At 59.3% G+C, this 57,320-nt stretch carries 53 protein-coding genes and 2 tRNA genes (1 of these 55 running past the window's edge); 15 read left to right on the top strand and 40 right to left on the bottom strand.

The annotated features are described in order from the left end of the window. Positions 1–137: 137 nt before the first annotated feature. From recR to pdxB, 4 genes are all read right to left on the bottom strand, one after another. Positions 138–737, bottom strand: coding sequence for a recombination mediator RecR (gene recR, locus NA645_RS07575; RefSeq protein WP_256048258.1), 600 nt, complete (start codon positions 735–737; stop codon positions 138–140). A gap of 144 nt (positions 738–881) precedes the next feature. Continuing rightward, positions 882–1,208 (bottom strand): YbaB/EbfC family nucleoid-associated protein, encoded by a 327-nt coding sequence (locus NA645_RS07570; RefSeq protein WP_131648549.1) that lies wholly within the window; start codon positions 1,206–1,208, stop codon positions 882–884. A gap of 15 nt (positions 1,209–1,223) precedes the next feature. Next, complete coding sequence (gene dnaX / locus NA645_RS07565) at positions 1,224–3,236, bottom strand: DNA polymerase III subunit gamma/tau (RefSeq protein ID WP_256048257.1); 2,013 nt, start codon at positions 3,234–3,236, stop codon at positions 1,224–1,226. A gap of 113 nt (positions 3,237–3,349) precedes the next feature. Next, positions 3,350–4,495 carry a 4-phosphoerythronate dehydrogenase PdxB gene (pdxB, locus tag NA645_RS07560; protein WP_256048256.1) on the bottom strand — a complete coding sequence of 382 codons (1,146 nt, stop codon included), beginning with the start codon at positions 4,493–4,495 and terminating at the stop codon, positions 3,350–3,352. A gap of 118 nt (positions 4,496–4,613) precedes the next feature. Here pdxB and NA645_RS07555 point away from each other — a divergent pair, with 118 nt between their 5' ends. Further along, complete coding sequence (locus NA645_RS07555) at positions 4,614–6,002, top strand: MATE family efflux transporter (RefSeq protein WP_256048255.1); 1,389 nt, start codon at positions 4,614–4,616, stop codon at positions 6,000–6,002. Positions 6,003–6,017: 15 nt separating this feature from the next. On the opposite strand, the gene NA645_RS07550 is transcribed toward NA645_RS07555, so the two are convergent. After that, complete coding sequence (locus tag NA645_RS07550; protein WP_256048254.1) at positions 6,018–6,773, bottom strand: sulfite exporter TauE/SafE family protein; 756 nt, start codon at positions 6,771–6,773, stop codon at positions 6,018–6,020. A gap of 106 nt (positions 6,774–6,879) precedes the next feature. On the opposite strand from NA645_RS07550, the gene NA645_RS07545 reads away from it, so the two are divergent. After that, positions 6,880–7,836, top strand: coding sequence for a LysR family transcriptional regulator (locus tag NA645_RS07545; RefSeq protein WP_256048253.1), 957 nt, complete (start codon positions 6,880–6,882; stop codon positions 7,834–7,836). Between the two features lie 10 nt (positions 7,837–7,846). Here the strand turns inward: NA645_RS07545 and NA645_RS07540 are convergent, their stop codons facing one another. Further along, complete coding sequence (locus NA645_RS07540) at positions 7,847–8,188, bottom strand: ribonuclease E inhibitor RraB (RefSeq protein WP_256048252.1); 342 nt, start codon at positions 8,186–8,188, stop codon at positions 7,847–7,849. A 301-nt stretch (positions 8,189–8,489) separates the two neighbouring features. After that, a complete protein-coding gene (gene speE / locus NA645_RS07535; RefSeq protein WP_256048251.1) occupies positions 8,490–9,350 on the bottom strand; it encodes a polyamine aminopropyltransferase in 861 nt (286 codons plus the stop codon). 168 nt (positions 9,351–9,518) lie between these two features. On the opposite strand from speE, the gene NA645_RS07530 reads away from it, so the two are divergent. Then, positions 9,519–10,451 carry a DNA-3-methyladenine glycosylase family protein gene (locus NA645_RS07530; protein WP_256048250.1) on the top strand — a complete coding sequence of 311 codons (933 nt, stop codon included), beginning with the start codon at positions 9,519–9,521 and terminating at the stop codon, positions 10,449–10,451. A 37-nt stretch (positions 10,452–10,488) separates the two neighbouring features. Here NA645_RS07530 and NA645_RS07525 read toward each other — a convergent pair whose 3' ends face one another. The 7 genes from NA645_RS07525 to aroC form a co-directional block, all read right to left on the bottom strand. After that, positions 10,489–10,680, bottom strand: a complete 192-nt coding sequence (locus NA645_RS07525) for a PLDc N-terminal domain-containing protein (RefSeq protein ID WP_256048249.1) — start codon at positions 10,678–10,680, stop codon at positions 10,489–10,491. 4 nt (positions 10,681–10,684) lie between these two features. Continuing rightward, a complete protein-coding gene (locus tag NA645_RS07520; RefSeq protein ID WP_131648539.1) occupies positions 10,685–10,894 on the bottom strand; it encodes a PLD nuclease N-terminal domain-containing protein in 210 nt (69 codons plus the stop codon). 73 nt (positions 10,895–10,967) lie between these two features. Then, the gene (gene mtnC, locus NA645_RS07515) at positions 10,968–11,651 is read right to left on the bottom strand and encodes an acireductone synthase (protein WP_256048248.1); all 684 of its coding nucleotides are present in this window, start codon (positions 11,649–11,651) and stop codon (positions 10,968–10,970) included. A gap of 2 nt (positions 11,652–11,653) precedes the next feature. Next, positions 11,654–12,199, bottom strand: a complete 546-nt coding sequence (locus tag NA645_RS07510) for a 1,2-dihydroxy-3-keto-5-methylthiopentene dioxygenase (protein ID WP_256048247.1) — start codon at positions 12,197–12,199, stop codon at positions 11,654–11,656. Positions 12,200–12,281: 82 nt separating this feature from the next. After that, on the bottom strand, positions 12,282–12,902 hold the full coding sequence (locus tag NA645_RS07505; protein WP_256048246.1) for a methylthioribulose 1-phosphate dehydratase: 621 nt from the start codon (positions 12,900–12,902) through the stop codon (positions 12,282–12,284). Next, positions 12,899–14,050 carry an MFS transporter gene (locus tag NA645_RS07500; protein ID WP_256048245.1) on the bottom strand — a complete coding sequence of 384 codons (1,152 nt, stop codon included), beginning with the start codon at positions 14,048–14,050 and terminating at the stop codon, positions 12,899–12,901. The genes NA645_RS07505 and NA645_RS07500 overlap by 4 nt, the downstream gene beginning before the upstream one ends. Before the next feature lie 83 nt (positions 14,051–14,133). Then, complete coding sequence (gene aroC, locus NA645_RS07495) at positions 14,134–15,225, bottom strand: chorismate synthase (RefSeq protein WP_256048244.1); 1,092 nt, start codon at positions 15,223–15,225, stop codon at positions 14,134–14,136. Between the two features lie 154 nt (positions 15,226–15,379). On the opposite strand from aroC, the gene NA645_RS07490 reads away from it, so the two are divergent. Then, positions 15,380–16,345 (top strand): alpha/beta hydrolase, encoded by a 966-nt coding sequence (locus NA645_RS07490; protein WP_256048243.1) that lies wholly within the window; start codon positions 15,380–15,382, stop codon positions 16,343–16,345. A gap of 68 nt (positions 16,346–16,413) precedes the next feature. Then, on the top strand, positions 16,414–17,205 hold the full coding sequence (locus NA645_RS07485; protein ID WP_256048242.1) for a hypothetical protein: 792 nt from the start codon (positions 16,414–16,416) through the stop codon (positions 17,203–17,205). A gap of 33 nt (positions 17,206–17,238) precedes the next feature. Here the strand turns inward: NA645_RS07485 and prmB are convergent, their stop codons facing one another. Continuing rightward, positions 17,239–18,159 carry a 50S ribosomal protein L3 N(5)-glutamine methyltransferase gene (gene prmB / locus NA645_RS07480; RefSeq protein WP_256048241.1) on the bottom strand — a complete coding sequence of 307 codons (921 nt, stop codon included), beginning with the start codon at positions 18,157–18,159 and terminating at the stop codon, positions 17,239–17,241. 188 nt (positions 18,160–18,347) lie between these two features. Here prmB and NA645_RS07475 point away from each other — a divergent pair, with 188 nt between their 5' ends. The 4 genes from NA645_RS07475 (at position 18,348) to folE (ending at position 20,667) form a co-directional block, all read left to right on the top strand. Then, entirely contained in the window at positions 18,348–18,941 is a 594-nt protein-coding gene (locus NA645_RS07475) for a cysteine hydrolase family protein (protein ID WP_131648530.1), read from the top strand. An 85-nt stretch (positions 18,942–19,026) separates the two neighbouring features. Next, positions 19,027–19,344 (top strand): hypothetical protein, encoded by a 318-nt coding sequence (locus tag NA645_RS07470; RefSeq protein WP_256048240.1) that lies wholly within the window; start codon positions 19,027–19,029, stop codon positions 19,342–19,344. 67 nt (positions 19,345–19,411) lie between these two features. Continuing rightward, positions 19,412–19,969 carry a Smr/MutS family protein gene (locus NA645_RS07465; protein WP_131648528.1) on the top strand — a complete coding sequence of 186 codons (558 nt, stop codon included), beginning with the start codon at positions 19,412–19,414 and terminating at the stop codon, positions 19,967–19,969. A gap of 152 nt (positions 19,970–20,121) precedes the next feature. Next, entirely contained in the window at positions 20,122–20,667 is a 546-nt protein-coding gene (gene folE, locus NA645_RS07460; protein WP_256048239.1) for a GTP cyclohydrolase I FolE, read from the top strand. A 107-nt stretch (positions 20,668–20,774) separates the two neighbouring features. On the opposite strand, the gene NA645_RS07455 is transcribed toward folE, so the two are convergent. Together NA645_RS07455 and NA645_RS07450 are read right to left on the bottom strand one after the other, a co-directional pair. Further along, positions 20,775–21,380 carry a glutathione S-transferase family protein gene (locus NA645_RS07455; RefSeq protein WP_256048238.1) on the bottom strand — a complete coding sequence of 202 codons (606 nt, stop codon included), beginning with the start codon at positions 21,378–21,380 and terminating at the stop codon, positions 20,775–20,777. Positions 21,381–21,421: 41 nt separating this feature from the next. Then, the gene (locus NA645_RS07450) at positions 21,422–22,588 is read right to left on the bottom strand and encodes a PLP-dependent aminotransferase family protein (protein ID WP_256048237.1); all 1,167 of its coding nucleotides are present in this window, start codon (positions 22,586–22,588) and stop codon (positions 21,422–21,424) included. A gap of 79 nt (positions 22,589–22,667) precedes the next feature. On the opposite strand from NA645_RS07450, the gene NA645_RS07445 reads away from it, so the two are divergent. Continuing rightward, on the top strand, positions 22,668–23,111 hold the full coding sequence (locus NA645_RS07445) for a MarR family winged helix-turn-helix transcriptional regulator (RefSeq protein WP_256048236.1): 444 nt from the start codon (positions 22,668–22,670) through the stop codon (positions 23,109–23,111). 107 nt (positions 23,112–23,218) lie between these two features. Here the strand turns inward: NA645_RS07445 and rpsA are convergent, their stop codons facing one another. From rpsA to mtnA, 8 genes are all read right to left on the bottom strand, one after another. Beyond that, positions 23,219–24,904 carry a 30S ribosomal protein S1 gene (gene rpsA / locus NA645_RS07440; protein ID WP_131648523.1) on the bottom strand — a complete coding sequence of 562 codons (1,686 nt, stop codon included), beginning with the start codon at positions 24,902–24,904 and terminating at the stop codon, positions 23,219–23,221. Positions 24,905–25,074: 170 nt separating this feature from the next. Next, on the bottom strand, positions 25,075–25,758 hold the full coding sequence (cmk, locus tag NA645_RS07435; protein WP_256048235.1) for a (d)CMP kinase: 684 nt from the start codon (positions 25,756–25,758) through the stop codon (positions 25,075–25,077). Next, complete coding sequence (locus NA645_RS07430) at positions 25,755–28,004, bottom strand: bifunctional prephenate dehydrogenase/3-phosphoshikimate 1-carboxyvinyltransferase (protein WP_256048234.1); 2,250 nt, start codon at positions 28,002–28,004, stop codon at positions 25,755–25,757. Before NA645_RS07430 ends, cmk begins: the two co-directional genes overlap by 4 nt. Beyond that, positions 28,001–29,110 carry a histidinol-phosphate transaminase gene (gene hisC, locus NA645_RS07425; RefSeq protein WP_256048233.1) on the bottom strand — a complete coding sequence of 370 codons (1,110 nt, stop codon included), beginning with the start codon at positions 29,108–29,110 and terminating at the stop codon, positions 28,001–28,003. The genes NA645_RS07430 and hisC overlap by 4 nt, the downstream gene beginning before the upstream one ends. A 105-nt stretch (positions 29,111–29,215) precedes the next feature. Further along, on the bottom strand, positions 29,216–30,313 hold the full coding sequence (pheA, locus tag NA645_RS07420; RefSeq protein WP_256048232.1) for a prephenate dehydratase: 1,098 nt from the start codon (positions 30,311–30,313) through the stop codon (positions 29,216–29,218). Next, positions 30,313–31,398, bottom strand: coding sequence for a 3-phosphoserine/phosphohydroxythreonine transaminase (gene serC, locus NA645_RS07415; protein ID WP_256048231.1), 1,086 nt, complete (start codon positions 31,396–31,398; stop codon positions 30,313–30,315). The genes pheA and serC overlap by 1 nt, the downstream gene beginning before the upstream one ends. A 139-nt stretch (positions 31,399–31,537) precedes the next feature. Further along, positions 31,538–34,345, bottom strand: coding sequence for a DNA gyrase subunit A (gene gyrA / locus NA645_RS07410; protein ID WP_256048230.1), 2,808 nt, complete (start codon positions 34,343–34,345; stop codon positions 31,538–31,540). Between the two features lie 195 nt (positions 34,346–34,540). Next, positions 34,541–35,617: an S-methyl-5-thioribose-1-phosphate isomerase gene (gene mtnA, locus NA645_RS07405; RefSeq protein ID WP_256048229.1), complete on the bottom strand. Its 1,077-nt coding sequence runs from the start codon at positions 35,615–35,617 to the stop codon at positions 34,541–34,543. 378 nt (positions 35,618–35,995) lie between these two features. Between mtnA and imuA the strand changes: the two genes are divergently transcribed. Genes imuA through NA645_RS07390 form a run of 3 tightly spaced genes read left to right on the top strand, consistent with a single transcriptional unit; the run spans position 35,996 to position 41,110 of the window. Then, positions 35,996–36,613, top strand: a complete 618-nt coding sequence (gene imuA, locus NA645_RS07400) for a translesion DNA synthesis-associated protein ImuA (RefSeq protein WP_256048228.1) — start codon at positions 35,996–35,998, stop codon at positions 36,611–36,613. Between the two features lie 7 nt (positions 36,614–36,620). Continuing rightward, on the top strand, positions 36,621–38,036 hold the full coding sequence (locus tag NA645_RS07395; RefSeq protein ID WP_256048227.1) for a Y-family DNA polymerase: 1,416 nt from the start codon (positions 36,621–36,623) through the stop codon (positions 38,034–38,036). Then, positions 38,033–41,110, top strand: a complete 3,078-nt coding sequence (locus NA645_RS07390) for an error-prone DNA polymerase (protein ID WP_256048226.1) — start codon at positions 38,033–38,035, stop codon at positions 41,108–41,110. The genes NA645_RS07395 and NA645_RS07390 overlap by 4 nt, the downstream gene beginning before the upstream one ends. Before the next feature lie 634 nt (positions 41,111–41,744). Here NA645_RS07390 and ggt read toward each other — a convergent pair. The 11 genes from ggt to NA645_RS07335 all read right to left on the bottom strand — a co-directional run bounded on the left by ggt (position 41,745) and on the right by NA645_RS07335 (position 51,690). Beyond that, on the bottom strand, positions 41,745–43,418 hold the full coding sequence (ggt, locus tag NA645_RS07385) for a gamma-glutamyltransferase (RefSeq protein WP_256048225.1): 1,674 nt from the start codon (positions 43,416–43,418) through the stop codon (positions 41,745–41,747). A gap of 453 nt (positions 43,419–43,871) precedes the next feature. Further along, positions 43,872–43,948, bottom strand: a tRNA-Pro gene (locus NA645_RS07380). A gap of 83 nt (positions 43,949–44,031) precedes the next feature. Further along, positions 44,032–44,388 (bottom strand): MerR family transcriptional regulator, encoded by a 357-nt coding sequence (locus NA645_RS07375; RefSeq protein WP_131648511.1) that lies wholly within the window; start codon positions 44,386–44,388, stop codon positions 44,032–44,034. Next, positions 44,369–44,671, bottom strand: a complete 303-nt coding sequence (gene ihfA, locus NA645_RS07370) for an integration host factor subunit alpha (RefSeq protein ID WP_003282572.1) — start codon at positions 44,669–44,671, stop codon at positions 44,369–44,371. Before ihfA ends, NA645_RS07375 begins: the two co-directional genes overlap by 20 nt. A 3-nt stretch (positions 44,672–44,674) precedes the next feature. Continuing rightward, positions 44,675–47,053: a phenylalanine--tRNA ligase subunit beta gene (gene pheT, locus NA645_RS07365; protein ID WP_256048224.1), complete on the bottom strand. Its 2,379-nt coding sequence runs from the start codon at positions 47,051–47,053 to the stop codon at positions 44,675–44,677. Positions 47,054–47,088: 35 nt separating this feature from the next. Further along, complete coding sequence (gene pheS / locus NA645_RS07360) at positions 47,089–48,105, bottom strand: phenylalanine--tRNA ligase subunit alpha (protein ID WP_256048223.1); 1,017 nt, start codon at positions 48,103–48,105, stop codon at positions 47,089–47,091. 167 nt (positions 48,106–48,272) lie between these two features. After that, entirely contained in the window at positions 48,273–48,629 is a 357-nt protein-coding gene (gene rplT / locus NA645_RS07355; RefSeq protein ID WP_131648508.1) for a 50S ribosomal protein L20, read from the bottom strand. Between the two features lie 27 nt (positions 48,630–48,656). Then, the gene (gene rpmI, locus NA645_RS07350) at positions 48,657–48,851 is read right to left on the bottom strand and encodes a 50S ribosomal protein L35 (protein ID WP_019339386.1); all 195 of its coding nucleotides are present in this window, start codon (positions 48,849–48,851) and stop codon (positions 48,657–48,659) included. 62 nt (positions 48,852–48,913) lie between these two features. Then, on the bottom strand, positions 48,914–49,465 hold the full coding sequence (infC, locus tag NA645_RS07345) for a translation initiation factor IF-3 (RefSeq protein WP_177493022.1): 552 nt from the start codon (positions 49,463–49,465) through the stop codon (positions 48,914–48,916). Beyond that, on the bottom strand, positions 49,465–51,387 hold the full coding sequence (thrS, locus tag NA645_RS07340; RefSeq protein WP_256048222.1) for a threonine--tRNA ligase: 1,923 nt from the start codon (positions 51,385–51,387) through the stop codon (positions 49,465–49,467). Before thrS ends, infC begins: the two co-directional genes overlap by 1 nt. A gap of 226 nt (positions 51,388–51,613) precedes the next feature. Beyond that, a tRNA-Val gene (locus NA645_RS07335) sits at positions 51,614–51,690 on the bottom strand. A 162-nt stretch (positions 51,691–51,852) separates the two neighbouring features. Here NA645_RS07335 and NA645_RS07330 point away from each other — a divergent pair. Then, positions 51,853–53,136 (top strand): NAD(P)/FAD-dependent oxidoreductase, encoded by a 1,284-nt coding sequence (locus NA645_RS07330; protein ID WP_256048221.1) that lies wholly within the window; start codon positions 51,853–51,855, stop codon positions 53,134–53,136. 1 nt (position 53,137) lies between these two features. Here the strand turns inward: NA645_RS07330 and NA645_RS07325 are convergent, their stop codons facing one another. Both NA645_RS07325 and NA645_RS07320 read right to left on the bottom strand, forming a co-directional pair. Then, positions 53,138–54,088 carry a PA2778 family cysteine peptidase gene (locus tag NA645_RS07325; RefSeq protein ID WP_256048220.1) on the bottom strand — a complete coding sequence of 317 codons (951 nt, stop codon included), beginning with the start codon at positions 54,086–54,088 and terminating at the stop codon, positions 53,138–53,140. Then, a complete protein-coding gene (locus NA645_RS07320; protein ID WP_197444623.1) occupies positions 54,085–54,486 on the bottom strand; it encodes a PA2779 family protein in 402 nt (133 codons plus the stop codon). The genes NA645_RS07325 and NA645_RS07320 overlap by 4 nt, the downstream gene beginning before the upstream one ends. A 184-nt stretch (positions 54,487–54,670) precedes the next feature. On the opposite strand from NA645_RS07320, the gene NA645_RS07315 reads away from it, so the two are divergent. Next, positions 54,671–54,976 (top strand): I78 family peptidase inhibitor, encoded by a 306-nt coding sequence (locus NA645_RS07315; protein WP_256048219.1) that lies wholly within the window; start codon positions 54,671–54,673, stop codon positions 54,974–54,976. Between the two features lie 75 nt (positions 54,977–55,051). On the opposite strand, the gene NA645_RS07310 is transcribed toward NA645_RS07315, so the two are convergent. Together NA645_RS07310 and glp are read right to left on the bottom strand one after the other, a co-directional pair. Then, positions 55,052–56,083 carry an acyltransferase family protein gene (locus NA645_RS07310; RefSeq protein WP_256048328.1) on the bottom strand — a complete coding sequence of 344 codons (1,032 nt, stop codon included), beginning with the start codon at positions 56,081–56,083 and terminating at the stop codon, positions 55,052–55,054. A 170-nt stretch (positions 56,084–56,253) separates the two neighbouring features. After that, on the bottom strand, positions 56,254–57,320 hold the 3' portion of the coding sequence (glp, locus tag NA645_RS07305) for a gephyrin-like molybdotransferase Glp (protein WP_256048218.1). 148 nt of this gene lie beyond the right edge of the window; the window shows 1,067 of its 1,215 coding nt (coding positions 149–1,215); its start codon lies beyond the right edge, outside the window; the stop codon is at positions 56,254–56,256.

Genomic DNA, 57,320 nt, shown 5'->3' with positions numbered 1-57,320 from the left:
AAAGTTTTCAATTCCCTTTAGTTATAAATCAATTCTGGCTTAGAACTTTACACGAAGTTATTTCTGAACGGCACTAGTTAACAGCCATAAGCATTAAACCGGACGTTATAAGTTGCTGAGATTGCGCTACGGAAAGATCAGAGCGTGATCGTCTTCCGTCCAGCCAAGGCGTGGGCAAGCGTGCCGCCATCGACCAGATCGAGTTCTCCACCAAGCGGCACGCCATGTGCGATGCGGCTCAACGTCAGCCCCTTCGGAATCAACAGCTGGGCGATGTAATGTGCAGTCGCCTCGCCTTCGACGGTCGGATTGGTTGCCAATATCGCTTCACTGAAACTGCCTTCAGCCACACGCACAAGCAACTCAGGGATACCAATAGCCTCGGGACCCAGCCCGTCGAGCGGCGATAGGTGCCCCTTCAGGACGAAGTAGCGCCCACGAAAACCGGTCTGTTCCACAGCGAACACATCCACCGGGCTTTGGACGATGCATAGCAGCGAATCGTCCCGCCGCGGGTCGGCACATTGCAGACAGACTTCATCCTCGCTCAACGTACGGCATTGCTGGCAATAGCCCACCTCCTCCATCGCCCGTGTAAGCGCTTGCGCCAATCGCAGCCCGCCACTTCGATCACGCTCGAGCATCTGTAGCGCCATGCGCTGAGCGGTTTTCTGCCCGACACCGGGAAGAACGCGCAGCGCATCGATGAGTTGACGAATAAGCGGGCTAAAAGACATGAGTACACCGGAGCGTAGATGAAACGACGGAGTCAGGAGAGGACGAAAGAAATGAAGCGAGCCAGGCACCGTGAGGGTCGCCTGCTTCAAGCGCCCTCACAGCTCATCCGAGCCGTACGCACAGGCTGGATGACATGACGATGGTCAGAACGGCATCTTGAAACCCGGCGGCAACTGCATGCCTTCGGTCATGCCCGCCATTTTTTCCTTGCTGTTCTGCTCGATCTTGCGCACGGCATCGTTCACCGCGGCGGCGATCAGATCCTCAAGGATCTCCTTGTCTTCTTGCATCAGGCTGTCGTCCAGGCTGACGCGTTTGACGTCGTGCCGGCCGTTCATCACAACGCTCACCAAGCCGGCGCCGGACTGGCCGGTGACCTCTGCGTTGGCCAGCTCCTCCTGCATCTTCTGCATTTTTTCCTGCATCTGCTGCGCCTGCTTCATCAGGCCGGCCATGCCACCTTTCATCATGGGATTTACCTCGGATCAGGGTTCGGAGTGTTCTACGGGTTCGATGGTACCGTCACGAATGACGGCGGCGAACTGTTGCATCAATTGCTGCACCACGGGATCAGCCTGGATCGACTGCTCGGCCGCCCGCTGACGCTCACCACGGCGTCGTGCCGCTGCCTGAGCGGGAGTTTCCTGCTGCGGCGTCTGCAACTCGATATCCAGCCGCAATGTGCGCCCGTGGTATTGATTCAGCGCCTCGTTAAGGCGTCGATGCTGGGTCGCGTTGAACAGCGCACTTTGCGCGGGGTCCAGGTGCATCAGCCAACGATCATCGTTCACAGAGACCAGCGTGCAATTGGCCGCGATGCTGCCGGTCAGGCCACCCAGACCCAACTTCAGATAAATATCAAGCCACTCGGCAGCCAGACCGGTAGCAGGCTCGACCGCAGGGGCCGGCGCGATGCTCTGTGGTTCTGACGTCAGGTCATCCAGCCCTTCGAGATAGGCTTCGGCCTGAGTTTCGACTTCAAAATAATCCTCATCGGTCAACGGCGGCTCGTCATCGTCCGGCTCGTTCACCTCAACGATTGCGGTCACATGCTCGGGCTCGCCAGTCGGCGCGATTCTCTGTTCAAGTGCCTCGCTTTCCACCGCTACTGGGGGCGTAACGGGGGGCTCATTCCAAGGCAAGTCGACGACCGGAGGAGCAGGTTCGGACACCAACTCGGGCTTGATCGCAGGAGTCGGAGCGGGATCGGGGCTGACTGACACCAGAGCGGTGACCGGCTCCGGTGGCGATGAAGAGACAACGGGCGTCGAAGGCGAAGGCGAAGGCACCACACGCGACTCAGGTTCCGGCGCAGCCGATGTTGCTGGACCGGCCACATCGGTTGGTCTGGAATCAGGCGTGGCCGGACTGATCCCCAGGTTCTTTAGCGGTGTTCGTGGTGCGTCTTCACTATCAGCCGGTCGAAACGCCAGCATGCGCAGCAGGACCATTTCGAAGCCACTGCGTGGGTCCGGCGCCAGCGGCAGATCACGCCGACCGATCAGGCCCATCTGGTAGTAGAACTGCACGTCTTCAGCCGGCAACGCCTGGGCCAACCCCAGCACCCGCTCACGATCGCCCTGGCCGTTATCCACCGCCTCCGGCAGCGCCTGGGCGATGGCGACGCGGTGCAGCACATTGAGCATTTCGGCCAGCACGCCGCCCCAGTCCGGGCCTTGCTCCGCTAAGTGCCGGACCGCTTCCAGCATGGCGCGTGCGTCGCCCTCCAGCAGCGCCTGCATTACCCCGTAAACCTGGCCGTGATCCAGGGTGCCGAGCATGCTGCGCACGTCCTCGGCCAGCACCTTGCCCTCACCAAAGGCGATTGCCTGGTCGGTCAGGCTCATGGCATCGCGCATCGAACCGTCGGCGGCGCGCCCAAGCAGCCAAAGAGCGTCTTGCTCGAAGGGTACGTTTTCAGCACTCAGTACATGGCTCAGGTGCTCGACTACCCGCTCCGGCGGCATGTTCTTCAACGAGAACTGCAGGCAGCGCGAAAGAATGGTGACGGGCAGCTTCTGCGGATCGGTGGTGGCCAGCAAGAACTTGACGTGCGGCGGCGGCTCTTCGAGCGTCTTCAGCAGCGCGTTAAAGGAGTGCGACGAGAGCATGTGCACTTCGTCGATCAGGTAAACCTTGAACCGACCGCGGCTGGGCGCGTACTGCACGTTGTCCAGCAACTCGCGTGTGTCTTCGACCTTGGTGCGGCTCGCAGCATCGACTTCAATCAGATCGACGAAACGGCCTTCATCAATCTCGCGACACACAGAGCACTCGCCACAAGGCGTGGAGCTGACGCCGGTTTCGCAGTTCAAGCACTTCGCGATGATCCGCGCGATAGTGGTTTTACCCACCCCGCGGGTACCGGTAAATAGATAAGCGTGATGCAGGCGCTGGCTATCGAGCGCATTGATCAGGGCCTTGAGCACGTGCGTCTGCCCGACCATTTCGCGGAACGAACGCGGACGCCATTTACGGGCTAGAACCTGATAACTCATAACACCATCGCGGGGAAAGCAGAGGACGGGTAATGCTAGCGGAGCAGGCCGCAAATTGCATCCGGCCTGTCGTCAGCCAAGCAGATGCAGCTCGCAACCAAGTCATCGTCGTGTCAACGCTTCAGGGTCGCGCCCAGTGCGCGTACCAACTGCTCCAACTGCGGCTGGGTGTCGCTGATCTCGACGTGCAGCCCCTCTATCTCTCGACGCGGAGGGTACTGTTTGCGCAGCAGATCGAAGCCGTTGCGACGTTGTTCGTCTTTGCCGGTCAAGCTTCGGCGAAACGCTGCATCGTCGCTACGCGGGTCGTAAACCGCTCGGCATATTGTCGCCAGCGCGTCACGGGGTGACGCCGATGCATCGAAGGACAGCCCACGCAACGGCGCGACCGGCATCAGTTCGGCCAGATTCACCGTGGGTGCCAGGCCTCTGCTGGCGCAGAATGCCTGGTATATCTGAGCGGTTCCGCGCAACTTACCGTCCAGGCTGTAGCCGGCGATGTGCGGTGTGGCAATCCGACATAACCTGGCCAGTTCGACGTCAGCCTGCGGCTCCCCTTCCCAAACGTCGAGCACCGCCTGGATATCGGGCCGTCTGGTCAGCTGCTCGCGCAGAGCTGCGTTGTCGACGACCGCACCGCGAGCTGCGTTGATCAGCCAGGCGCCCGGGCGCAGCTGTTGCAGACGGGATCGGTCCAGCAGGTGAAACGTCGAATGCTCGCCCTCCAACGTCAAGGGTGTGTGCAGGCTGATGACGTCGCATTCGGCAAGGATTTCATTCAGACCGACGAACTCACCCACCTCACGGGCCTGCCGCAGCGGATCACACACCCGTACATTCCAACCCAGACCGCGCAGCACCTCCACCAGTCTGCCACCCACTTGCCCGGCACCGACCACACCATAACGGCGATCAGCCAGCTCCGTGCCCTCACGCTCGGCCAGCGCCAGGAGACTGCCGAGCACATAATCGACGACGCCCCGGGCATTGCAGCCCGGCGCGCTCGCCCAGCTAATGCCCGCGTCCTCGAAATAATCGATATCCAGATGATCGGTGCCAATGGTGCAGGTGCCAACGAAGCGCACGGCGCTACCTTCGAGCAGCTCGCGGTCGACACGGGTGACTGAACGAACCAGAAGCACCTCTGCGTGTTCGAGCGACGCTCTATTGATGCTACGGCCAGGCATACGGCGAATCTCGCCGTGCTCGGCAAAGAAAGCTTCGACCAGCGGAATATTTTCATCGGCAAGGATGCGCATTGGCAGGCTCCGTCATTGATGGGCCCATTCTAGACCTCCTCGCAGCGCCCTGCTGCCTTCCGAGAACACCTCTCACGGCGTAGACTGAGCGGCTCTGTATACAATTGGATACACCTGAATGCCCACTGAGTCGAAACTCAGCAGGGTTCGCGTTGAATTGCGCACCCTCTTCGCTCTCGCTCTGCCCATGATGATTGCGCAACTGGCGAACACCGCCATGGGCTTCGTCGATACATTGATGGCCGGGCGCGTCAGCCCCCGCGATCTCGCTGCCGTAGCGCTGGGCAACTCCATCTGGGTCCCTGTGTTTCTGCTACTCACAGGGATCATTCTGGCAACGACACCCAATGTCGCGCAGCGCTTCGGCAGTGGGCAGCATGAGCAGATCGGCCCGCTGGTGCGCCAGGCATTATGGATGGGCTTTGGGATCGGGACGCTGTTGGCGATCTTGATGTGGAATGCCGAACCCGTGCTGCACCTGATGCAGGTCGATCAGACGTTGATTGAGCCGGCAATGGCCTATCTGAGAGCGGTGGCTTGCGGCTTTCCGGCGGTGGCCCTGTATCAGGTGTTGCGCTGCTACAGCGACGGCCTCGGACACACGCGCCCCAGCATGGTCGTAGGGCTTCTTGCGCTGGCATTGAACATCCCGCTCAACTACATCTTTATCTACGGCAAGCTTGGTCTGCCGGCCATGGGCGGTGTCGGTTGCGGCTGGGCCACTGCCGTGGTCATGGGCTTCATGCTGCTGGCCATGCTGTTCTGGGTCCGGCGTGCCGACTACTACCAACCAAACCAACTGTTTGCCCGTTTCAATTGGCCGGACTGGGCCGTACTGAGCCGTCTACTTTCCGTTGGTGTACCGATCGGGGTTGCGGTATTCGCCGAGGCCAGCATCTTCTCGGTCATCGCTCTGCTGATCGGTAGTCTCGGAGCAACTGTCGTCGCTGGGCATCAGATCGCGCTGAACTTCACCTCGCTGATCTTCATGATTCCGCTGTCGCTGGGTATGGCCATCACCGTACGCATCGGTCAGACGCTGGGACGTAACGCGCCGCGAGATGCGCGCTTCGTGGCGGGTGTGGGGATCGTTTCAAGTTTGGTCTATGCCTGCTTCTCGGCCGGCAGCATGCTGCTGTTCAGCGAGCAGATCGCCCGCATCTACACCACCGATCCGGCCGTAATCGCAGTCGCTGCCAGCCTGTTCGTCTACGCCGCGCTGTTCCAGTTTTCCGACGTGGTGCAAGTCACCGCAGCCGGCGCGCTACGGGGGTATCAGGACACCCGTATGACGATGATTTTCACGCTTTTCGCTTATTGGGGGATCGGCCTGCCGGTAGGTTACCTGCTGGGTCTCACCGACAGGTTCGGCGATCCGAGCGGACCGGCGGGATTGTGGCAAGGACTGATCGCCGGCCTGAGTTGCGCGGCGGTCTTGCTCACCATCCGGCTGGCGCGCAGCGCTCGACGGGAGATACGCCAGCAAGCGGGCCAGGCCACTGCCTAGCCGCCGAGATCCATGTCAGACCTCGAATGCCAACATTACCGCGCTCATCAGCAGGAACCCGCTGAAAAGAACGCGTAACAGGCGCTCGGGCAGCGCGTGTGCCAGTTTCACGCCAAGGCTGATACTGAGCAGTCCGCCAACGGCGAGCGGCAATCCCAGCGACCAGTCGACCTGCCCGTGGGTGGCATAGGCGAATAACGTCACAGCGGTGCTTGGCGCCGCCAACGACAATGACAAACCCTGTGCAACGACCTGCGACGTACCGAACACCGCCGTAAGCACCGGCGTGGCAAGCACCGCACCGCCGACGCCGAACAACCCACCCAGCGCACCGGCGCCAGCACCCAGCACGCCCAGCCAGGGCCATGGATGACGCAATTCGGTACTCCCAGGTTGCGACCGGATGAAAACGCGCAACAAGGTGTAGGCGGCCAGGGCGACGAGGAAGCCGACAAAAGCGATGCGCATGCGGCCAGCATCGAGCGAAACCGCAATGGCGGCACCCGCGATGGCAAAAAAGAAACTGGCTATGCCCAGCGCCGCGGCGTGACGCGGGTCGATGCGGTTGCGCTGGTGATAACGCCAGATGGCGAGCAGCACATTAGGCACCACCATCACCAATGCCGTACCTTGAGCAACCTGTTGATCCAGCCCGAACAGCACGCCCAGTACCGGAATCGCAATCAGCCCGCCGCCGATTCCGAACAGACCGCCAAGTGTTCCCAACGCCAAACCCAACACCACATTCAGCCCGAACCCGACGAAGTCCATGATCGCTTCCTGATGAAAACCGTAATGCTACTCACCGTCCTCTAGCAGGTACACGCACAAGCCCGCACAATGGTTTTGCGATTTACGCAAAAGTAGAGCACAAACAATGGATGCCAACGCACTCACCGATCAGTTCCGACTGTTTCTCGCCGTGATCGATACCTCCAGCTTTTCAGCTGCGGGCCGCCTGCATGGACTCACGCCCTCCTCCGTTGCCCGTCGTATCGATTCGCTGGAACGTTCACTTGCCTGCCAACTGGTCAGCCGCAACACCCATTCCATCAAGCCCACCGCAGCCGGGCAGGTCTTTGCCGAGCGCGCCAGACGTATCGTTCAGGAACTCAACCTGGCACGCGCCGAAATGACATCGCTACAAAGCACACCGGAAGGCCGCATCCGTATCGATGCGCCAGCGCCTTTCGGCCGCCGGCATCTGGCACCTGCGCTTGCGGAGTTTCTGCAGGCCTATCCGGGCGTCGATATCCAGCTACGCCTGATCGACAGCTTTGTCGATTTGCAGGGCGAGCACTTGGGCGAAGTTGATCTGGTACTGCGTATCGGCCCGCTGGCCGACACGCGGCTGGTCGCGACGGCACTGGCGCCGATGATACGCATCGCCTGCGCCAGCCCCGACTACCTGGGGCGGCGAGGCACTCCGATATCGGTTGCGGAGCTGCCAGAACATGACGGGTTGGATTGGGATGCACTGGCACCGACCCACGCTTGGCGATTCGAGCATGAGGGCAAGTTGCAGCTTTTACGGCCGAGACGCCTGCGGATGATCGCGAACAATGCCGAAGCGCTGCTTTGCGGCACCGTGGCTGGTCTGGGTATTGCGCATTTGCCGACCTGGCTGATCAGCGATCACCTGCTGCGTGGCGAATTGCTGCCGTTGTTTTGCGAACAGGGCCTGCCAGCGCCGGAGCCAAGCGGCATCTACGCCCTGCGCCTAACCAGGGAAGCCGACTCCCGCAGCCGGTTGCTACTAGAGTTTCTGAAAAGCCGGTTCGGCCCGGTCCCGCCATGGGACCAGGCACTGCAAAGCGGGCTCAGCTTTGGTTAAGAATGTGATATCAGACGGGGCAGCCGGATATTTCCTGGGTCACACCCCAGCCATCGACCACGCCACCCAGCGGCTCGATCAGATTTTCCAGATCCTGTTCGAAATCACCAATGCCATCGAAGGTGGCGTACATCACCTTGCTGACCTGTAGGTCCCAGGCGCCGTCGTCACGTGGGGCGATCTGAGCGTTGACGCATTCACCGCGAAATTGGCTTGCGGCGACAGACGCACACTCGCGATCAGGAAACACGGCATAGAACTCGATCGGATGGACGCGGGCGAAATCGAAACCGCCCTCTTTCATCCTCATCAATACGTTGCTGCTTACATCCTCATGGAAGGTGGCACTCATAAAACAACCTCCTCTCACTCATGGATGAAACGGTGGGGGGAATGGATAGAGTCTTGAGTCAGCCTCTTTGCGGATATCGACTGACTAGAGCCAGTCGCAAATACCTTTAACAGATAAGAAACCGCAACGGGAAAAAGCGTGCGGTATAAGCAATAGGCCTCAGCAGTCCTGAGTAGTTCGGTTCAGGCGCCGCATGCCGTCATCCAACGACATACGGTGTACTCATCGTTATCGGATGCATGAAGGACATCAAGCCAACCCGCACCCTGCAGCAAATGGGCTGCCGCAGGGCGCTAAGCGCTCAATCGTTGCTCGGCTTGCTGATGGCCTGCAACACATACTGAGGCAGCGCGAACGCGCCGATATGGATGTGTGGGTTGTAATAGCGGGTGACGATTCCGCTGCCGGCGAAACGCTGGCTCAGGGTTTCAAGCGTCAGTTTGCGACTGGCCGAATCACAACCGCCCCAAGCAAAGGTCATGGCCCCTCCGATGTAGGTGGGAACCGCCGCCTGGTAGAAATGCCAGTCAGGGAACAGCCCGGTCATGCGCTTGGCGGTGGTCTGCACTTCGGCCAGTTGCATGAACGGCGTGCCGTTCTGCGTGACCAGAATTCCGCCTTCGTTGAGGCAGCGGCGGCAGGCCTGGTAGAAATTTTCCGAGAACAGCACCTCGCCGGGGCCGATTGGGTCGGTCGAGTCGGAAATGATCACGTCGAACTTTTCTTCGGTGGTCGCAACGAAGCGCATGCCGTCGTCGATCACCAGGTTCAGCCGCGGATCAGCAAATGCGCCTTTCGAGTGCTCCGGCAGGAATTCCTTGCACATATCCACCACGGTGCCGTCGATCTCGACCATGGTGATGCTTTCCACGTCCCGATGCTTGGCGACTTCGCGCAGCATTCCGCCATCGCCGCCACCGATGATCAGCACGCGGCGCGCCAGGCCATGCGCCAGAATCGGTACGTGAGTGAGCATTTCGTGATAGATGAATTCATCGGCCTCGGTGGTCTGGATTACGCCGTCGAGGGCCATGACGCGTCCCATTCGGGCATTCTCGAAAATCACCAAATGTTGATGTTCGGTACGCACTTCATGCAGCATCTTGTCGATCTTGAAGCGCTGGCCGTATCCCTCGTAGAGAGTTTCCTGATAGTCGCTCATGGGGTGTCTCCCTGATGGATGGCGTAACAGACAAGCCGCCCGCAGACCGCACGGACTGCCCGTGGGCAAAGAGGCGCATTCTACTTTGGTCTCATGACAGGGGAAACCATACCGTTTCAAAGCGCATTCGGTGAAGACAACCCCATCAACGACGGCTATGGTCGGCCCATGACGCCTCTACACCTGCCCTATATCGCCCCCTGGAGCTGGACACAATTTCACCAGCACTTCGCACTGCGGCTGTTGCCTGGAGTCGAAGCGCTGGATGCCAACCGCTATAGCCGTACCGTTCGCATGGATGGAAGTGTCGGCTGGATCAGCGTGCGACCGTTGCCTGACCAGGACGCCATCGAACTGACCATGAGCGACTCGTTACATGAGCACGCGCCCACGCTGGTTTCTCACGTTCGCAAGATGTTCGATCTCGACATCGACCCGGCAGCCGTAGCGCGGCACTTCATCGACGATCCGCAGCTTGGGCCGCTGGTCGTTGCGAATCCCGGATTGCGTCTGCCCAGCGCTTTCAATCCCTTCGAACAGGCTGTGCGCGCCATCATTGGCCAGCAGGTCACGGTGAAAGCCGCCGTGACCATCACTCGACGGCTGATAGAGCGGCTCGGCAGCGAGCTGCCCCGCTCAACGGCGAGCAAAGCCGCCGGTTTGCTCACGCTGTTTCCCAGCCCGGAAGCGATCGCGCAGGCCCAACTGGACAATATCGGCATGCCTGGCAAGCGCGTTGCGACACTGCAACGCCTGGCGGCTGCGGTGGCAGAAGGCGCACTCGAACTTCAGGTTCAGGACGGTGCGGATGAACTTATTCGCAGACTCTGCATGTTACCTGGCATCGGCCCGTGGACCGCCGAGTACATTGCATTGAGGGGATTTGGCGAAGCAGACGCCTTTCCGGCCGCCGATCTTGGCCTGCTGAAAGCGCCCTTATGGGGGAGCGAGGGTATTACGGCGAAACAGCTATTGGCTCGATCGCAGGCATGGCGACCTTGGCGGGCCTACGCCGCGGTACATATCTGGCAGAACTACGGCGTCACGGCGAGGCAAACAAGACCGGATGAAAAAGCCAGGCCAACATCCTCGAAGAGCTAGTAGGACGGCCAACCGATCGAGACTTGGCCCGTACGGATCACAACCTGACCTTGGCACGGTGTCCCGCCGCAACGAACCACATGATCAGCCCTACAACCGGTAGCAGCAGGATAACGAGGCTCCAAATAATTTTTCGCCCCACCTCGATACGACTGCGCCACACCTGAACGATGGCCAGCACATCGCCCACCAGCACTACCACTGCCAGCAGAGCACTCCAGGTTTCCATGGGCTTAGGGTCTCAGGTTTCTGTCGTCGGGACGGTTACCACGCGGCCCCATGATGCCCCAAATGATCAGACCCAGTACCGGCAGGATCACGATAAGCAACACCCACATCGCCTTTTTACCGGTCGTGGCGTCGCTGCGCAGCACGCTGACGATGGCCCAGACATCCAGTGCCAGAATGAGCAGGCCGAAAATACCGCCGAAGGCATCGGTCATGGCAAGACTCCAATTACAGTGAGTACGTAATTAGGATGCCGGGGCGGTTTGAGGGTTCAGTAAGACGACCCGTTCAATAACGGGCCGGGTCGATCGCGGCAAAGCTACGGAGCGTTTCATGACCGGTCAGCTCGCCGCCCTCGCGGGCCAGGCCACAGGTATGCATGCCAGCCTGACGAGCAGCGTCCAGCTCTTCCAACACATCGGACAGGAACAGAATCTCTTCTGCCGGCAGGCCGATCGAATCGGCTATTCGTCGGTAGGATTCGACCTCACGCTTGTGGCCGCTGCCCGTATCGAAGTAACCGGAGAACAGTGGCGTCAGATCCCCCGCCTCGGCACACCCGAAGATCAGCTTTTGCGCCTGGATCGATCCGGAGGAGTACACATAGAGCGCGTAGCCCTGCTCGTGCCAGCGGCGCAGCGCGTCCACCGCGTCAGGGTAGACATGCCCCTTGAGCTGACCGGCCCGATAACCTTCGGCCCAGACCATTCCCTGCAGCGCTTTCAGCGACGTGGCCTTGCGATCGACAGCGATCCATTCCTGTAGGATTTCGACGACTCGCTCCACGCCGGCCTCCGGCTCGCCGCTTTCGCTGCGCACGGCCTCAATCTGCGCAGCCACCGTCGGCTCCGCCGCTTGCTTACGCACGAACGCCGGCAAATGCTCGCGGGCATAGGGAAACAACACGTCGAACACGAAGCTCACCGCACTGGTGGTGCCTTCTATATCGGTGAGGATGGCTTTGATCGGCATCTTCAATCCTCCAGGCGCGGGAAGCGGCCAGCGATGTCTTCGCCAGTGAATTGCGCGACCCAGCCTTCGGGATTGTTGAACAGGCGAATGGCCACGAAATGCGGGTTCTCACCCATGTCGAACCAGTGCCGGGTCCCGGCGGGCACGGAGATCAGATCGTTCTTTTCGCACAGCACGGCATAGACCTTGTCTTCGATATGCAGGGTGAAAAGTCCGCGCCCGGCGACGAAGAAACGCACCTCATCCTCGGCATGACGATGTTCCTCGAGAAACTTGGCCCGCAGCTCGGCCTTCTGCGGGTGATCGCTATTCAGGCTGATCACATCCACGGTGACATAGCCCCGCTCGCTCATCAGTCGGTCGATCTGCGGCCGATAGGCAGCGATCACCTCCTCCGGGCTGGCACCGGCGGCAAGCGGCGCGCTGGCCTGCCAGCGTTCGAGACGCACGCCGACCTCAGCCAATGTGGCGGCGATATCTTCGACATGGGTGAGCACCTTGAGTGGTTGCTCGGGAGCGGTGTCCTGATAGACGCTGAGAATGCTCATACTGGTTGTCTCCGAACCGGGTGCTGTCCCGGCTTCTCATCAATTATTCGGGCACGCGTTGCGTGCAGCAGAAAAGCGGCGGTCAGACACGCTGCAACATGCGCATCTTCAGTTCGCAATCGAACAGGAACTCGAACGCCTCAATCTGGCGCAGCGCATCAGTCATCTGTGCGCCCCAGGTATAGAGACCGTGCCCGCGGATCAGATAACCAACGCAGTCGGGGTGCTCGTCGAGCCAGGGCTGAACGCGCGCGGCGAGTCGCTCGATATCCTGATCATTGTCGAAGATCGGTACCACTACCTGGGATTCATGGGTCGCAATGCCGCTGAACGCCTTTTGCAATTCGTAATCGGCGAATACCAGCGAGTCACTCGGGCATACACGCGAGAGCACGGTGGCGTTGACCGAGTGCGTATGCAGCACGGCGCCGATTTCCGGCTGCCAGCGATACAGCTGCGTGTGCAGCAGAGTTTCCGCCGAGGGCTTCTTGCCCTTTTCCAGGCTGCGCCCGTTCATATCGACAGCCAGCAGATCATCCGCCGTCAGCTGACCCTTGTGCTTGCCCGAAACGGTCAGTAGCGCCTCGGCGCTGGTCAGTCGCGCCGAATAGTTGCTGCTGGTCGCCGGCGACCAACCGCGGCCATAGAGAAAACGACCCGCGTCTATGATGGCCTGCGACAAGTGTTCACGAGTGGCTGTCATGCCCGGTTCTCCTGCTTGGGGATGGCAATGATAACGGCTGCGGCCAGTGCCGCCAGGCTGGCGATGGCGAAGGTCCAGAACGGGCCGAGGCTGGCCCAACTGTAGCCAGAGTAAAGCGCTCCCAGCGCCCCGCCGACACCCGCTAGCGTCGCGTACAACGCTTGCCCTTGTCCCTGCTGACGGTGGCCGAAGCTGCGCTGAACGAAATGGATCGCCGCCGCATGAAAGCTGCCGAACGTCGCCGCGTGCATCAGCTGCGCGATCAGCAGCACGCTCAGATGATCGGCCAGCGTGCCGATCAGCAGCCAACGTATCGCCGCCAGCACGAAACTGGCCATCAGGACCTGACGCAACGAAAAGCGCGCCATCAGCGCAGCCATGATCAGGAAAATCAGAATCTCCGCGACCACGCCCAGCGCCCACAATAGGCCGATGGTGCTCCGGCTATAACCAAGCGCCTCGAGATGAATACTCAAGAAGGTGTAATAAGGCCCGTGACTGACCTGCATCAGGCCAACACAGACAAAGAATGCCAGCACACCGGGACGGCACAGCTGACGAAGGAAGCCACCCTGCTCAGCCAGATCCGGTCGTTGTTCCGGCGCGGCATTAGGCACCCAGACACTGGCGATGACGATGCCCACCATGACCACCATCACCGCCACGGGGTAAATATCCAAGGTCAGACGCTCGAACAGTGCACCAAGCCCCACCACCGCCGCGATGAAGCCGATGCTGCCCCACAAACGGATCTGGCTGTAGCGCGATGCCTGATCACGCAGGTGCGAGAGCGTGATGACTTCGAACTGTGGCAGCACGGCATGCCAGAAGAACGCATGCAGCGCCATGACCAGCACGAGCCAGGCGTAGCTCTTGCCGAAGAAAATCAGACCGAACGACAGCAGCGTGCAGAGCGCACCAATGCGAACGATGGCCAAACGCTGCCCGGTGACATCGCCCAGCCAGCCCCAGAGATTCGGTGCTAGGCAACGCATCAGCATCGGTATGGCGACTAGCTCACCAATGCGCTCAGCGCTGAAGCCCAGGTGATCGAAATACAACCCAAGAAACGGCGCAGCGGAACCGAGCAGCGCGAAGTAGAAGAAATAGAAGCTGGACAGGCGCCAGTAAGGAAGGGAAGCAGCCATAAGCTGAAAGCCAGAAGCTGGAAGCGAAACCGTGGCGTTAGGATGGAATTCCTATTTCCGGCTTCGAGCGTCCAGCTTCAAGCTCATCGCTGCCCTAACACCGGAGTCGTCACCCGCACACCGGCATTCTGACCACGATGCCGCAACAGGTGGTCCAGCAGGACGATGGCCATCATCGCTTCTGCGATGGGCGTGGCACGGATGCCTACGCAGGGGTCGTGGCGGCCTTTGGTGATGACATCGACCGGGTTGCCGTCGATGTCGATCGAGCGGCCGGGCGTGGTGATGCTTGAGGTCGGCTTGAGCGCCAGATGGGCGATGATCGGCTGGCCGCTGGAGATTCCGCCGAGCACGCCGCCGGCGTTGTTGGACAAGAAACCCTCCGGAGTCATCTCGTCGCGATGTTCGGTACCGCGCTGGGAAACGCTGGCGAAACCGGCACCGATCTCCACGCCCTTGACGGCGTTGATGCTCATCAGCGCATGGGCCAGGTCAGCGTCCAGGCGATCGAAAATCGGCTCGCCAAGCCCTGGCGGTACGCCTTCGACAACGACGGAAATCTTCGCACCGACCGAATCCTGATCGCGACGCAGTTGATCCATATAAGCCTCGAGCTCCGGCACCTTGTCTGGATCGGGGCTGAAGAACGCGTTCTGCTCGACGCTATTCCAGGTCTTGAAAGGGATCTCGATTGGACCTAGCTGACTCATGTAGCCGCGCACCTGAATGCCGAGAGTCGCCAGGTACTTCTTAGCGATGGCGCCGGCCGCTACGCGCATCGCGGTTTCACGCGCCGAGCTGCGTCCGCCGCCGCGGTAGTCGCGCAGACCATACTTGTGGTGGTAGCTGTAGTCGGCATGAGCCGGGCGGAACTGATCTTTGATCGCAGAGTAGTCCTTGGACTTCTGGTCTGTGTTACGGATCAGCAGGCCGATCGGGCAACCGGTGGTGCGCCCTTCGAATACGCCGGAGAGAATCTCGACCTCGTCGGCTTCCTGTCGTTGGGTTGTGTGCCGGCTGGTACCGGGCTTACGCCGGTCGAGGTCGCGCTGAAGGTCGGCGACGGTCAATTCCAACCCCGGCGGGCAACCATCGACGATCGCGACCAGCGCCGGACCGTGACTTTCACCAGCTGTGGTGACAGTGAACAGCTTGCCGTATGTATTGCCGGACATGCAGGGCGCTCCGCGATCGACCTAAACAAGGGGGCGGAAGTATACCCGAGCCGCCGCAGGTTTCACTGCTTCGGTGGCTGCGCATAATGATCGACAGGCGAACCAAGTGCTTCTCATCGCATCCAATCCGCTTCGCCGATGGTTGATCCTACTCATGCGCACGCTCTTCCTGTTTGTTCTTCTCGCCATGCTTGCTCCACATATCCAAGCTCAGAAGCTGCTGAATCGGGCCGTTACGGTGCAAGTGCCGGAAGGTCGTCTACATGGCACCCTGCTGCTTCCCAAAAGCGCCGAACCTATACCGGTCGCGCTGCTGATTGCCGGGTCGGGCCCCACCGACCGCAACGGCAATAGCCCAATGGCCCACAACGACAGCCTCAAGCGGCTGGCTCGATCGCTGGCCAAGCACGGCATTGCCAGTCTGCGCTATGACAAACGGGGCGTCGGGCAAAGCCTTGCGGTCGCCCCAGACGAAAGGCAACTGCACGTGGAACGCTACGTTGCGGATGCGGCGGCGTGGATACAGATGTTGAAAGCCGACCCGCGCTTCTCTGCTGTCGTGCTGATCGGCCACAGCGAGGGCGCGCTGATCGCCAGTCTGGCCACGTCTGTCGCCGAGCCCGACGCACTGATCAGCATTGCCGGCAGCGGCCGTCCCATCGACCTGCTGCTACGTGAACAACTCCAGGGCCGCCCGCCGCCGCCGTTGCTGGCAACCGCGCATTACCTGATCGACGAACTCAAGGCGGGACGAATGCATGAGCAAGTGCCCGATGCGCTGCATATCTTGTTCCGCCCAAGCGTGCAGCCGTATTTAATCTCCCTGTTCGGCCAGGATCCGGCAGAGGCATTCGCCAACACGACCGTACCGGCCCTGATCATCCAGGGCACCCATGACATCCAGGTCGAGCAGGAAGATGCCGAAGCCTTACAGCGCGCCCGAGGGGACGCCGAGCTGGCGCTGATTGAGGGGATGAACCACGTACTGCGCATCGTGCCGATGGACCGCAACGAGCAAACCGCCTCCTACAACCAGCCCGAGCTGCCGATCGCCTATGCGCTGGCGGAGCGGATCAGCCAGTTTCTGCACAGGAATGGCTTATTGCCAGCCTCCAGCTAGCCGAGCGCCGGCCGATACGCTCCTTGCCCACGCAATGACTCGCTCACCTGGAGCCCATGGACGCCGACATGACCGACAGCTCGCCTTCCGCTAACGACAGCGAGGCCAAAACGCCTGAAACAACGCCGCAGCCGCATCCCTGGGCTGAACTCGCCCCGGATCGTTTCCGGCTGCTGCGCCTGGCGCCACTTCCGACCGATCGAGATACCGGTACGCGGCCGCTGAGGTTCGTCGAACTGGCTCAGGTCGAACGGCATACACCGCAGCAGAGTTTGCTGAAGCTATTCGTGCGGCTACCAGGTCAGGTTTTGTCGAAGAAGCACAATGCGCTGGAAGTCTGGGCCGATCATCGCGCCAAGGAGCTGCGCTTCGGCCCCGACTCCGGATTGCATATGCAACCGGTCAACCGTGGCCTAGGACGCTTTCTGCTGGCGCAGGGTGCGCTTTGGGCTCAGAAGCGCTGGGCACACTATCTGGTCGAAGGCGGCGCCCTTTCCGCCGCGGACATAACCGGAGAGGACATGCGCCTACGCCGTGACCAGAGCTTGTTGAGTCAAGGCTTCGATGTGCTCTATCCGGAGCCCGGCAAACTCAAGGCAACCTATAGCGCGTCTCGTGTCAGCTCACTGCGCCCCGACTGGAACCCGGAGAAAGTCCAGATCATCGACCTGAAGGATGCCGCCGCGATGCTGGAGCAGGCCGATCAGAACCTGCTGGAGCAGGAAAACAAGATTCGCGACCTGCAGGAGCGGCTAAACAAGTTCCGCCGGGAAGATGGCACGCTCAGATTCACCATTGCCTGCCTGATCGCCTTCTCACTGTTCCAGGCGGGGCTGCTGATCTGGATTGCGACTCGCTGAGTCCCGTGCCGCCCCACATCGAGGCGCTGCTTTCTAGCCTTTGAGGCGCTCGCGAAACAATGCCTGATGCTCGCGGCATTGGCGGGCGGCAAGCAGAAATACGCCATGCCCGCCTTCGCTGAATTCCAGCCAGGTAAAGCTCACCTCGGGATAAAGCGCCTCGACATGCACCTGGCTGTTACCTACCTCGATAACCAGAGTGCCGGTTTCGGTCAGGTGATCAGCCGCCTCGGCCAGCATGCGCCGCACCAGATCCAGCCCATCATCCCCGCAGGCTAGCCCCAAGGCCGGCTCATGATGGTATTCATCTGGCATGTCAGCGAAGTCTTCCGCATCCACATACGGAGGGTTGGAGACGATCAGATCGAAGCGCTGGCCGGGCAACCCGTCGAAGCCATCGCTCTGCACGGTGTAGACTCGATCCTCCACGCCATGATGCTCGATATTGCGATTCGCCACTTCGAGCGCCTCGAATGACAGGTCGGCCAGTACCACTTCGGCATCGAGAAACTCATAAGCGCAGGCAATCCCGATACAACCGGAGCCGGTGCACAGATCGAGAATCCGGGCCGGAGGCCGCGCCAGCCAGGGTTCGAAGCGACGATCGATCAGTTGCCCGATTGGTGAACGCGGAATCAACACGCGCTCGTCGACAATGAACGGCAGCCCGCAGAACCAGGCCTGCCCCAGCAGGTAAGCGGTAGGCACGCGTTGCTCGATTCGACGATGCAGCAGTTCCTGCAAATGCTGCCGCTCATCATCTTCCAGCCGGCAGTCGAGATAGCTGTCAGCCATCTCCCAAGGCAGGTGCAGGGCACCAAGCACCAGCTGACGCGCTTCATCCCACGCATTGTCCGTACCGTGGCCGAAGAACAGCTGTTCGGCCTGGAAGCGGCTGACGGCCCAGCGAATGTAATCGCGCAAGGTGCGCAGTTGGGACGGCGAAGCGGTCACGGCAGCATCTCCTTCTGAAAAGCGCGAGAGTTTAGCCGATGGCCTCGCGACTTTCTCAAATCGTATAGAACGATCATGGGTCTATTGCAGGATTGCGCAACTCCGCTGGCGAAATCATCATCTTGGGCAGTTCACATATCGGTCATCTAGCGCCACAATCAGGCCCCTCTCAAAACAAGGAGTCAGTGATGTCCAAGCCACAGACCATGCTTCAGCTCAGTGGCCGCAGTTATGCACCGGCGACTCTGGCTAATGCGACCGTTGTGGTCATTGACGCTCAGGAAGAATATCGGACAGGGACTCTTGCGCTACCGAACCTGAGCTCAGCGCTGGAGGAAATCAAGAGCCTGGTCAGCGCTGCACGCGCGGCCGGTGCACCCGTCGTGCATGTTCATCACCTGGGTATTCCAGGCGGACTGTTCGACCCGCAGGGCCTACGCGGCCAGATCATGCCGGAAGCCGCGCCGCTCCCCGGCGAAACCGTGATCGGCAAGACCTTGCCCAATGCATTCGCCGGCACTGAATTGCACGAGCTGTTGCAACAGCATGGCCGCCTCGACCTCATCGTCTGCGGCTTCATGACCCACTCCAGCGTGAGCACCACGGTTCGCGCCGCGAAAGACTATGGGTACCGCTGTACCCTCGTCGACAAAGCCTGCGCCACCCGCGATCTGCCAATGGGAGACGGTGTGCTCGAGGCGGCACAGGTGCATCGCATGGAAATGACCATTCTCGCGGACAACTTCGCTGTTTGCGTGGCTGACGTAGGGGCATTGGCGTAATCCTTCGCGCCGTAAGCGTTACCTGACCGCGAATAAAACTGACCGGGCTGCCCCGGTCATAGCCTGTTCTGACGAGGTAACCGGAATGAAACGAACCGATGGATTCGATGCACGCCGACTTCGTCCTCGCGAACAACGGAGCTGGGGCGCACGCCTCGGCGGAATGCTGGGCCTGCTGTTGAGCATCCTCGGCGTGCTTCTGGCCGGATCTGGTGCGGCATCTCTGTTCGGCAGCCATTCAGCCTTCGCCAACATGGCGTTCGAATATGAAGAAGCAGTGACGCTACTGGTGCTTGGCCTGGCTTTGCTGGTGATCGGCCTGTTCATCCGACACCGCGTGCGTCGCCGGTTGCGTGAACCCGGCGGACTGAGCCTATCCCCTGGACTGAAGAAGAAGCGCTGACCTCTGCGCTTCGAGCAGGTTGAAAGCGAAGGCTTTCGGGTAAGATCGCCTGCAACGCGGAGGCCCCATGCAAGACGACGACTTTTCCCTATTCAAATCAGCCGTTCATGGCGTCAAGCCAATCAAACACGACCGCGCCGACACCGGCAAACCACGCAGCAATAAAGCGCAGATAGCCACTCGGCGCGCAAACGCAGTCATCAGCGACAGCGAAATTCGCATCGATGGGCTTTCCGATCAGTTCGTCATCGATGTCGCAGCGGAAGACGAGCTGTATTGGGCACGCGACGGTGTGCAAGACAGCCAGATGCGCAAGCTCAAAGCCGGCCAGATCCCCTTCGAAGGCAGCCTGGATCTGCATGGGCTGAGCGTCGAGAAGGCACGCGAGCTGCTCTGGGATTTCCTTGCCGAAGCCAGCAAGTTTGAAATTCGCTGCGTGCGGGTCACCCACGGCAAGGCCGCACGCGTCGACGGCAAACGCCCAATGATCAAGAGCCACGTCAATACCTGGCTGCGTCAACATGCCCAAGTGCTTGGCTTTTCTTCATGTCTGCCGAGACATGGCGGCACCGGGGCGGTTTACGTGATGCTCAAACGCACCATGCTCGAAGGGAGGGATGAGTAGTAGCGCCAAGCTGACAGAGCCCGCGAAGCCAAACGAGCCGTGGCGATTCTTGCGGCTTGTAGCGTGCAGCTTGCTGTTTTCCCCCTTGCCAGCGCGGCGGGTGCACCCTACCCTTCGCGCTTGCGCTCACATGAAGCCCGACAGGTAGCTCAATGTCACTGGAACAAAATTACACCGAGATCCTTGGCCAGCTCGGAGAAGACATCACCCGCGAGGGATTGCTCGACACGCCCAAGCGCGCCGCCAAAGCCATGCAGTACCTATGTAAGGGTTACCAGCAGACGCTTGAAGAAGTCACCAATGGCGCGCTGTTCAGCTCCGACAACAGCGAAATGGTGTTGGTGAAGAACATAGAGCTGTACTCCTTGTGCGAACACCACATGCTCCCCTTCATAGGCAAGGCCCATGTTGCCTATCTGCCCAACGGCAAGGTCTTGGGATTGTCGAAGGTGGCGCGTATCGTCGAGATGTACGCTCGCCGGTTGCAGATTCAAGAGAACCTCACCCGCGAAATTGCCGAGGCGGTCCAAAAGATCACCGGCGCCTGGGGCGTTGCTGTGGTCATCGAAGCCCAGCACATGTGCATGATGATGCGCGGCGTCGAAAAACAGAACTCCTCGATGGTCACCTCGGTCATGCTCGGACAGTTCCGGGAAAACGCCGCCACCCGCAGCGAATTTCTCGGGTTGGTCAGATAGGAGAGATGAGGCTGGACTGGCTTCAAGCTTTCTTTGCTGCTTGAGGCTTGCAGCGCGCAGCTGCTTTCTCGCCCAGCCTCAAGCCTCCAGCCTCTTTCTCGTCTTCCTTAGTCGAACATCCCGACGTGCCGCGGATGGCTGGCGATCCGCTGTAGCCACGCGCAGATTGCCGGGTAGCCCTCCAATTTGAATCCACCCTCTTCCGCTACGTGCGTATAGGCATACAGCGCGATATCCGCAATCGAGTACTGATTGCCAACAAGATACGGCGTTCGCAGTAGCTGTTGCTCCATGACGGCCAACGCGTGGTAGCCGTCCAGTTGCTTGGCAGCATATTCATCGAGACGATCGTCGGGCAAACCCAGATAGACCTTGATGAACCGCGCCACAGCAATGAACGGCTCGTGGCTGTATTGCTCGAAGAACTGCCACTGCAGAACCTGGGTGCGCAAACGCGCATCCTTGGGCAGGAACTCGGTTCCCTCCGCAAGAAAATTGAGAATCGCATTCGACTCCCATAGACAGGAACCGTCCTCCAGCTCGAGCACCGGTATCTTTCCGTTAGGATTCTTTTTTCGGAACCACTCTTCACGACTTTCGCCGCGAAGAATATCTACCGGTATCCACTCGTATTCCCGACCGAGCAGATGCAGCATCAGCTTTACCTTGTAGCAGTTGCCGGACCGATAATCGCCATAAACCTTGTACGCCATATCCATTCTCCGTGCGGCGCCGCAATCACCGCGAAATGAAGCTACGCTGCATCGACCATTCCGGCACTCCGAATCACGCTCGCCAGCCGACGCACGCCCTCAGCCAGGCGCTCCGGGGCGACGTGACTGAAGTTCAGTCGCAGATATCCTGGGTTCTGCTCGGGATCGACGAAAAACGGCTCTCCGGGCATGAATACCACGTCCTGCGCCAGCGCCGAGTTGAGCAGGGTTCGCGTATCTACCGGACGCTTCAGCTGCAACCAGAAGAACAGCCCGCCCTGCGGGAGCTGCCAATCAGCCAGATCACCAAAATGCGCCTCGAGCGCAGCCTGCATCTCATCGCGGCGCAGACGATAGAAACGTCGCAACTCGACCAGATGCGCCTCATATTGCTTGCTCCCCAGCCATTGCAATGCCTGCCACTGACCAATGCGGTTGGTATGCAAGTCGGCCGACTGCTTCAGCCGTAGCAGATAAGGAAACAGATCGGGAGTTGCGATTAAATAGCCAACCCGCAGCCCTGGAAGCAGCGTTTTGGAGACCGTACCGGTGTAAATCCAGCTTGCCTGTCGCATGCGACTGACAATGGGCCTGGCGCTACCTTCGTCGAAAACCAGCTCTCGATAAGGCTCGTCCTCAATCAGAGTGACGTTAAACTCATCGAGCAGCGCCGCGACAGCGTCGCGTTTTTCTTCGCTGTAGCGCACCGCTGAAGGGTTCTGAAAGGTTGGAATGAGGTAGGCGAAAGCCGGCTTATGTTGCTCCAGCCGTTGGCGTAGCGCAGCGAGGGACGGCCCGTCAGCTTCCTGCGGCACCGCCAGGCAGTCCGCACCGAATAGTTGGAAAGCCTGCAGCGCCGCCAGATAGGTCGGCGCCTCCAGCAACACTTCGGTACCGCGATCGATGAATAGCTTCGATGCCAGATCCAGCGTCTGCTGGGAGCCGCTGACGATGAGAACCTGACTGGCCGAGCAGTCGATACCGAGTGAACGCGCTTCGGCGGCAATAGCCTCGCGCAGCGCCGGCTCTCCCTCGCTCATACCGTACTGTCCCATGGTCGCCGGCATCTGCGCCCACTCCACCTTCGGCAGCATCGATTCGGCCGGCAGCCCTCCGGCAAAGGACATCACCTCGGGACGCTGCGCAGCGGCGAGAATTTCACGGATCAGCGAGCTTTTCAGGCGATCGACGCGTTCGGAGAAGGCCATGGGGCACCAGATGCAAGAGGGAATAAAATAAGTCAGACTACTTGACCAAAATTACGCCTGCGATTGCGAATACGTCAATATGACTGACCTAAAAAAAAGCACAATTCAGCGCCGGATCATGGAGAGCTTCTTTCTTGGCTATCAGGCCTTCACAGCCAAGCCAGACGAGATGCTTGCGCGCCGCGGACTTTCTCGGGTCCATCACCGCATTCTTTTCTTCATTGCGAGCTATCCCGACCTCAGCATCAAGGAGCTGCTCGGCTACCTCGGCGTGAGCAAACAGGCGCTGAATATCCCGCTACGACAGCTCATCGAGATGCATTTGGTGGAAAGCAGAACTGCGGAGGACGACAAGCGCAAGCGCATACTGCGCTTCACCGCAGAGGGCGCCAAGCTGGAACAGTTACTTAGGCGAGAGCAGGTACGGCTACTCGAACGAGCGTTCAAACAGGCAGGCGATGACGCCGTATCCGGCTGGCTTGCAGTGAACCAGACGCTGGCGACCAGCACCAATCGACATTAAGTACCTTGGGCGCACAGATGCGCCTGAAGGTATTGACGCGATCTCCGATTTATTCGAAGTACAAAAAAGGGCGACCGAAGTCGCCCTTTTTCTATGGATTGCAGAACTTAGTTCTGGTTTTCCATCTGTGCGCGGATCAGATCACCAATGGTGGTCGGACCAGCAGCTGGCTCTACGTCCTGCTTGGTACGCAGTTCCTTCATCGCGTCCTTCTCGTCCTCGACGTCTTTCGACTTGATGGACAGGCTGATGACACGGCTCTTGCGGTCGATGCTGATGATCTTAGCTTCGACTTCATCGCCTTCCTTCAGAACGTTGCGCGCGTCTTCAACGCGGTCACGGCTGATTTCGGACGCCTTCAGAGTTGCTTCGATATCGTTGCCCAGATCGATGATGGCGCCTTTGGCGTCAACTTCTTTCACGGTGCCACGAACGATGCTGCCCTTGTCGTTGACGGCAGCGTAGTTGGAGAACGGATCGTCTTCCAGCTGCTTGATGCCCAGGGAGATGCGCTCACGCTCCGGATCGACCGACAGGATGACGGTGTCCAGCTCGTCGCCCTTCTTGAAGCGACGCACGGCTTCTTCGCCAGCTTCGTTCCAGGAGATGTCGGACAGGTGAACCAAACCGTCGATGCCGCCGTCCAGACCAATGAAGATACCGAAATCGGTGATCGACTTGATGGTGCCGGAGATGCGGTCGCCCTTGTTGAACTGGCCAGAGAAGTCTTCCCATGGGTTGGACTTGCACTGCTTGATGCCCAGGGAGATACGACGACGCTCTTCGTCGATGTCCAGCACCATGACTTCCACTTCGTCGCCGACCTGTACGACCTTCGACGGATGGATGTTCTTGTTGGTCCAGTCCATTTCGGACACGTGCACCAGGCCTTCGACGCCCTCTTCCAGCTCGGCGAAGCAGCCGTAGTCGGTGAGGTTGGTGACCTTGGCCATGACGCGGGTGTTTTCCGGGTAACGGGCCTTGATGGCAACCCACGGGTCTTCACCCAGCTGCTTCAGACCCAGGGATACGCGGTTACGCTCGCGATCGAACTTCAGCACCTTGACATCGATCTCGTCGCCAACGTTGACGATCTCGGACGGATGCTTGATGCGCTTCCAGGCCATATCGGTGATGTGCAGCAAGCCGTCGACGCCACCCAGATCCACGAACGCGCCGTAGTCGGTAAGGTTCTTGACGATACCCTTGACCTGCTGGCCTTCCTGCAGCGATTCCAACAGAGCTTCACGCTCGGCGCTGTTCTCGGCTTCCAGAACGCTACGACGGGAAACGACAACGTTGTTGCGCTTCTGGTCCAGCTTGATGACCTTGAACTCGAGTTCCTTGCCTTCCAGGTGAGTGGTATCACGCACTGGACGAACGTCAACCAGGGAACCTGGCAGGAACGCACGGATGCCGTTAACGTCGACAGTGAAGCCGCCCTTAACCTTACCGTTGATAACGCCCTTAACCACTTCCTCAGCTGCGAAAGCCGCTTCCAGAACAATCCAGCACTCGGCACGCTTGGCTTTCTCGCGGGACAGCTTGGTTTCACCGAAGCCATCTTCAACCGCGTCCAGCGCCACGTGAACTTCGTCACCCACGCTGATGGTCAGCTCGCCCTGCTCGTTGTAGAACTGCTCGACCGGGATGACGCCCTCGGACTTCAGACCGGCATGGACAGTGACCCAGTCACCATCGATGTCGACCACGATGCCGGTGATGATGGCGCCCGGCTGCATGTCGAGGGATTTCAGGCTTTCTTCAAAAAGTTCTGCAAAGCTTTCGCTCATGTTTATTCCTGCTGTTTTCGGGCGAGGATCCGCCCTATCTCCACGCCCCAGATAACGTGGGTTCATTCATATAAAAAAAGGCCTGCGGGACTGGATCTGGTCTCCCACATGCCTCCTTGTTAACAGCTCTCGAAACAAGAACCGTCGGACCGCACCTCGGCGGTCGCTCTTCAGGCGAAATCGCGCTTGGCGACTTCGCTCAGAATCTGTCCTAGCACCTGCTCGATGGAAAGATCAGTAGAGTCCAGCTGTACCGCATCGTCTGCCGGCTTCAGCGGAGCCACTTCACGTTGGGTATCACGCTCATCGCGCGCCCTTATCTCATCGAGAAGACTCGCGAGATTAACATCATCACCCTTGGCCTTCAACTGCAGGAAGCGCCGGCGTGCCCTTTCCTCGGCACTGGCGGTGAGAAAAATCTTCAGCGGAGCGTCCGGAAAGACCACGGTCCCCATGTCTCGCCCATCCGCGACGAGCCCGGGCGGCTCACGAAAGGCCTTTTGACGCTGCAAGAGCGCATCTCGAACAACCGGTAGTGCGGCCACCTGGGACGCACCTGCGCCGACCTGCTCGTTGCGAATCGCGTGGGTGACGTCCTCTCCCTCAAGAATGATCTGCATGCCATGGCCATCCCCTGCGCCGAACTGGACGTCAAGATGAGCCGCGAGCAGCTTCAGCGCTTCTTCATTGGTCAGATCGACCCCATGGTTGCGTGCAGCGAAGGCAAGCAGACGATAAAGCGCACCGGAATCAAGGAAATTCCATCCCAGCTTTGCAGCCAGCAGCGCCGCCACCGTGCCCTTGCCGGAACCGCTAGGACCGTCGATGGTGATGACCGGAACCTGCCTGATCATGAATCAGTCTCCACAGCCACCCGCATTCCAGCCCGCTCGGCCAGCGCCAGGAAGTTCGGGAACGAAGTGGCGACGTTAGCGCAATCGTGAATGCATATCGGAGCACCGGCGCGAAGCGCAGCGACACTGAAAGACATCGCAATACGGTGATCGCCATGCGCCCAGACTTCGCCACCGCCGAAGGCAGGGCCGCCTTCGATGATGATCCCATCCGGGGTCGGCGTAGCTTTCACGCCAAGCGTTTGCAGACCGTCGGCCATCACCTGAATGCGGTCGGACTCCTTTACCCGCAACTCTTCGGCGCCACGCAAGGTCGTCCGACCTTCAGCACAAGCCGCCGCGACAAACAGCACCGGGAACTCATCGATGGCGAGCGGGACGAGGTTTTCCGGTATCTCGATACCCTTGAGCTGCGCAGCGCGTACCCGTATGTCCGCAACCGGCTCGCCGCCTACTTCACGCTGATTGGTCAATTCGATATCGGCGCCCATCAGCTTGAGAATGTCGATGACGCCGGTACGCGTCGGGTTGATCCCCACGTGCTCGAGGGTGACGTCCGAACCTTCCGCAATACTGGCAGCGACCATGAAGAAGGCCGCAGAAGAGATGTCCGCAGGCACTTCGATCTGCGTGGCGTGCAGTTTATGGCCCGATTCGACAGCAGCGGTGCTGCCCTCCCCCATAACCGGATAACCGAAGCCCTGGAGCATCCGCTCGGTATGGTCACGGGTGGGCGCTGGCTCGGTCACGGACGTCCGCCCGGCAGCATACAGTCCCGCCAGCAACAGGCAGGACTTGACCTGAGCACTGGCCATCGGCATTTCGTAATGCATCCCGGAAAGCATCTGCCCGCCACGAATGGTTAGCGGCGGACGCCCCTCGGCGGCCGTCTCGATCACTGCACCCATATCACGCAGGGGCTTTGCGACGCGATTCATCGGGCGCTTGGACAGAGAGGCATCGCCGGTCAGCGTGGTGTCGAACGGCTGCGCCGCCAACAAACCGGACAGCAGACGCATCGAGGTCCCCGAATTACCAAGGTAGATCGGACCTGGCGGGGGCTTCAAACCATGCAGGCCAACACCATGGACGGTGACGCGCCCTTGATTCGGCCCCTCGATCACCACACCCATGTCGCGGAATGCCTGAATGGTCGCAAGGGCATCCTCACCCTCAAGAAATCCTTCCACTTCGGTGATCCCATCAGCAAGCGAGCCGAGCATGATCGACCGGTGGGAAATGGATTTGTCGCCTGGTACTCGAAGTGTGCCGCTAAGGCTGCCGCCAGGATTGGCGAGGAAGATCAGATCTTTGGAATGCATAACGTCCACATAGGCTCTGCGAGCCAGTATTTTGCTGAAATGTTCTCGGGCAGCCCTGGCGCGCGTGAACACGCCCAACAACGTGTGCCCGTCTCCTTCATCGACCGCGGCGCGTAGCGCATCAAGGTCGGCACGAAAATCATCAAGGGTATGCAGCACGGCCTCGCGATTGGCGAGAAAGATGTCGTGCCACATGACCGGATCACTACCTGCTATACGGGTGAAATCACGAAACCCGCCTGCCGCATAACGGAAAATCTCTAGATTCTCGTTGCGTTTGGCCAACGAATCCACCAGACCAAACGCCAACAGGTGGGGTAGATGGCTGGTCGCTGCGAGCACTTCGTCATGATGTTGAACATCCATATGTTCAACATCGGCGCCCAACGCCCGCCACAAGCCATCGACAAGTGTCAGCGCGGCTGGATCGGTGTCCTCCAACGGCGTGAGGATCACCTTGTGCCGACGGAAAAGCGTGCTTTTGGCAGCGGTGACGCCGCTCTGTTCCGAACCAGCTATCGGATGGCCCGGCACGAAACGCGGCGGCATCCGCCCGAATCGCTCACGGGCACAACGCACCACGTTGCCCTTGGCGCTGCCAACGTCGGTGAGCACCGCGTTGCCAAGATCGAGCGTAGCAAGCTCCGCCAGCAGACGCTCCATCGCCAAGATCGGGACGGCCAACTGAATGACATCCGCGCCCTGGCAAGCGTCCGCAAGGCTGTCTGCGCAGCGATCCACCACACCAAGTTCGATGGCAAGTTCGCGAGAACGGGCATCAAGATCGAAGCCGATCACCTCACCACACAGCCCACGCTCACGCAGCCCTTTGGCGAACGAGCCACCGATCAGTCCGAGACCGATCACGGCCAGACGACGCACCTGGGGTACATCGACGCTTGTCGATCGAACGTCGCGACTCAATGCCCGAGCGCCTTACGCAGGACGTCGAGAAATCGTGCATTTTCGGCTTCGGTTCCGATCGACACGCGAAGGAAAGTTGGCATTCCATAGCCAGCCATAGGCCGAACGATGACACCATCGCGCAGCAACGCCTGGTTGATCGGTGACGCATCACGACCAAAATCAACCGCGATGAAGTTCCCCCTGGACGGTATCCAGTCCAGCCCCAGCTGCTTGAACCCCGTCTCGAGCTGCTGCATGCCTGCCGTATTGCATGCCCTGCTCTGGCTCAGATACTCGGCATCGTCAAGTGCGGCGCAGGCGGCTGCAAGGGCGAGACTGTTAACGTTGAACGGCTGACGGACACGATTCAGCACATCAGCAATCCGCGCCGAACAGATCGCATATCCCACACGCAACGCAGCCAGGCCGTAGGCTTTGGAGAAGGTGCGGGACACCAACAAGTTGGGATGCGAAGCCAGGAACGTCAATCCATCCGGCAGCTCGCCACCCTCCGCGTATTCGATATACGCCTCATCCAGAACGACCAGAACGTGAGCTGGAACACTTGCGAGGAAGCTGCCGAGCGCGTCGGCATCGAACCAGGTACCCGTTGGGTTATTGGGATTGGCAATGAACACGACGCGGGTGTTCTCATCGATAGCCGCCAGCATGGCTTCGAGATCGTGGCCCCAGTGCTTGGCGGGCACAGCCTTCGCCTGTGCACCGACGGCCTGGGTAGCAATCGGATAGACCGCAAAAGCGTGCTGGCTGAATACCGCATTGAGCCCAGGCGCGAGGTAAGCACGCGCAACCAGCTCAAGGATATCGTTGGAGCCGTTGCCGAGGGTGACCTGGTCAATATTGACGCCGCATCGCTCGGCCAGCTTCTGCTTGAGCACAAAACCGTTGCCGTCGGGATAGCGGGTCAACTCGTCGAGCTGGGTCCTGATCGCATTAATGACGTTCGGACTGGGACCCAGCGGATTTTCATTGCTGGCCAGCTTGATGATCGACTGCGGATCGAGATTGAGCTCCCGAGCCAGCTCATCCACGGGCTTGCCGGGTACGTAGGGCGACAGCTTCTGCACGCCCGGCTGTGCCAGGGCGAGGAAATCACAGGACATATTCAGCTCCGCTGAAGCTGAAAACTTGAAGCTTGAAGCTTGAAGCTTGAAGCAATCCGCATTGCCCAAAGTTTCAGCTTCCAGCTTCCGGCTTCCAGCTGCTTATTAAAGTACCGCCTTGGGATACGACCCCAGCACCTTCAACGCCACCGCTTCACGACCGATTTTCTCCAGAACGTCCTTGATTAACGGGTCCTGATGGTGGCCGATGCAGTCGATGAAGAATACATAAGTCCATTTACCGCTGCGCGAAGGGCGGGTTTCGATCCGCGTAAGATCAATGCCGTTGGAATGGAACGGCATCAGCAGCTCATGCAGCGCGCCCGGCTTGTTGCGCATGGAGACAATGATCGAAGTCTTGTCGTCGCCGGTAGGCGGTACTTCCTGGCTACCGATGATCAGGAAGCGCGTGGAGTTGTCCGGACGGTCTTCGATCTTTTCGGCAATCTTGCTCAGGCCGTAAAGCTGAGCGGCCATGTCACCGGCGATCGCTGCGGAGTTCCACTCGCTCTTCACGCGCTTGGCCGCATCGGCATTGCTGGAAACCGCTACACGTTCAACGCTCGGATAATGGGCATCCAGCCATTTGCGACATTGCGCCAGCGACTGCGCATGCGAATAGATGCGGGTGATGCGGTCGGTCTTGGTCGTCTCACCCACCAGCAAGTGATGGTGAATACGCAGCTCGACCTCGCCGCAGATGACGATGTCGTGTTCGAGAAAGCTGTCCAGCGTGTGGTTGACGGCGCCTTCGGTGGAGTTTTCCACCGGCACCACGCCGAAGTTCACCGCACCGGCGACCACTTCTCGGAACACTTCGTCGATGGCCGCCATCGGCTTACTAACCACCGAGTGGCCAAAGTGTTTGAGCGCCGCCGCCTGCGAGAAGGTACCTTCAGGGCCGAGATAAGCGACCCGCAGCGGCTGCTCCAGCGCCAGGCATGAGGACATGATTTCGCGAAACAGGCGCGCCATTTCCTCGTTGTCCAGCGGGCCCTTGTTCAGCTCCATGATGTGTTTGAGCACCCAGGCTTCACGCTCGGGGCGATAGAACACCGCCTCCTCGCCTTCGGCCAGCGAAGCCGTTTTGACACGGGCCACGTCCTGGGCGCAACGGGCGCGCTCGCTGATTAGCTCGAGAATCTTCTCGTCGAGGCTGTCGATGCGGACGCGCAGCGCCTTCAGCCGGTCGGCATCACTCATCAGCCGTGCTCCTTCTCGAATTCGCGCATGTAGGCGACGAGCGCCTCGACGGCGTCCAGCCCGACCGCATTGTAGATGGAGGCACGCATACCGCCGACCGAGCGATGACCCTTCAAGTTGAGCAGGCCGCGCGCATCGGCCCCTGCCAGAAAGGCCTTGTCCAGTTTCTCATCGGCCAGCCTGAAGGGTACGTTCATCCAAGAGCGAGCGTTGCTGGCAATCGGGTTGGAATAGAAGTCGCTGGAGTCGATCACGCCGTAAAGCAGGTCTTTCTTGGCGCGATTGCGCTGCTCCATCGCTTCAACACCACCCTGCTCTTTCAACCAATCGAACACCAGGCCGGAGAGATACCAGGAAAAGGTTGCCGGCGTGTTGTACATGGAGCCGTTGTCAGCTGCGACCTTGTAATCGAGCATGGTCGGGCAGCTGGAACGCGCGCGACCGAGCAGATCCTCACGTACGATCACCACCACCAGACCCGACGGGCCGATGTTTTTTTGCGCACCGGCGTAGATCAGACCGAATTTCGACACATCGATGGGACGCGAGAGGATGTCCGAAGACATGTCGACCACTAACGGCGTGTCGCCCAGTTCGGGCGTCCAGTCGAACTGCAGTCCGCCGATGGTTTCGTTACTGGCGTAATGCAGATAAGCCGCGTTGTCGCTGAGCGTCCACTCGTTCTGCCCTGGAATCGCGAAATAGTCATACGGCTTGGCGCTGGCCGCGACGTTGATATGACCGAAGCGTTTGGCCTCTTCGATACCTTTGCGCGACCAGATACCCGTATCGATGTAATCGGCAACGCCATCTTCCGGCAGCAGATTCAATGGTATTTCGGCAAATTGCTGGCTGGCGCCACCCTGCAGAAACAACACCTTGTAGTTGGTGGGAATGTTCAGCAAATCGCGCAGATCCTGCTCAGCCTTCTCGGCGATGGCTGTGTATTCGTCGCTGCGGTGGCTCATTTCCATCACCGACAGGCCTCGGCCCTGCCAGTCAAGGAGTTCAGCCTGGGCTCGCTGCAGTACGGCTTCAGGGAGCGCGGCCGGACCGGCACAGAAATTAAAGGCGCGTTTGCTCATCTTCGTTCTCTCAAAACGGTCGATACCATGCTCGCTTCGCCCGTCGCCAAGGCACTCAGGTCTAGCGCTTGCAATTTTTCACCCGAAGGGATTGCTGATCGATACAGATGCGACGCCCTTGGGCGCCGCATCTGCCGAATCAGTTTTCGTCGTCGGTAGGCACTACATCAGGCGGAACGTCTCCACCCCCACCAAGCAGTTCGTCCTCGCCGGGCTCGGTGCTGACGACAGGCATTTCCTTATTCAGCGCCTCGTCATCAAGAACCGCCTCAATATCTTCCAGGACATCCTCTTCTGAGGGTTCCTGAACCCTTTCGAGACCAACCAGGTGCTCGTTCTTGCCCAGCTTGATCAACGTTACACCCTGGGTATTGCGCCCCAGCGATGAAACCTCATCGACACGCGTACGCACCAAAGTGCCCTGATCGGAAATCAGCATGATTTCCTCGCCCTGCTGCACCTGAACGGCACCGACCAGCGGACCGTTGCGTTCATTGGTCACCATGGCGATAACACCCTGACCACCGCGACCGCGACGCGGGAACTCGTCGATCACCGTGCGCTTGCCGTAGCCATTGAGGCTCGCGGTGAGGATCTGCGCATCGGGCTCGGGAATCAGCATGGAAATCAGACGCTGGCCTTCCGGCAGGCGCATGCCACGAACGCCGCGGGCGGTACGGCCCATGGTGCGAACGTGTTTCTCTTTGAAGCGAATCACCTTGCCGCCATCGGAGAACAGCATCACTTCGCGCGCACCATCGGTAACCGCAGCGGCGATCAGCGTGTCGCCCTCCTCCAGGCCGAGCGCGATCAGGCCAACGCTGCGTGGACGACTGAATTGCGAAAGCGGAGTCTTTTTGACGGTGCCCTTGGCGGTCGCCATAAAGATGTAGGTACCGGTCGGCTCGTCCACCGACTCGTCGGCGTCCTCACCGTCAAGCGACTCTTCCACTTCATCGCTTTCGCTGATGATTTCAGCGTCTTCGATATCTTCATCGCCGTTCAGTTGCTGCTGGCGCGCTGCTTCGATGTCGACCTGCAGCATCGCGGTGATGTGCTCGCCTTCGGAAAGCGGTAGCAGATTCACCAGCGGACGACCGCGCGAAGTGCGCGAGGCTTCGGGGATCTCGTAGGTCTTGAGCCAGTACACCTTGCCCTTGCTGGAGAACAGCAGCAGCGTGGTGTGGCTGTTGGCAACGAGCAAATGCTCGACGTAATCCTCTTCCTTGACCCCAGTCGCCGCCTTGCCGCGACCGCCCCGGCGCTGCGCCTGATACGCAGCCAACGGCTGGGACTTGGCGTAGCCGCCATGGGAAATCGTGACGACACGTTCTTCTTCGGTGATCAGGTCGGCCAGCGTCAGATCCAAACGCGCTTCGAGAATCTCGGTTCGACGCGCATCGCCGAACTCGGCCTTAACACCTTCCAATTCCTCGCAGATGACTTCCATCAGCCGCACCGGACTGGTCAGGATGCGGATCAGCTCGCCGATCTGGGTGAGGATTTCCTGATATTCACTGAGCAGCTTCTCGTGCTCGAGTCCCGTCAGGCGATGCAAGCGCAGGTCGAGGATGGCCTGCGCCTGCTCCGGCGACAGGTAGTAACGGCCATCGCGCAGCCCGAATTGCGGATCGAGGTCTTCCGGGCGGCAGGCATCGGCTCCGGCGCGCTCGACCATGGCTTCCACCGCACTGGATTCCCAGGCGGTAGCGATCAGCGCTTCCTTGGCTTCGGCCGGCGTCGGCGAGGCTTTGATCAGCGCGATGACCGGGTCGATATTGGACAGCGCGACCGCCTGGCCTTCGAGAATATGACCGCGTTCGCGCGCCTTGCGCAGTTCGAATACCGTGCGGCGGGTGACCACTTCGCGACGGTGGCGTACGAAGGCTTCCAGCAGCTCCTTGAGATTCAAGGTGCGCGGCTGACCGTCGACCAGCGCCACCACGTTGATACCGAACACGCTCTGCAGCTGCGTCTGAGCATAGAGATTGTTGAGGATGACTTCCGGCACTTCGCCGCGGCGCAGCTCGATCACTACGCGCATACCGTCCTTGTCGGACTCGTCGCGCAGCTCAGTGATGCCTTCGAGCTTCTTCTCCTTTACCAGCTCGGCGATCTTTTCGATCAGACGCGCCTTGTTCAGCTGATAAGGCAGCTCGGTAATGACGATCTGTTGACGACCACCAACCTTGTCGATGTCTTCGATGGTCGAGCGGGCACGCATATAAATGCGGCCGCGGCCGGTGCGATAAGCCTCGATGACCCCAGCACGGCCATTGATGATACCTGCGGTCGGGAAATCCGGACCGGGGATATGGGTCATCAGCTCATCGATGGTGATATCCGGATTGGCGATCAGCGCCAGACAGCCATCGATCACTTCGCCCAGGTTATGGGGAGGAATGTTGGTCGCCATGCCCACCGCGATACCGCTGGAGCCGTTGACCAGCAGGTTCGGGATCTTGGTCGGCATGACCGCAGGGATCTGTTCCGTGCCGTCGTAGTTCGGCACCCAGTCGACAGTTTCCTTGTGCAGATCGGCCAGCAGCTCGTGGGCCAGCTTGGCCATGCGCACTTCGGTGTATCGCATGGCCGCGGCGCTGTCGCCATCGACCGAACCGAAGTTGCCCTGGCCATCGACCAGCAGGTAGCGCAGCGAGAATGGCTGCGCCATCCGCACAATGGTGTCATAGACAGCAGAATCACCGTGGGGGTGATATTTACCAATGACGTCACCGACCACACGGGCGGATTTTTTGTACGGTTTATTCCAGTCGTTACCCAGCTCACTCATGGCAAAAAGCACACGGCGATGCACGGGCTTCAGTCCGTCGCGCGCATCCGGCAGCGCACGACCGACGATTACACTCATGGCGTAGTCGAGGTAGGACTGTTTGAGTTCGTCTTCGATATTGACCGGGAGGATTTCTTTGGCCAGTTCGCCCATGGAAGCCTGGTTCCTTATAGTCAGCAGGGTCCTGCGATTAAGCGCGGGATGGTATCACATGGCGGGAGGTCGCTGGAGGCTGGAGGCGTAACGAAGAAAGCGCTCGATCGCGCCGCCTCTCGATGGGAAAGGCACGCGCCAACCACAAAGGAACGTGCCGCCCCTAGCCTCCAGCCGCTTTAGTCATCTTGACCCTTAATGCAACCGCTTACGGCTCATCAGGGCCGCGAGTTTAGCCGCGCTTGGCCGCTCGACGACGCCCTTCTCGGTCACGATGGCATCGATGAGATCCGCCGGGGTCACATCGAATACCGGGTTGAAGGCTTCGACCTCCGCCGCCAACCGCTGGCCGTTCACTTCCAGCAACTCGCTGCCGGCGCGCTCCTCGATGGGAATGTCATCGCCAGATTCCAGCTCCATGTCGATGGTCGAACTGGGCGCCACGACCATGAACCGCACCCCGTGATGCATGGCTAGTACGGCGAGCTGATAGGTACCGATCTTGTTGGCGACGTCGCCATTAGCGGTGATCCGGTCGGCCCCGACAATCACCCAGGTGATACCTCGCGTTTTCATTAGGTGCGCGGCAGCCGAGTCGGCATTCAACGTCACCGGCACGCCTTCGCCGGCCAGCTCCCATGCGGTCAGCCTCGAACCCTGCAGCCAGGGACGGGTTTCGTCGGCATAAACACGCTCGACAAGCCCTTCCAGATGCGCAGCACGGATCACGCCGAGGGCAGTGCCGAAACCACCGGTGGCAAGCGCACCGGTATTGCAGTGGGTGAGCAGGTTTTGCGGATTGCCCTGGTGCTTGCGGATCAGGTCGACCCCGAACTGAGCCATGGTGAGATTGGCTTCGCGATCGCTGTCGTGAATGGAGGTCGCCTGGGCCTCGGCCGCTGTCAACGGGTCTTCGCCCGGTTTCAGACGGCCGAGCCGTTCGCGCATCTGATTCAATGCCCAGAACAGATTGACGGCGGTCGGACGGGAGTCGGCAAGCACCTCGAAGTCTGCTTCCAACGCCGCGCGCCAGTCACCCCCCTCGGCGAGCCGCGCCCTGAGTCCCAGAACCAGTCCATACGCCGCGCTGATCCCAATCGCTGGCGCGCCGCGCACGACCATCTCACGGATAGCCTTGGCGACAGCCGCAGCAGAATCATAGGTGTGCCATAGCTCTTCCAGCGGCAGTTTGCGCTGGTCGAGCAAACGCAACTGCCCGTCCTGCCACTCGATAGCCTTCACTTTTTCTGCGGCCAACAAGCGTTCGCGCATGGCAATCCTCTCTGTTCTTGACTGGCACCCTGGATAACCAGGGACAGAACCGGCCCGCTCATGGCTACGAGCCGGCGCATGAAAAAGCCCGGTCATCTTCGAGCCGGGCTTCAACATTCGGCATGAATATGCAGCGTCATTCGCGCTCGCACTCATACCCGGGCGCGAATCCTAATCGACTGATTTTTTCAGCACAAGCAAAGCTCATCTGCCGCACTCGATACGGACGAATGCAGTGATCAGTGGCATTAGGCCGCTGGCGGCTGCGAGCTGGATTCAGTTTTAGATTTGAAAAAACATTCTTCATCGTTTCACCTTGACCTGTAGTCAGCAGCCAGAATACTGTATCAATATACAGTATTGGGATTATTCACTGCCATGACGTCCGTGGTCGCCCTCAACCACCTGATCGATACGCGCCAGCTCTGGCGCGGCCAGACCAAAGCCCTTACACATAACGCCCAGCCAACCGGGCATGCTGCGCTGGATGACGTATTACCCGGCGGCGGCTGGCCTGAATCGGCATTGAGCGAGATTCTCTTCGCCACTATCGGAATCGGCGAGTTACGCCTGCTTTGGCCTACCCTGGCGCGCCTCACCGCCGCTGGCGAGCGCGTAGTGCTGGTGGCCCCGCCCTATGTGCCTTATCCCCAAGCTTGGCTGGCTGCCGGCATAGATCTGCGTCAGCTGTTCATTATCAACGCACGGGGCCGTGACGCCTTGTGGGCTACCGAACAATGCCTGCGCTCGGGCAGTTGCGGTGCGGTGTTGTGCTGGCCGCAACAGGTCGATGATCGCGCTCTGCGACGCCTGCAGGTCGCGGCCGAAACAGGCCAGACATTGGCCTTCGCCTATCGTCCGCTACGCGAAGAGGTCAATCCGTCCCCGGCGGCGCTGCGCCTGGCTGTCGAAAACCGACCGGCGCAACTGCGCGTCCTCAAGTGCCGCGGCGGCCTGACCAGAACGCTCCCCATTTCTGCCGCGGCGTTGGGCTGAGGTCAGCATGCTGTGGGTCTGCATATTGCTACCTCAACTGGCCATGGACGGCGTGCTGCGAAGCCGAGCCGATGCTGAATCGCCGCTGGCGCTCTTGAGCGGCACACCACAACGCCGCGTGCTGCAGGCAGTCAATCCCGCTGCACGGGCTCTCGGCCTCAAGCCAGGACAATCGTTAATCGCCGCCCAAGCACTGACCCGCGCCTTCGCCACGGCTGAATATGACCTGGCGTCGATCGAGCGCTGGCAACAATTTCTCGCCGCCTGGGCCTACGGCTATAGCTCGCAGGTCAGCCTGCACTATCCGCGTTGCCTGCTTTTGGAAGTGCAATCCAGTCTCGGCCTGTTCGGGCCCTGGCCTCGTTTGGAGATACGCTTACGCGAAGAATTGAATACGCTGGGTTTTCAGCATCGCATTACCCTGGCGCCGAACCCTGCCGCCGCGCGAGTCTTGGCAAACGCGCATGACGGTCTGGCGGTGATGGATACCGAAACGCTGCCTGGCGTGCTCGCTGCATTGCCAGTAGAGCGCATCGGGTTGCCCCGTGAAGTGGCGACTGCCCTTGGACGCATGGGTCTGCGAACACTGAAGCAGATCCTTGAAATGCCTCGACATGGCCTGGCGCAGCGCTTTCCGACCGGCGCGCTGAAACACATCGACACCCTGCTCGGCCATCAGCCATTGGCGCTGGACTTCCATCGACCGCCAGACGTGTTCGAGGCTCGACTCGAGCTGAACTTCGAAGTCGAGTCGCATCAGGCATTGCTATTCCCGCTGCGCCGCCTGACAGCCGATCTCGCCGCCTATCTGGCCGGACGCGACAGTGGCGTGCAGCGCTTCGCCTTGCACCTGGAACACCGCAACCTGGCGGACAGTCAAGTGCCGGTCGGCCTGCTTAGCGCCGAGCGTGATCCGGCCATGTTGTTCGAATTGTCCCGTGGACGTCTGGAGAATCTGCAATTGCCGGCCCCGGTATTGGCGATACGCCTGATAGCGCGCGAGCTACCGGCCTTCACCCCAAAGCACCGCGAATTGTTCGATGAACGGCCACATCAATCACTACCCTGGGAACAGCTGCGCGAACGTCTGCGGGCCCGGCTGGGTGACGATGCCGTTCAAGGACTCGGGGCTCGCTACGACCATCGCCCCGAGTGTGCCTGGCGATCGCAGCACGCTGACCGGAACGAACCTTCATTCAGCACCGCTCCACGCCCCAGCTGGCTGTTGGCCGAATCGAAGCCGTTGCACGAAGCCTCATTGCGCATTCTCGCTGGCCCCGAGCGAATCGAGTCCGGCTGGTGGGACGGCAGCGACGTGCGCCGCGACTATTATCTGGTGGAAACCCGTGCCGGCCAACGCGGCTGGGCTTTTCGTTCGATAACGGATGGAGGGCCGCTGTTGCTGCACGGCTGGTTCGCATGACAGCCGATTACGCCGAACTGCACTGCCTGTCCAATTTCAGCTTCCAGCGGGGCGCCTCCAGTGCCCGCGAATTGTTCGAGCGCGCCGCCCGACTTGGCTACCGAGCACTGGCCATTACCGACGAATGCACCCTGGCTGGCATCGTGCGTGCCTGGCAAGCCTCGAAGGAGGTTGGCCTGCCTCTGATCATCGGCAGCGAGGTCCAGATCGAGGGAGGACCAAAGCTGGTCTTGCTGGCGGAAAACCTGGCCGGCTACCAGGCGCTATGCCGGCTGATCACTCGCGCCCGACGCCGCGCCGAGAAAGGCTGTTATCAACTGCTGCCCGAAGATTTGAGCGAGCCATTGGACGGGCTGCTGGCTATCTGGCTCGCCAAACAAGCTAACGCTGATGCTGAGGGCCGCTGGTTGCACGAGCGCTTCGGCGATCGCCTCTGGCTGGGTATCGAACTGCACCGCGGGCCGGACGACAGGTTGCGCCTGGAACAATGGCAGGCGCTGGCTGCGCGCTTGAACATACCTGCAGTAGCTTGCGGCGATGTACACATGCACGCGCGCGGCCGTCGCGCCCTGCAGGATTGCATGACTGCGATTCGCCACCATCTGCCGGTATCCGAAGCAGGACGCCATCTGTTTCCTAATGGCGAACGCCACCTGCGCCAACGCGAAGATCTGGCGCAGCTCTATCCACCCGAGCTGCTCGCCGAGACGCTGCGCATTGCCGAGCGGTGCCAGTTCGCTCTTGACCAATTGCGCTATCAATACCCCCACGAACTGGTGCCCGCAGGCCACAACGCCACGTCCTGGCTGCGCGAGCTGGTGGAAGACGGCATCCGCTGGCGCTGGCCAGAAGGCGTAACGGCGAAAGCCCGCGCACAGCTCGAGCACGAGCTGCAACTGATCGCTGAACTGGAGTACGAAAGTTACTTCCTCACGGTACACGACCTCGTTCGCTTTGCTCGTGAGCGCGGCATTCTCTGCCAAGGTCGAGGTTCGGCAGCCAACTCGACGGTGTGTTTCGTGCTAGGCATCACCGAACTCGATCCAGCGCATACCAAGCTGCTATTCGAACGCTTCCTCTCACGCGAACGCAAGGAGCCGCCTGATATCGACGTCGACTTCGAGCATGATCGTCGCGAGGAAGTCATCCAATACGTATTCCGCCGCTACGGTCGTGATCGCGCCGCGCTGACGGCCGTAGCCAGCACTTACCACGCCACGGGAGCATTGCGTGACGTGGCCAAGGCACTCAGCCTGCCGTCTGATCAAGTCAATGCACTGGCCGATTGCTGTGGACGTTGGAGCGATCGAGTTCCCGACGACGAGCGCCTGCGCGAAGCCGGTTTCGATCCCGACAGTCCGGTGCTGCGCCGGGTATTGGTGCTGACTGGCGAATTGATCGGCTTCCCCCGTCACCTGTCCCAACATCCAGGCGGCTTCGTTATTTCCGAGCATTCACTGGAAACGCTGGTGCCCGTCGAAAATGCCAGCATGGCCGAACGCACCGTGATCCAGTGGGACAAGGACGATCTCGATCTGGTCGGCCTGCTCAAGGTCGATGTACTCGCCCTCGGCATGCTCAGTGCCCTACGCCGCTGCTTCAACCTGATCGAACACTATCGCGGCACGCGCTGGACCATAGCCACCCTGCCCCAGGAAGACAGTGCAACCTACGACATGATCAGCCGCGCCGATACCGTCGGTGTATTCCAAATCGAATCGCGGGCACAGATGGCGATGTTGCCGCGGCTGCGCCCCAGAACCTTTTACGACTTGGTGATCCAGGTCGCCATCGTGCGGCCGGGGCCGATTCAGGGCGACATGGTTCATCCCTACCTGCGTCGGCGCAATCGCGAGGAACCCGAGGACTATCCTTCCGAAGAACTAAAGCCTGTTTTCGAACGCACCCTCGGCGTACCCCTGTTTCAAGAGCAGGTGATGGAGCTGGCGATCGTAGCCGCCGAATACACCCCCGATGAAGCCGACAGACTCCGCCGCGCAATGGCCGCCTGGAAGCGCCATGGCAGCCTGGAGCCGCATCGCGTACGGCTGACCGAACGCATGCTTGCCCGTGGCTACAAATCTGAATTCATCGCTCGCATCTTCGAGCAGATCAAAGGATTCGGCAGCTACGGCTTTCCCGAATCCCATGCCGCCAGTTTCGCCCTGCTCACCTATGCCAGCTGCTGGCTGAAATGTCATGAGCCAGCCGCCTATGCCTGCGCGCTGATTAACAGCTGGCCGATGGGTTTCTACAATCCCGACCAGATTCTTCAGGATGCCCGCCGGCATAAGCTGGAGATCCGGCCCGTAGATGTCCATCACAGCGATTGGGATTGCAGCCTGGAGCCGAGCGACAGCGAGCAACCTGCGATTCGTCTGGGCTTGCGCTTGGTACGTGGTTTTCGCGAAGTGGATGCACAACGCATCGAGGAGGCCCGTCAGGCTCGGCCCTTTACTGACATCCATGACCTATGCACGCGTGCCAGGCTGGATATCCGTGCTCGCGAGCACCTAGCCGATTCAGGCGCCCTGAGAGGCCTCGCGGGGCATCGCCATCGAGCCCGCTGGGCGGTGGCTGGGTACGAGCCACAACTGCCGCTATTCGCAGGTCAATCCACGCAGCAGGAAGTCCCGGTCCCTTTACCGCTGCCCACGGTCGGCGAAGATCTGCTGACCGACTACGCCACGCTCGGCACTACGCTTGGCCCGCACCCGTTGGCGCTGCTACGTGATCAGTTGAGAGCAAAGCGCTGCCGCAGCTCTCGCGAGCTGGTCACCATAGAGCATGGCCGCCCTATCAGCGTTGCCGGCCTGGTCATCGGTCGCCAACGCCCACAAACCGCCAGCGGAATTATCTTCGTCACGCTGGAGGACGAGTTCGGCATGATCAACGTCGTAGTCTGGCGCGACCTGGCAGAGCGCCAACGGCGCGTATTGATCCAGTCGCAGATGCTGCGAATCGATGGTCACCTGGAGTCGGCTAACGGAGTACGCCATGTCATTGCCGGACGCTTAAACGACCTTACGGCGTTACTGACAGGGCTGGATGTACGTAGTCGAGATTTTCAGTGACACGCGGCGTTCGAAGTGCACATCAAGACCGTAACCGAGCAGAAGCTTCAACGATTGGCTCGCTACGCCAAAATCAGCAAATACGTTCCGCCAGCCTTGATCTAACCCCGGCCACATCGACCTCGCCGATCATCGCACCCGGCGTATTCCCAAGGCATAGATGCAAGCTTGGAAGGCCGGGTTCGCTTCGCGATCCAATCAGGGAAGCGGGTTACCGAGACCAGGCTCGTTCGGGTCATAAATATTTGGCTCGCTACCGCTAGAGGTATCTGAATCCGGCACACCAGCCGGCTGTTCAGCCGGATTTCCGTGATTGCTAGGACCTCTTTGCACGTCTGGATTATCAGTAATGAAATCCGGCTCAGGGGAATGACTCGGGTTCTGACTTTGCCCTGGGACCGGCTGCTGATCATGGGGCCTGTCGAGTGGATCAATGCTCATGGCGCTATCTCCGGTTGAGTTTGATGGCTCTTACGTTTGAGATAACACAACCATGTTCGTGCAGTCCGCACGTCGACTAATACGGCACATGGCTTCGTGAAACTGTTCTGACTGTATCGAGCCGGCAGCCCCTTAGCACAAGGCGGGCCGAGTGCCGAGTCGCGAAACGAAGCCACAAGGCTCGACTCAACCATCAGCGTCTAACGACTATCCCAACGCCTCGACCACGAGGGTCCGACGCGGTCTGCAGGGTTTTTTCATCCACCCGTATCGCCTGGATATCCCCCATCGACCAGCCCTGATCTTCAAGTATGTAGCCCATGGCCTTCAGTTCGTCCGCAACCTCGCCCGTCAGCGGTGCGTAGGCGTCGTAATAAATAGTGTCCTTGGGCAGCAGCTGATGATGTACGCGCTGTGCGGCCACGGCTTTCTCCAGGGGAAGACCGAAGTCATAGACGTTGTTCAGCACTTGGAAGATGGACGTGAATATCCGCGAGCCGCCAGGGGTACCGAGCACCAGGCTGACCTCTCCATCACGCGTGACGATGCTCGGGCTCATGGAAGAAAGCATGCGCTTGCCCGGCTCGATGGCGTTGGCATCACTGCCAACCACGCCGAAGGCATTTGCAACGCCCGGCTTTGCGCTGAAATCATCCATCTCATCGTTGAGCAGAAACCCAGCCCCCTGGACCACCACCCCGCTGCCGAAGTCCCAGTTCAGCGTGTAGGTATTGCTGACCGCATTACCATCGGCATCGACGATCGAGAAGTGAGTGGTTTGCCGCGGTTCCAAGCCAGGACGCACCTTTTCGGTCGCAGAGATGGCCGAAGGGTTGATCTCGGCCGCGCGCTGCTCCAGGTAATCAGGGGCGATCAGCTGCGCTACCGGCACGTCGGAAAAGTCCGGGTCGCCAAGGTAATCGGCACGGTCGGCAAAGACCCTCTTCTCGATTTCCGCCAACAAATGGATGTAACGTGCCGAGTTCAGCTCAACTCCCTTGAAATCTTCGGCGCGCCGTTCCTTGATGCCAATTAGCTGGGCAAGCGCGATGCCGCCAGAGCTGGGCAGCGGCGCGGTGTAGAGACTGTTGCCCCGCCAGTCAACGCGCATCGGCTCGCGCCACTTGATGCGGTAGTCGGCCAAGTCCTCTTTGGTGATAAGCCCGTCGTCACGCTGCATCTGGGCGACCAGAAGTTCGGCCGTCTTACCTTTGTAGAAGTCATCAGGCCCTCGGTCGGCGATACGTTCCAGCGTCTCGGCCAGCTCCGGCTGGCGGAAGTTGGACCCTGGACTCATGGTGCCGAAGTAGTCTTCGAAATTGGTTTTGCCGTTGAATAGCCCGATGGCGTCCTCACGGTACTGGAACTGCTGATCGGCCACCTTGAAGCCCTCCCGCGCATAGCCAACTGCAGGTGTGATCAGTTCGCTCCAGGGCAGCTTGCCAAAGCGACGATGCGCCTCCCACATGCCCAATACGGTCCCCGGAACGCCCGCTGCCTTGGCGCCGACCAAACTGAGATTCTCGATCACCTCTCCCTTGTCATCGAGGTACATGGTCTTGCTCGCTGCGTTGGGCGCGACTTCACGGTAATCCAGGAAATAGGGATTGCCGTTCATGTACAACGTCATGAATCCACCACCGCCGATATTACCGGCCTCGGGATAGGTAACGGCAAGCGTGAAGGCTGTCGCCACCGCTGCATCCACCGCGTTGCCCCCGTCCCTTAATACTTGCGCGGCGACCTTAGCGCTGTACTCGTCAGGAGCCGCGACCGCACCGCCTTCGAGGCTAGCTCCGAGGGCGGCATGACTGGTGGCGACAACCGCCACACAAAGGGTCAGTTTGTATAGATGGAGCAGATGCATAGTGACCATTCCTTCTTATTGTGATGAGAACGAGCGCCGGCTGCTTGGCAGGCGCTGGCTAATAGTCAGCTTAGAAGATAGGTAGGCACTGGGCGCCGCTCGCTGCAGACAGCTGTCGGAACCGTCCGTTATGCGGATGCTAGTAGACAATCGGGCAAGACCGGAGAGGTGTCACGCCCGGACATCCCTACGGCAATCCCGACGAGCGCCGCAACGCTACGCCTGTTCTCCATGTGAAAGGAGAATGTGTACCGGAGGAAGAAAGAAGGGTTCTGCTGGGCGAGTCACTACTGGTCCAGCTGGTTGCGGCCGCCAATAAGATCTCTGCCACCGACTCACGCGCACTCGCTCGATTCTAAGAGTAGGCAGGATACGAAAAAGCCGGTTGACTCGGAAATTACTAAGGACAAAAACAACAAAGCCACCCGAAGGCGGCTAAGTTATTGAAGTATATGGTCGGGACGGAGTGATTCGAACACTCGACCCCTTGCACCCCATGCAAGTGCGCTACCAGGCTGCGCTACGCCCCGACTGTTGCCATCAGCACTGCTGAAAGCGGATCGAACTATACATTAAGCATCTGAATATGTGAAAGTTTTTTGTGCAGGAGCACTTAATTCTTAAGGAGTTGAAGCACATCCTCAAGTTCGGTAATCACTTGCCGGATCAGTTGTTTGTACTGAGTGGTGTCGTCTCGGGCCTCATCACCAGACATTCGCTGACGAGCCCCACCGATAGTGAATCCCTGTTCGTAAAGCAGCGACCGGATTTGCCGAATCAAGAGGACGTCCTGACGCTGGTAATAACGTCGGTTGCCTCGCCGCTTCACCGGGTTCAGCTGGGGGAATTCCTGCTCCCAATAGCGCAGCACGTGTGGTTTGACCGCACATAGCTCACTTACCTCACCGATAGTGAAGTAGCGCTTGCCAGGTATCGTCGGCAATTCGTCGTTATGACTTGGTTCCAGCATACGCTTCGACTCTGGCTTTTAATTTTTGGCCTGGCCGGAATGTCACGACACGACGCGCCGTGATTGGGATTTCCTCGCCGGTTTTCGGATTACGCCCAGGGCGCTGTCGCTTATCGCGCAAGTCAAAGTTGCCGAAACCGGACAACTTTACCTGTTCGTTATGCTCGAGCGCCTGACGGATTTCCTCGAAAAACAGCTCGACCAACTCCTTGGCCTCGCGCTTATTCAAGCCTAGCTCTTCATATAGACGTTCCGCCATTTCAGCTTTCGTCAGAGCCCCCATACGCTATTTCCTTAACGTGGCGTTGAACCTTTCTTCCAGGGAGGAGAGGATTTGCTGCATCGCACCACTCACCTCGTCGTCGTTTAGAGTGCGCGAAGGGTGTTGCCAGGTCAAGCCGACTGCCACACTTTTGCTAAGGGGATCAATACCTTTACCCTGATACACATCAAATAGCTTGAGGTCTGTCAGGTTCTCGCCCGCCGCGTCACGGATGCACCGCAGCAGGTTGTCAGCCGATACGTCTTGTGCCACCAGAACCGCGAGATCACGTCGCACCTCGGGGAAGCGGGAGAGCTCGTTGAAACGCGGCAAACGTCCTTCGCTGATCTCAGCAACCAACAATTCGAAAAGGTAGACGGGCTGATCGATACCCAGAGTGGCGGCCAGCTCTGGATGAAGGCCGCCAATGTAACCAACCGGGCGTCCGCCTCGTTCAATCCGAGCGGTCTGCCCCGGATGCAAAGCAGGATGCTCAGCCGCAACGAAATCATACGCAGAGGCATCCCCGGCATGTCCGAGCAGAGCTTCGACATCGGCTTTCATGTCATAGAAATCGACCGCAGCCCGTTCGTTGCTCCAGCCCACCGGCAGACGGCTGCCGGTAATGACGCCTGCCAGCATCGGCTCCTGTTTCAGCTGACCGAGTTGGCCGACGAAACGCAGTCCACTTTCGAACAAACGCACCCGAGTTTGCTGACGATTGAGATTGTACTGCAGGGCCTTGATCAAACCCGGCCAAAGCGTCTCGCGCATGGCAGCCATGTCCGAAGATATCGGATTGGCCAGCCGCAGCGGTTCGACACCAGGACTGAAAAGCTCGAATAACTTCGGGTCTATGAAGCTGTAGGTAATCGCTTCCTGGTAGCCACGCGCAACCAGTAGACGGCGCAACGCTGGCAATTCCGCACGGGCTTCGGGGCGGGCCTCTGGGGCCAGTCGCGCCTGCGGATAACGCACCGGAAGACGATCGTAACCATACAGGCGCCCCAGCTCTTCGATGAGATCTACTTCAAGGCTGATATCGAAACGATGACTGGGCACGCTGACTACCCAGCAGCCCCGTGACTGTTCCACGACGCCTAGGCCGAGAGCGGACAGCAGCGAGACGACCTGCTCTCCCGCCATCTCCAGACCGAGCATTTGCTCGATACGCTGCGCGCGCAGCAGGATCGGAGCGACTTTCGGCAGATCGGCTTCGCTGGCGACTTCGATCACTGGGCCGGCGCTGCCTCCAACTATTTGAAGCAGCAGTGTCGTGGCACGCTCCATAGCTGCCTGCGCAAGCTGTGAATCGACACCGCGCTCGTAACGATGCGATGCATCTGTATGCAAACCGTAAGAGCGTGCCTTGCCCGCAAGGGCAATGGTGTCGAAGAACGCGCTTTCAAGGAACAGATCCTGCGTCGAGGCGCTTACACCGCTGTGCTCACCACCCATTACACCCGCAATCGCGAGGGCACGCTGGTGATCAGCGATGACCAGCGTATCGGCACGCAGGGTCACTTCCTGCCCGTCGAGCAAGACGATCTTTTCCTGCTCTTCTGCCATCCGAACCCTGATGCCACCATTGATTTCGGCAAGATCAAACGCGTGCAGCGGCTGACCCAGTTCGAGCATCACGTAGTTCGTTACGTCCACCACTGCATCAATGCTGCGGATATCGGAACGACGCAGCCGCTCGACCATCCACAGCGGAGTCGGCCGCGCCAGATCGACATTGCGAATGACACGACCGAGATAGTGAGGGCAGGCTTTCGGAGCCAGCACCTCGACCGGCCGCACCTCGTCATGAGCGGCAGCCACGGGAACAATATCGACTGGCGAAACCGACGCGGCGTAAATCGCACCCACTTCACGTGCAAGCCCGGCGATGGATAGGCAATCCCCTCGATTCGGCGTTAGGCCGATTTCGATGCTCGCATCATCGAGGCCGAGGTATTCACGCAGATCACTGCCCACCGACGCATCCGCAGCCAGCTTCATCAGCCCGCTGTCATCGGTACCAATCTGCAGTTCGGTTTCCGAACACAGCATGCCATTGGATTCGACGCCACGGAGCTTGGCCTTCTTGATCTTGAAGTCGCCCGGCAATTTAGCGCCGATCATTGCGAAGGGAATTTTCAGACCGGGGCGCACATTTGGCGCACCGCAGACCACCTGGAAGGTTTCGCTGCCATTGCTGACCTGACATACGCGCAGCTTGTCGGCGTCGGGGTGCTGTTCGGTACTAAGCACCTCCCCCACCACCACACCGCTAAATTCGCCGGCAACCGGAATGACCGCATCGACCTCTAGGCCGACCATCGACAGGCGCGCCACAAGCTCTTCACGGGAAACCTGTGGATTGACCCAAGTACGCAACCACTGCTCGCTGAATTTCATCCTGCTCTCCTGAAAATTCTTGGATGACTCTGGACCTAGCGAAACTGCGCCAGGAATCTCAAGTCGTTATCGAAGAACAGGCGTAAGTCGTTGACGCCATAACGCAGCATGGCCAGCCGCTCGGCGCCCATGCCGAAAGCGAAGCCCTGATACTTTTCCGGATCGATACCGGACATGCGCAGCACGTTCGGATGCACCATGCCGCAGCCCATCACCTCAAGCCAGCCGGTTTGCTTGCACACGCGACAACCTTTGCCGCTGCACATCACACATTGCATGTCCACTTCAGCCGACGGCTCGGTGAAGGGAAAGAATGACGGACGAAAACGAACACCCAGCGGCTTTTCGAAGAACACGCGTAGGAACTGCTCGATAGTTCCCTTCAGGTCCGCAAAGCTGATGTCTTCGTCAACGAGCAAACCTTCGACCTGATGAAACATCGGGGAATGGGTGATATCCGAATCGCATCGATAGACACGCCCCGGACAGACGATGCGGATTGGGGGCTGCTGCGATTCCATCGTACGCACCTGAACCGGTGAGGTATGGGTACGTAGCAGCATGTTCGCATTGAAGTAAAAAGTGTCATGCATCGCGCGCGCCGGATGGTGACCCGGAATATTCAATGCCTCGAAGTTGTGATAGTCATCCTCAACTTCAGGGCCCTCCGCAACGCTATAGCCTATATGGCTAAAGAACTGTTCGATCCGCTCCAGGGTGCGCGTCACCGGATGCAGCCCACCGGAGGCCTCGCCGCGGCCAGGCAACGTCACATCGATCCGCTCCGCAGCGAGCTTGGCGCTCAATGCTGCTCGATCAAGGTCGGTTTTCTTTGTGAGTAATGCGTCCTGAACCTGGCCTTTGGCCGCGTTAATCAAGGCCCCAGCCTTGGGGCGCTCTTCCGCGGACAGCTTGCCCAAGGTCTGCATGAGCAGAGTCAGCTCACCCTTCTTACCCAGGTACTGGACCCGGATCTGCTCCAGGGCATTGATGTCTTGACTATGTTGCACCGCCTCAAGCGCTTGCGAGACCAGTGCATCCAGGTTTTCCATGTACAACCTCCAGAGGTTCTTGCAGAACCGCACCAAGCGATCAGCACTCAGGCGTTACGCGACGTGCACTTTTGCAAGTGCCCCTTCAGATACGAAATAGGGGAAGAGCACAAGGCTCTTCCCCTATCGGTGACACTACGAATCCGAAGATCCGATTATCGATGGGCTTAGGCCAGAGAAGCTTTAGCTTTTTCGACAATTGCAGCAAACGCTGCTTTTTCATTCACTGCCAACTCGGCCAGAACCTTGCGGTCGATCTCGATGGCCGCTTTTTTCAAGCCAGCGATCAAACGGCTGTAAGACAGACCGTTTACACGAGCACCAGCGTTGATACGAGCGATCCACAGAGCGCGGAACTGACGCTTGCGCTGACGGCGGTCACGGTAGGCGTATTGGCCAGCCTTGATTACCGCCTGCTTGGCAACACGGAACACGCGCGAGCGAGCGCCGTAGTAACCTTTAGCGAGTTTCAGGATTTTCTTGTGACGGCGACGAGCGACGACGCCACGCTTAACACGAGCCATGAGTTATTCCTCTGAGTCTTGACCGAATTAACGAACGCGCAGCATGCGCTCTACTTTTGCGTTATCAGACGGGTGCATCAGAGATGTACCACGCAGCTGACGCTTACGCTTGGTAGACATTTTGGTCAGGATGTGGCTCTTGAAAGCGTGCTTGTGCTTGTAGCCATTTGCCGTCTTCTTGAAGCGCTTCGCAGCGCCACTTTTAGTCTTCATCTTTGGCATGTTCGGTACTCCACAGTGTGGGTGATTTCAAATAACCGCAAGGCCTGCCAGTGCCCTGGTGGTTACTTTTTCTTCTTGGGAGCGATGACCATGATCAGCTGGCGTCCTTCCATCTTTGGATGCTGTTCGACCGAACCGTATTCAGCCAGGTCAGCCTCGACCCGCTTCAACAGTTCCATCCCCAGCTCCTGATGCGCCATCTCACGACCGCGGAATCTCAACGAAACCTTGGCCCTGTCCCCGTCACTCAGGAAACGTACCAGGTTGCGTAGCTTGACCTGGTAGTCGCCCTCTTCCGTCCCTGGACGAAACTTTACTTCTTTAACCTGGATCTGCTTCTGGTTCTTCTTCGCCGCAGCGACCTGCTTCTTCTTCTCGAACAGGTGTTTACCGTAATCCATGATCCGGCATACAGGAGGAACCGCATCGGCGGAAATTTCCACCAGATCCAATTTGGCTTCTTCAGCTATACGAAGCGCTTCATCAATAGAGACGATGCCAACCTGCTCGCCATCAGCACCAATCAAACGGACCTCACGAGCCGAGATATTCTCGTTGATCGGGGCCTTGGGTGCAGCTCGTTTATCCTGTCTCATTTCACGCTTAATAGTCATTACTCCAATTCTTGGCGACCACGCCGGGAAACCGCTTGTGCCAGCAACTGGGCAAAGTCATCCAGGGGCATGGAGCCCAAATCGACGCCTTCACGGGTGCGCACAGCAACGGCTCGTGTCTCGACTTCCCTGTCTCCGATAACCAAGAGATAGGGAACCTTGAGCAAGGTATGCTCGCGGATTTTAAAGCCGATCTTTTCGTTTCTCAAGTCGGACTTGGCACGGAAGCCGCTTTGGTTGAGTGTTTTCTCCACTTCCAGAGCGAAATCGGCCTGCTTGTCGGTGATATTCATCACCACAGCTTGCGTCGGAGCCAGCCAGGCGGGGAAAGCGCCCTCGTAGTGCTCGATGAGAATACCGATAAACCGCTCGAACGAGCCGAGAATGGCACGGTGCAGCATGACCGGATGCTGGCGATCGTTGTTCTCGCTGACGTATTCGGCGCCCAGGCGGATCGGCAAATTGAAGTCCAGCTGCAGAGTGCCGCACTGCCAGACACGCCCCAGACAATCCTTCAGCGAAAACTCAATCTTCGGCCCATAAAAGGCACCCTCGCCCGGCTGCAAATCGTACGGCAGACCAGCACTGTCGAGCGCCGCCGCCAGTGCCGCTTCGGCGCGATCCCATAGCTCATCGGATCCGACACGCTTTTCTGGACGAGTCGACAGCTTCAGTTCGATATTGTCGAAGCCGAAATCCGCATAGACCGCTTGGGTCAGTTTGATGAAGGCCGCCGACTCCGACTGCATCTGCTCTTCGGTACAGAAGATATGCGCATCGTCCTGGGTGAAGCCGCGCACCCGCATGATGCCATGCAGCGCCCCCGACGGCTCGTTACGGTGACAGGCCCCGAATTCAGCCAGGCGCAGCGGCAGTTCGCGGTAGCTCTTCAAGCCCTGGTTGTACACCTGCACGTGGCACGGGCAGTTCATCGGCTTGATCGCGTAGTCGCGGCTCTCCGATTCGGTGGTGAACATGTTCTCGGCGTAGTTGGCCCAGTGTCCGGACTTCTCCCACAAACTGCGATCAACGACCTGAGGCGTGCGAATCTCCTGATAGCCGTTTTCGCGCTGCACGACACGCATGTATTGCTCAAGCACCTGATACAGCGTCCAGCCATTTGGATGCCAGAACACCATGCCCGGTGCTTCTTCCTGGGTATGGAACAGGTCCAGACGCTTGCCTATCTTGCGGTGATCGCGCTTCTCGGCTTCCTCGATACGCTGGATGTATGCCGCCAGCTGCTTCTTGTCGGCCCAGGCGGTGCCGTAGATACGCTGCAGCTGCTCGTTCTTGGCATCACCGCGCCAATAAGCACCCGACAGCTTGGTCAGCTTGAAGGACTTGAGGAAGCGCGTGTTAGGCACGTGCGGACCGCGGCACATGTCGACGTACTCTTCGTGGTAGTACAACCCCATGGCCTGCTCGTCTGGCATGTCTTCAACCAGACGCAGCTTGTAATCTTCACCGCGCGCCTGGAACACCTCGATGACTTCCTCACGGGGCGTGACCTTCTTGATCACGTCGTATTCGGTATCGATCAGCTGCTTCATGCGCTGCTCAATTGCAGCCATATCGTCCGGTGTGAAGGGGCGCTCGTAGGCGATGTCGTAATAGAACCCTTCCGCAATCACCGGCCCGATGACCATCCTAGCGGTCGGATAGAGCTGCTTGACCGCATGCCCGACCAAGTGCGCACAGGAGTGGCGAATGATCTCCAGCCCCTCCTCGTCCTTTGGCGTAATGATCTGCAGGGAAGCGTCCTGCTCGATCAGATCACAAGCATCGACGAGCCTGCCGTCGACCTTGCCGGCTACGGTTGCCTTGGCCAGCCCGGCACCAATGGACTGCGCCACTTCAGCAACGGAAACCGGATGATCGAATGAACGCTGACTGCCGTCAGGAAGAGTAACGATGGGCATGGCGCCTCCTCTCCTAGTGGTGACCCCTACCAAAGGCCACATGGGTTGGGATGAGCCAGGAAAGCGGCCTGCCGGATAACCTGCCGCACGGTGGCAGGAGCCCTAAGGCTGATCGCGGCGGACCGAAGTCACTGGAAGTACGGGAGCACGGATGCTTTCAGAAAGCCGCCGCACTGACAAGCAAGGCATAAAAAAAGGGTCGCTAGCGCGACCCTTTCTCGGAATTTGGTAGGCACAATTGGATTCGAACCAACGACCCCCACCATGTCAAGGTGGTGCTCTAACCAACTGAGCTATGTGCCTCCGATGGACGCGCATTCTAGAGATCCGCCGGAGGGAGTCAAGCGCTTTTTAGCTAAACCACTGATATTTTTGGAATCAGGGACGCCCTCCGTTCTTTGATATGGCATCGCGGTTCCGGCAGCGCTAGCATCCTCGTCAAATATTCGGAACAGGACACTCAGAATGTCGCACACCCCGTACCCGTCATCGTATTACGCTGCTTCGGCGAAGCCAGCACCTGCGCGCGGCGCCCTGGACAGTAGTATCGAAACTGACGTTTGCGTCATCGGCGCAGGCTATACAGGACTGTCAAGCGCACTGTTCCTGCTGGAGCAAGGCTTTCGGGTCGTCGTTCTGGAGGCGGCGAAAGTCGGCTTCGGCGCATCCGGGCGCAATGGCGGTCAGATCGTCAATAGCTACAGTCGCGATATCGACGCGGTCGAACGCAGCGCCGGGAGCGACGAAGCGCGCCTGATCGGAGCGATGGCATTCGAAGGCGGACGAATCATTCGCGAGCGAGTCGCACGTTATGGCATTGATTGCGACCTGAAAAATGGAGGCGTATTCGCGGCGTTCAATCTCAAGCAGATGCGTCATTTGGAAGCACAAAAGTCGCTCTGGGAACGCTACGGTTACGATCAGCTGGAGATGCTCGATCACGACGGCATTCGAAATGTCGTGTCCTGCGATCGTTATATCGGCGGCATGCTCGATCACGGTGGCGGCCATATTCATCCACTCAACCTCGCCCTGGGCGAAGCGGCGGCGATCGAATCGCTCGGTGGCGTTATCTATGAGCAGAGCCCGGCAATCCGTATCGATCGAGGAAGCAACCCGCGTGTGCATACTCCAAACGGGCAGGTGACAGCTAAGTTCGTAGTGATTGCCGGAAATGCTTATCTTGGAGCGCTGGTTCCCGAGCTGGCGGCGAAATCCATGCCCTGCGGTACGCAAGTCATCGCTACCGAGCCCCTCGACCCTGAGCTCGCGGCGAGCTTGTTGCCACAGGATTACTGTGTCGAGGATTGCAATTACTTGCTCGATTATTTCCGCCTCTCCGCTGACAAACGCCTGATCTACGGTGGCGGAGTGGTCTACGGCGCGCGTGATCCAGCCGATGTCGATTCGGTCATCCGACCCAAGATGCTCAAGACGTTCCCTCAATTGCAAAACATCAAGACGGACTACGCCTGGACTGGCAACTTTCTGCTGACGCTGTCCCGCCTACCTCAAGTCGGCCGGCTCGATGACAACCTCTATTATTCCCAAGGGTGCAGCGGCCACGGCGTCACCTATACCCATGTGGCGGGAAAGGTAATCGCCGAGGCCTTACGGGGACAGGCCGAACGCTTCGATGCCTTTGCCAGCCTGCCTCATTACCCATTCCCTGGCGGACAAACCTTCAGCGCACCGCTCAGCGCGCTCGGCGCGCTCTACTACAGCCTGCGCGACAGAATTGGCTTCTGACTCACAACACCGGACACGGCGGAGGCTCCTGGCATGCAATAGCTTCGCCGCTCCTTTGAGGCAACTCCACCTTGAATCGCTCGTCGTCTGGCACGAGTCGTGCGGCGCATGCACGAGCGGCAGATGACTGCGCAGGGCATCCCCGCTCCACCAATACCTGCGAGAGGTTGAACCAGCCAACCGCAAAAGTATCATCGCGCTGAACACTGGTCCGCAGCGCTCGCTCGGCGGCATGTTTGTCACCTTGCGCATATCGAGCATTGGCCAGCGCAAACCAGGCCAACCCGCTGTCCCAATGCTCGGCTGCAGTCTCGTAAGCACTCATCGCCGCATCCTCATGATCCGTTTGCTCAAGATCGTTCGCAGCCTTCAGCCAAACCGTCTCCGTGGCAGTGCGAGGCAGTTGATCAGGCGCCACGGTCACTACTGCCCAGCGTTTTCCCTTGGCCCAGCTTCGTTCGAACTGATGAAAGCTGCCGGTCCAGCGTCGAGTGGTCCCGGAACGCAGTACGACAGTCTGAGCCGCAAGGTCGTATCCCACCACGACCGCAAAGTGCCACTGAGGCCAGCGATCGAACGCAAGATTTTGCAGCACCAGAACAGGGTTCCCCGCCGCCACTTCGGCCAACACCGCCTCCAGCCGAGGCTCCAACGGATAAACCAGCAAATCATGCGCTCGGGCAGCGGCTACCATTTCGACCTGCAGACTGCCCTTGCGCTGCGGAAGATAGACCCTCGGAACGAGATCTTCCGGCGCGGTCGCAACGCCACGTTGGGTGAGCATTGTGGCAAGCGCTGCAGGCCCGCATTGATAGTCTTCCTGCGGGAAGAAAGGAACCTCATCCAATTCAACCCGCTCGGGGAGCCCTACGGAACCGATCGGGATGACCGGCGCCCGCGCACACGCCCCGAGAAGGACTATCGCTAACAGCAGGATTAGCTGCCTGATCAACGATTGATACAGTTGATGAAGTTAAAGATGTTAGTGGCGCACAGCATGTCCGTGATGATGAAAATCACCAGAAACAGAACGATGACCCCAACCACTCCGGCACCGGCAGGTGCCTGATCCAGTTGTTGATTGAATTGTGCGAGTTCCGCCGGTGTCAGGCTGTTGATTCGCTGCTCAACCTGATCCCGCTCGACGCCCATCGACACCAACTTTTTCTGAACGTCTTCATCTTCGAGCATCGTCAGCAATTGCTGGCGATCCACCTGCTGTTGTTGCTCGGCGATAACCTCCGGGGTGCCGATCATGGTTGCCTGGGCCAGCGGAATTTGTGCAAACAGCATGAAATGCAACGCGGCCAAGAGTGTGGCGACACGCTTCATCACGGACGAGTTGAACATGGCGGAACTCCTTATTCGTTAGCCCAGCGTAGTGTGCTCGGGCCGTCAGCAATAAGACGGCGTCTCTGCTCCGCCAGTTCCCTTTGAGCGTTATGGTTTCGCAGACAGAAACGTCCGACTTACCTGCCACGGATTCACACACATCGTGTCAAACGACGTGATGTTCCCAAAACAAGGAAAACGCATGAAAACTACCTGTTCGATAACGCTGACGCTGTGCTGCACCATTCTGGCCGGTTGCCAATCATCGTCCCCCGAACCTGCACATTCGCCCAACGGCTCAGCCGACCGATGCGATACATCCGTCGTGGAGAAGCTTGTTGGAGAACCGGCGAGTCCGGAACTGCTCGATCGGGCCCGTCGCGAAAGCGGGGCCACGGTCGCTCGCATCATTCGCCCCGGGGATATCGTCACGCTGGAATACAACGCGCATCGTTTAACGCTCACGACAGACGAGGCACTAACAGTGCAGCGAGTTAGCTGCGGCTGATCCGACCATAGCCACGGTGTATGGATGCGCAGGTGTCATGATCGGCATGGCACCTGCGCTAGCTATAGCGTACCGCTACTGAGCGACTGCCCTGCGTGTCCGCAGGCCGGTCGCTGACAGAGGTTTAGGCGGGGTTAACAGGAAATAAAGGTCATATCGTTTGATGATGATCTGAGCCAGCAACGGCCCAAGTAGCCCGATCAAAGTGCCAACTACCAGATGCACCGGGATCGAATCAATACCCATAAAGCTACTGAGGATGACCCGAATTCCACTTCCGGCCAGAATATGCGCCAGATAAATAGTCATCGAAGAAGCGCCGATGAACAGCAGCCAGTCCATACGGAACTGGCCCAGGCACATCGACAGCGCAATCATGAAGAAGATCGAAACGGTCGCCAACACCAGTACCGGCAGGCCGCCCACCTCCCAATTCAAGCCAAAGGTGATATGAAACAAATATTGGCCAGCAACGAATAACGCGCCGAACAACAAGGTGAGCGAAACATAACGGGCCAGGAAAAACGCCTTGATTTCGTTGAACCACACGCCTAGCGCGAAGAAAACCGCATTGCCGAAAATGAATCGGCCGATATTCCCCATCGCCATGTCCTGCTTGAAAATATAAAGCGCGCCGAAAACCAGAAATACAGGAAGGAAATAACGGCGATCGACCTTGGCGTAGATAAAGGAACAGACCACGAAGACCAGGAACAGCGCGTAGAGGAACCAGAACTGCGCACGGGGCGACCAGAGCAGCGAGAACACCTGCCCTAACGTGACCTCTCCGTTGGTGTAGTTCGACAGCACTACCTCGAGCAGGCCCTGTAGTAACGACCATACGATGAAGGGGTAGACGATAGTGTCCACCTTGTTGACTATCAGCCCCGCCCTTCCACGCTTGATCAGCGAATCGTAAAAAAACAAACCAGATAGAAAGAAAAACAGCGGCATGTGGAAGCTGTAAATGATGCTATCGACGAGAAGATAGTTATCTTCATCCATCGGCAACCCAGCATTGAACACCCCGCGCGCGACATGTCCGTAGACAACCAGAATGATCCCAATGGCTTTGGCGTAATCGACCCAGGGATTTCTCTCCTGCATCACATTCTCCTTGTTATGGGTAATACCAGACACATCGCAGCCAGACCTGGCGCAGATGGGAAGGGTAGACAAGGAAAAAAGCGATCCGTTTGATATAGGCGCCGAGCCGCTGCTATTCCCGACGGAATGCGACACAACTTCGGCGCCTGGATCAAGCGCGAGCGTTGAACTCAGCCGAGCAATTCGGCGAATGAGATAAAGGGCACCAAATCGCCATCTTTCAGTTGTCTGTGCTCGCGCACCTCGACCAACCCATCCGCCCAGGCGGCGCTACGCAGAATCGACGAACTCTGGTTGGAATACAGCACTGCCTTGCCCGATTCGAGACGCGCCCGCAGATATTCCCGGCGCTTGCCAGGCCTAGGCCAATCGAAGTTCGCAGGAACCTGAAAGCTCAGCGGATCAACCTGTACCGCACCCATTCGGCGCAACAGATAAGGGCGCGCCAACAGACCAAAGGTGACCAGCGTGGAGGCAGGATTGCCTGGCAAACCAATGACGGCAACACCTTGATAACTTCCGCAAGTCAAGGGTTTGCCAGGCTTGATGGCCAGCTTCCACAGAGACAGTTCGCCCTCTTCTCGAAGCACCTGCCCGAGAAAGTCGGCCTCACCAACCGAAACGCCTCCGGTAGAGAGAATCAGATCGACCTCATGCAGATCCGCCAGGCACCGGCGAACCCTTACCAAATCATCCGGCACGATCCCGGCGTCTATAACCTCGCATCCCAGGCGTTGCAGCCAATGACGCAACAGCATGCGATTGCTGTTGTAGATCTGTCCCGGCTGCAGCGTTTCACCCGGCTCGACCAGCTCGTCACCCGTGGACAGCAGCGCAACCTTGAGCTTTCGGCTCACGCTCAGCCGCGACACGCCTAATGACGCAGCGAGCCCCAGCTCGATCGGCCCCAGCCGAGCGCCGGCTGCTAGTACCTCATCGCCCGTTCGCGCCTCGCCACCCTGGGGACGAACGTGTTGCCCTCGCCTCACTGGCTCAAGGAAGCGCACTTGGCCATCGTCGAGCAACTCGACGTTTTCCTGCATTTCCACGCTGTCAGCACCGTCCGGCATCGGCGCGCCGGTGAAAATCCGCACACAGCTGCCGGGCTCTAAAGGCTCAGGCTGGCTACCGGCGAAAATCTTCTGACTGACCCGAAGCGGTTGGCCTCGAAGATCGCTTTCGCGGATGGCGTAACCATCCATTGCGCTGTTCGGCCAGTGTGGCAAATCCAGTTGCG

The organism is Stutzerimonas stutzeri, from assembly GCF_024448955.1.
GTDB lineage: Bacteria > Pseudomonadota > Gammaproteobacteria > Pseudomonadales > Pseudomonadaceae > Stutzerimonas > Stutzerimonas stutzeri_AQ.
Note: the sequence above shows the minus strand (reverse complement) of the source record. Positions and strands in the feature narration are given on the sequence as shown.

Coding starts and splice junctions, on each gene's coding strand:
- recR (WP_256048258.1), bottom strand. CDS start 737: ATGTCTTTTAGCCCGCTTATTCGTCAACTCATCGATGCGCTGCGCGTT.
- NA645_RS07570 (WP_131648549.1), bottom strand. CDS start 1,208: ATGATGAAAGGTGGCATGGCCGGCCTGATGAAGCAGGCGCAGCAGATG.
- dnaX (WP_256048257.1), bottom strand. CDS start 3,236: ATGAGTTATCAGGTTCTAGCCCGTAAATGGCGTCCGCGTTCGTTCCGC.
- pdxB (WP_256048256.1), bottom strand. CDS start 4,495: ATGCGCATCCTTGCCGATGAAAATATTCCGCTGGTCGAAGCTTTCTTT.
- NA645_RS07555 (WP_256048255.1), top strand. CDS start 4,614: ATGCCCACTGAGTCGAAACTCAGCAGGGTTCGCGTTGAATTGCGCACC.
- NA645_RS07550 (WP_256048254.1), bottom strand. CDS start 6,773: ATGGACTTCGTCGGGTTCGGGCTGAATGTGGTGTTGGGTTTGGCGTTG.
- NA645_RS07545 (WP_256048253.1), top strand. CDS start 6,880: ATGGATGCCAACGCACTCACCGATCAGTTCCGACTGTTTCTCGCCGTG.
- NA645_RS07540 (WP_256048252.1), bottom strand. CDS start 8,188: ATGAGTGCCACCTTCCATGAGGATGTAAGCAGCAACGTATTGATGAGG.
- speE (WP_256048251.1), bottom strand. CDS start 9,350: ATGAGCGACTATCAGGAAACTCTCTACGAGGGATACGGCCAGCGCTTC.
- NA645_RS07530 (WP_256048250.1), top strand. CDS start 9,519: ATGACGCCTCTACACCTGCCCTATATCGCCCCCTGGAGCTGGACACAA.
- NA645_RS07525 (WP_256048249.1), bottom strand. CDS start 10,680: ATGGAAACCTGGAGTGCTCTGCTGGCAGTGGTAGTGCTGGTGGGCGAT.
- NA645_RS07520 (WP_131648539.1), bottom strand. CDS start 10,894: ATGACCGATGCCTTCGGCGGTATTTTCGGCCTGCTCATTCTGGCACTG.
- mtnC (WP_256048248.1), bottom strand. CDS start 11,651: ATGCCGATCAAAGCCATCCTCACCGATATAGAAGGCACCACCAGTGCG.
- NA645_RS07510 (WP_256048247.1), bottom strand. CDS start 12,199: ATGAGCATTCTCAGCGTCTATCAGGACACCGCTCCCGAGCAACCACTC.
- NA645_RS07505 (WP_256048246.1), bottom strand. CDS start 12,902: ATGACAGCCACTCGTGAACACTTGTCGCAGGCCATCATAGACGCGGGT.
- NA645_RS07500 (WP_256048245.1), bottom strand. CDS start 14,050: ATGGCTGCTTCCCTTCCTTACTGGCGCCTGTCCAGCTTCTATTTCTTC.
- aroC (WP_256048244.1), bottom strand. CDS start 15,225: ATGTCCGGCAATACATACGGCAAGCTGTTCACTGTCACCACAGCTGGT.
- NA645_RS07490 (WP_256048243.1), top strand. CDS start 15,380: ATGCGCACGCTCTTCCTGTTTGTTCTTCTCGCCATGCTTGCTCCACAT.
- NA645_RS07485 (WP_256048242.1), top strand. CDS start 16,414: ATGACCGACAGCTCGCCTTCCGCTAACGACAGCGAGGCCAAAACGCCT.
- NA645_RS07475 (WP_131648530.1), top strand. CDS start 18,348: ATGTCCAAGCCACAGACCATGCTTCAGCTCAGTGGCCGCAGTTATGCA.
- NA645_RS07470 (WP_256048240.1), top strand. CDS start 19,027: ATGAAACGAACCGATGGATTCGATGCACGCCGACTTCGTCCTCGCGAA.
- NA645_RS07465 (WP_131648528.1), top strand. CDS start 19,412: ATGCAAGACGACGACTTTTCCCTATTCAAATCAGCCGTTCATGGCGTC.
- folE (WP_256048239.1), top strand. CDS start 20,122: ATGTCACTGGAACAAAATTACACCGAGATCCTTGGCCAGCTCGGAGAA.
- NA645_RS07455 (WP_256048238.1), bottom strand. CDS start 21,380: ATGGCGTACAAGGTTTATGGCGATTATCGGTCCGGCAACTGCTACAAG.
- NA645_RS07450 (WP_256048237.1), bottom strand. CDS start 22,588: ATGGCCTTCTCCGAACGCGTCGATCGCCTGAAAAGCTCGCTGATCCGT.
- NA645_RS07445 (WP_256048236.1), top strand. CDS start 22,668: ATGACTGACCTAAAAAAAAGCACAATTCAGCGCCGGATCATGGAGAGC.
- rpsA (WP_131648523.1), bottom strand. CDS start 24,904: ATGAGCGAAAGCTTTGCAGAACTTTTTGAAGAAAGCCTGAAATCCCTC.
- cmk (WP_256048235.1), bottom strand. CDS start 25,758: ATGATCAGGCAGGTTCCGGTCATCACCATCGACGGTCCTAGCGGTTCC.
- hisC (WP_256048233.1), bottom strand. CDS start 29,110: ATGTCCTGTGATTTCCTCGCCCTGGCACAGCCGGGCGTGCAGAAGCTG.
- pheA (WP_256048232.1), bottom strand. CDS start 30,313: ATGAGTGATGCCGACCGGCTGAAGGCGCTGCGCGTCCGCATCGACAGC.
- serC (WP_256048231.1), bottom strand. CDS start 31,398: ATGAGCAAACGCGCCTTTAATTTCTGTGCCGGTCCGGCCGCGCTCCCT.
- gyrA (WP_256048230.1), bottom strand. CDS start 34,345: ATGGGCGAACTGGCCAAAGAAATCCTCCCGGTCAATATCGAAGACGAA.
- mtnA (WP_256048229.1), bottom strand. CDS start 35,617: ATGCGCGAACGCTTGTTGGCCGCAGAAAAAGTGAAGGCTATCGAGTGG.
- imuA (WP_256048228.1), top strand. CDS start 35,996: ATGACGTCCGTGGTCGCCCTCAACCACCTGATCGATACGCGCCAGCTC.
- NA645_RS07395 (WP_256048227.1), top strand. CDS start 36,621: ATGCTGTGGGTCTGCATATTGCTACCTCAACTGGCCATGGACGGCGTG.
- NA645_RS07390 (WP_256048226.1), top strand. CDS start 38,033: ATGACAGCCGATTACGCCGAACTGCACTGCCTGTCCAATTTCAGCTTC.
- ggt (WP_256048225.1), bottom strand. CDS start 43,418: ATGCATCTGCTCCATCTATACAAACTGACCCTTTGTGTGGCGGTTGTC.
- NA645_RS07375 (WP_131648511.1), bottom strand. CDS start 44,388: ATGCTGGAACCAAGTCATAACGACGAATTGCCGACGATACCTGGCAAG.
- ihfA (WP_003282572.1), bottom strand. CDS start 44,671: ATGGGGGCTCTGACGAAAGCTGAAATGGCGGAACGTCTATATGAAGAG.
- pheT (WP_256048224.1), bottom strand. CDS start 47,053: ATGAAATTCAGCGAGCAGTGGTTGCGTACTTGGGTCAATCCACAGGTT.
- pheS (WP_256048223.1), bottom strand. CDS start 48,105: ATGGAAAACCTGGATGCACTGGTCTCGCAAGCGCTTGAGGCGGTGCAA.
- rplT (WP_131648508.1), bottom strand. CDS start 48,629: ATGGCTCGTGTTAAGCGTGGCGTCGTCGCTCGTCGCCGTCACAAGAAA.
- rpmI (WP_019339386.1), bottom strand. CDS start 48,851: ATGCCAAAGATGAAGACTAAAAGTGGCGCTGCGAAGCGCTTCAAGAAG.
- infC (WP_177493022.1), bottom strand. CDS start 49,465: ATGACTATTAAGCGTGAAATGAGACAGGATAAACGAGCTGCACCCAAG.
- thrS (WP_256048222.1), bottom strand. CDS start 51,387: ATGCCCATCGTTACTCTTCCTGACGGCAGTCAGCGTTCATTCGATCAT.
- NA645_RS07330 (WP_256048221.1), top strand. CDS start 51,853: ATGTCGCACACCCCGTACCCGTCATCGTATTACGCTGCTTCGGCGAAG.
- NA645_RS07320 (WP_197444623.1), bottom strand. CDS start 54,486: ATGTTCAACTCGTCCGTGATGAAGCGTGTCGCCACACTCTTGGCCGCG.
- NA645_RS07315 (WP_256048219.1), top strand. CDS start 54,671: ATGAAAACTACCTGTTCGATAACGCTGACGCTGTGCTGCACCATTCTG.
- NA645_RS07310 (WP_256048328.1), bottom strand. CDS start 56,083: ATGCAGGAGAGAAATCCCTGGGTCGATTACGCCAAAGCCATTGGGATC.